The sequence below is a fragment of the Pseudogulbenkiania sp. AW2-16 genome, from assembly GCF_056824575.1.
In genome coordinates this window covers 2,805,084-2,862,177 of record NZ_CP157668.1, presented here as the reverse complement: position 1 = coordinate 2,862,177, position 57,094 = coordinate 2,805,084, and the positions used below count along the sequence as shown (strand labels likewise).

Below are 57,094 nucleotides of genomic sequence, written 5' to 3'. Positions count from 1 at the left end.
TGGGCGCTGCTGGGCTTCAGCCTGGCGCTGACGCGCACCGGCAGCCTGATCGAGCCGCATTGGCTGCATTACCGCATCAACCTGCTGCATGGCACCGACCCCACGCAGGACCAGGCCGAACCGAGCCATGGCTGCCATACCTGCGGCTTTCTGTCGCCGGCCAGCGAAGCGCGTTGCCGCTACTGCCACGCCACCCTGCATGCCCGTCATCCCCGCAGCCTGCAGAAGACCGCTGCACTGCTGCTGGCCGCGGTGGTGCTCTACGTCCCGGCCAACCTGTACCCGATCATGCTGACCGAGTCGCTCGGCCGCATCACCCCGTCGACCATCGTCCAGGGTATTTTCGTGATGTGGCAGAACCGCTCCTACCCGATTGCCTTGATCATCTTCGTCGCCAGCGTGTTCATTCCCATCGCCAAGATGATTGCGCTCGCCCTGCTCTGCCTAGCCGCCGCCATCCCGCACCAGGTCCACCCGCTGCACCTGACACGGTTGTACCGCGTCATCGATTTTATCGGCCGCTGGTCGATGGTCGACGTCTTCGTGGTCATCATCCTGGTCACGCTGGTGCACATGGGCTCGCTGATGTCGGTCCACCCCGGCGTCGCCGCACTCTCCTTTTGCGGCATGGTCCTGGCAACCATGCTGTCGGCCATGAGTTTTGACGTACGCTTGTTATGGGATGTAAAACAACCGGGTTCAACCGGATAAGAACATGACGAATTCCACTGACGAAAACCAACATCCGGCACGAACCCGGCCACAGCGGCGGCTCTCCATGGTCTGGATCGTACCGATCATCGCCATGCTGGCGGGCTTGTGGATGATCTACGACACCTGGAGCAAGCTGGGGCCGGAGATCACCCTGAACATGGCTAGTGCCGAGGGCATCACCCCGGAAAAAACCACCATCCGGGTGCTCGACGTCAATATCGGCAAAGTCACCGCCGTTCGGCTGAGCCCCGACAACAAGAGCGTGCGGGTCACGGCCCGGCTCGATGCCGACACCGACTCGCTGCTGAGCGTCGACAGCCGCTTCTGGGTGGTCAAGCCGCGCATCGACAAGACCGGGGTATCCGGGCTGGGCACGCTGCTCTCCGGCGCCTATATCCAACTGCAGCCGGGCAAGTCGCCGGAACGGAAGACGGAGTTCCAGGCCTTGGCGTCGGCACCGGTCACCGGCCCCGATGTCCCGGGGCTGCGGATTCGCCTCAACGGCCAGAATGTGAGGGTGCTGTCGGTGGCCGACCCGGTGCTGTACCAGGGGTTTCAGGTCGGACGGGTTGAAACGGCCCACTTCGACCCGGCCACCCGGCAAATGAACTACCAGTTGTTCATCGAACAACCCTACGACCGGCTGGTGACTGACACCTCCCGCTTCTGGGTCGCCAGCGGCCTGCAGATCAGCGCCACCGCCGAAGGGCTCAAGATACGCACCGGCTCGCTGGAAACCCTGGTCAGCGGGGGCGTCGCCTTCGACGTTCCGCGCGGCCGACCGTTAGGAGGGCGGGTTGCCAACATGACTCCGTTCAACCTCTACCCGGACCAGGACAGCATCAACGAGCAATACAGCGGGCGGCATATCGATTACCTGGCCTTCTTCGACGAATCGGTGCGTGGCCTGACGGTCGGCGCGCCGGTGGAGTACCGGGGCCTGCGCATCGGCACGGTGCAAGCGCTCCCCTACCCGCTGAAGAGCCAGAAGCGCTGGGTGCTCGGCGAGCGGCGCATTCCGGTGCTGCTGCGCATCGAACCCGACCGCATCGAATCCTTTACCCAATCCCGCCCGAACGACTGGCAGCAAGAAATCGAACGCGCCATTGGCGAAGGGCTCAACGCCCGCCTGAAAACCGGCAGCCTGCTGACCGGCGCCGTGTTCGTCGACCTCGATTTCGACGGCAAGCTGCGCGAACGGCACACCGCCAGCGTCGACGGCCTGCCGGTGCTGCCGACCACCAGCGGAGGGCTGGCCCAGATCGAGACCAAGGTGATCGCCCTGCTCAACAAACTCAACGGCCTGAAGCTCGACACGACGCTGAACACCGCCGACCAGACCTTGGCCGAAGGACAGCGCACCTTGAGCGAGGTACGCCGCCTGACCCAGCGCCTGGACGGATTGCTGGCCCAGCCGGATACGCAGCAGCTGCCGCAAGACTTGCGCGGCACCCTGCAGGAATTGCAGCAAACGCTGAATGGCGTCTCGCCGCAGTCCCCCGCTTACCAGCAGCTGCAACAATCGCTGTCGACGCTGAACCAGTTGCTGCGGGAGATGCGCCCGGTCGTCCGCACCCTGGACGAAACCCCCAACGCCCTGCTGTTCAACCGTTCCGCCCGCGACCCCGAGCCGAAAGGAGCCACACCATGATGCGCTGTTCCGGGCTTGCACTACTGGCCGCGCTGGCCGGCTGCGCCAGCGCACCCGAGGTCCACTACTATCGGCTGTCGGACGAGACCATGGCGGCGCCCCAGGCCGTCGCTGTCGAGGGCAACATCCAGCTCAGCGTCCGGTTACCCGACTACCTGAACGACCGCAACATCGTCTACCAGAGCGACGACGTCACCATCGCCGCCGCCCGCCAAAACCTCTGGGCGGAACCGCCGGAGCAAGCCATCGGCCGCCGCTTGAGCGCCGAGCTGGGCCGGTTGCTGCCACACTACGGCTGGTCCACCCCGCTGAGCGGCGGCGGCCCGCGTGATCCGGTACTGGAAGTCGTGTTCGACCAGTTCAACGGCCGTTTCAATGGACGTGCCGTGCTGAGCGGGCACTGGCTGCTACGCGATGGACGGTCGGCAACGCCGAGCCGCCACCCCTTCCGCATCGAGGCCCGCCAGCAAGGGGACGGCTACCCGGCCCTGGTCAGGGCGCTTAACCAGGGGCTGGTCGAGCTGGCTGGGCAGATTGCCCGCCAGTTACCACCCCCAGCATTCAAGCCGGCGTAAGTGCTGCCGGCAGATCGCGGCCGCTCAACGCCGCAGCATCAGCTTCAGCAGCCAGCGTGCGCGGGTGCCGTAGGGCGGCCGCATCCAGGCGATGGCGTTCGGCCGCCCCTGCCGGAAGACCGGACGCAGCTTGGAGAACGCCTGAAAGCCCTCTCGGCCATGATAATGGCCCATACCGGAGTGGCCGACGCCACCGAAGGGCAGATCGCCCTGCGCCACGTGCAGCATGGTCTCGTTGACCGTCACCCCACCCGAGCGAGTCTGGCGCAGCACTGAGCGAACCCGTTGGGCGTTGTCGTCGAACAGGTAGAGCGCGAGAGGGTGAGGCCGCTGGTTGACGTAGGCGATGGCGGCCTCGATGGAGTCGTATTCGATCAGCGGCAGGATGGGGCCGAAAATCTCCTGCTGTAGCAGCGCGGCCTCGGGTGAGCAGTTCCACACCAGCGTCAGCGGGAAGGTGCGGCGAGCTCGCCAATCCGCGGGCGGCGGATTCACCTGGCGTATCTGCGCGCCTTTTGCTTTGGCATCGTCGAGCAGCCCTTCCAGGCGCTGCAGTCGGTCCGGGTTGATGATGGTGGTGTAGTCGGGGTTGTCGACCCAGTGCGGGTAGCGTCGAGCCGCCTCATTCTCGATGGCGTCGAGCAAGGCCTGGCGCTCGCCGGCCGGAACCAGCACGTAATCCGGCGCCACACAGGTCTGGCCGGCGTTGAGCAGCTTGCCGGCCACGATGGCGGCCGCGGCACGCGCTGGCGAGAACCCCGGGGCGACGATGACCGGGGATTTACCGCCCAGCTCCAGCGTCACCGGCACCAAGTGGTCGGCGGCGCCCTTCATGACCTGCCGCCCCACCTCGGTGGAGCCGGTGAACAGCAGATGATCGAAGGGCAGCGCACTGAAGGCCCGGGCCACATCGACACCGCCGTTGACCGTCTGCACCCATTCGGACCCCAGGTAGCGTTCCAGCAGGCTGGCCAACAGCTGGCCGGTGCGCGGGGTGAATTCGGACATCTTGATCATCACCCGGTTGCCGGCGGCCAACGCGCTCACCAGCGGGCCAAGCGCCAGGTACAGCGGGTAATTCCATGGCACCACGATGCCCACCACGCCGAGCGGCTGCGGCTCGACCCAGGCCTGCCCAGGCCAGAACCAGAATGCCACGCCGCGGCGCTGACGCTTCATCCAGCGCGGCAGGTGATGCCGGGCGTGGCGTATCGCCTCCAGCGTCGGGAACAGCTCCAACACTCGCGTTTCCACCTCGCTGCGGCGGCCAAAATCGGCCGATACCGCTTCCGCCAACGCAGCCTGGTGGTCGACCAGCAGGTGCGCCAGGGACTGCAACAGCGTGCGCCGCTGCGGTAGCGTCGAATCGTCCCGCTCGCGGCATAGCTGGCGCAGTGCTGCGAGCCGCTCCGACAAGGTCGGCGCGTCGCCCGCCACATCACGGTTATTGACGTCCATGTCTCGCCTCCGATCAACCAAACGATTGTTTGGCTTATTGGCACGCTGCGAGCATATCACCTCGAAGGGGCAGGACGACATCCGACGCCGTGAAACAGCATCGGCATCATCCTAAGGCGGGATTTGCAGCAGGCCCCCTTTCGGGGCGGACCATGGCGCGATCAGCCGGTCTCGCCCAGGCTTTTCTGCAGGCGGCGGGCAAACACGGTCATTTCCTTGACCGCCTGGATGTCGCCCTTGGCCTGGGCCACGGCGATGCCTTCCTGATAGACGGCCAGCGCCTCTCGCTCCTGACCGGCCGAGGCCAGCACCTTGCCCAGGAGCTTCCAGGCCGCCGAGTAGTCGTGCTGCATCGTCAGCGCCGCCCTCAGGTGCTTTTCGGCTTCGGCCCAGTCTTGCGCATGCACGTACTCGTTGGCGATGCCGAAGCGCAACAGCGCTCCGTCGCGCGGGGTATCGAGCAGTTTCAGCAGGTTTTGCAGTATTGGTGACATGGCCATCCCTCCGCTAGTTGAATGCTTCCCATGATCTCATATCCGGCACACTGCGGAGCGTGAGGGCGAATGCCGGGAACCGCTGGCTCCTCCACTGCTTACCTCCTGGCCATGCTGCCCGGTCAGCATTTGCCACTTTGGACATGAAACGACAAAAGCGCCGCCGAAGCCGCGCTTTTGTCATGGGAAAAAGCCTGGGCTAGAAAGAGCGGTCGGGCACCAGCACGGTACGGTTGCCGTTGCTCTCCATCGCGCTGACGATGCCGGCTGCTTCCATTTCTTCGATCAGGCGTGCGGCACGGTTGTAGCCGATGCGCAGGTGGCGCTGAACCGACGAGATCGACGGCTTGCGCGTGCGCAGCACGATCTCGACCGCCTCATCGTACAGCGGATCGGTTTCCGCCGTGGTCTTGCCACCGGCTTCGCTCGCGGCCGCCTCCTCCGCCTCCGTTTCGCCGGTGAGCAGCCCCTCCACGTAATCTGGCTCGCCGAATTGTTTGAGATGTTCGACCACGGCATGCACTTCCTCGTCGGTGACGAAGGCGCCGTGCACCCGCTGCGGGTAGCCGGTGCCCGGCGGCAGGAACAGCATGTCGCCCTGACCCAGCAGACTTTCCGCCCCCATCTGGTCGAGAATGGTTCGGCTGTCGACCTTGCTCGACACCTGGAAGGCGATGCGGGTCGGGATGTTGGCCTTGATCAAACCGGTGATGACGTCCACCGACGGACGTTGCGTGGCGAGGATCAGGTGGATGCCAGCCGCGCGCGCCTTCTGCGCCAGGCGGGCGATCAGTTCTTCGATCTTCTTGCCAGCGACCATCATCAGGTCGGCGAATTCGTCCACCACCACCACGATGAACGGCAGCGGCGCCAGCGGTTCCGGCGTTTCCGGGGTCAGGCTGAACGGGTTGGTGAGCTTGTGACCGGATTCTTCGGCCTCGCGCACCTTCTGGTTGAAGCCGGCCAGGTTGCGCACGCCCAGCGCGCTCATCAGCCGGTAGCGCTTCTCCATCTCGCCGACGCACCAGTTGAGCGCGTTGGCGGCGAGCTTCATGTCGGTCACCACCGGCGCCAAGAGATGCGGAATGTCGTTGTACACCGACAGCTCCAGCATCTTGGGGTCGATCATGATGAAGCGCACTTCGTCCGGCGTGGCCTTGTACAGCATCGACAGGATCATGGCGTTGACGCCGACCGACTTGCCGGAGCCGGTGGTGCCGGCGACCAGCAGGTGCGGCGCCTTGGCCAGATCCATCACCACCGGCTGGCCGGTGATGTCCTTGCCCAGCGCCAGCGTCAGGCGCGAGGCGGAGCCCTGGAACACGTTGGCCGAAAAGATTTCCGAGAGGCGGATCATCTGCCGGCGCGGGTTGGGCAGCTCCAGCCCCATGCAGGTCTTGCCGGGAATGGTTTCGACCACGCGGATCGACGCCAGGCCCAACGCGCGCGCCAGGTCCTTGACCAGGTTGACCACTTGGTTGCCGCGCACGCCGACCGCCGGCTCCACCTCGTAGCGGGTGATAACCGGGCCGGCGTAGGCATCGACCACGCTAACCTTGACCTTGAACTCGGCGCATTTTTCCTCGATGACGATACCGCGTTCGAGCAGCAGCTCCTCGTTCTGAGGTTCTTCGAAACCGTCGGCCGGGTTGAGCAACTCCAGCGGCGGCAGGCAGACCTCGCCGTAGATCACCGGCAAGGGGTGCTTGTGCAGCACGGGGGCCGCGGGCGCGCGGGCGGGTTCCACGTCAGGCCAGATCGCATCCTCGGCATCGATCTCGACCGGCTCGGACACGGGATAGACTGGCGCGGCCGGGGCGTCGGCAACAGGCTCGGCTTTCGGCCAACCTGCTCCGGGTGCGGGTGCGGGACGCTCGCTGATCATTTCCCAGACCAGACCGGACGCCGGCCGCTGCGGCGTTTCAGGTGGCGTGATGGCAACAGGTTCCGGCTCGACCTCCTCAACCACGGCAGCCGCCGGCTTTGACACTGCGCTCCAGGCTGGCGCGGCAACCGCCGCTTGCCCCGACGCCACGGGATCGGGCCGGGGGCGGGCTCGTCGGGAGCCGCCTTCATCTTCATGATGGGCACCGCGACGACGACCGGCGCGGCGTCCACCGCCGGCACGGGAGCCGGCGCGGACTCGCGAACAGCCGGTTCGCACTGTCTCGGGGGCTCCGTCACAACCGCTGTCGCCGGGGCCGGCGGCGGCGTTACGGCGACAAACTCGGGCATGGCCGGAGCGCTCGGCATGCTGACAGGCGCGGCATCGACAACGGTCCGAATCGCCGAAGGCGGCTCCATCGCGGCCGGCGGCATGATGGGGGCGCGTGGCGCGGCAACCGTGGCCGGCCGTGCCAGGGGCGGCGTGGCGATCACCGGTTTTGGCGGCACCACGACGGGACGCGGGCTGGCTGGCGCCGGAACACCCTTGAGCGGTTTGGCCACCGGGGTGAAGTGCTGCGGCGGCTTGTCGCCATGAATCTGGCGCAATTGCGCCCTCACCTCGTCGGCACCGATCAGCGGCAACTCCGGGGCCGCGGACTCGAACCCGGAGCGGGAGCGCCCCGCCCCTTTCAGATCGTTCTCGCGCTGGCGCCGTCGCACGCCGGCGTGCAGGTTATGCTGCACATCGGCCAGCCCGATCACCGGCAGCGCCGGGTTGGCCGGTTCGGCCTGGCGGCGGCGGGCGGGCGTCTGGAAACGGGGCAGCTCGACATGGGGCAGGTTCCTGTCGGGTGCGGGTGCGGCCGAGCCGCGGCGAGTCGTCGCCGCTGGCGCGGAACGAGATTCCGCAGCCTCGGCTGCCCCGGGCTGCACCCGTAGAGGCTCGGCCGGACGGCGCTGGGGGGCCTGGAAGCGCGGCAGCTCGACTTGCGGCAGACCGGGGTCCGGCATCGACGGAGTGCGCCGAGCCGGAGGCGCGGATGCGGGGTGGGACGCGGCATCATCCGGCGCCGACACCGGTCGGGCCACTTCCATGGACGACGAGGCGGGCTGATTCGGGCGCGGCACCGGCTCGAACAAGGTCGTGTCATCCCATTCCTCGGCACGCCGGTCATCGCCAATGTCGAACAGACGATCAAACCAGTGCGTGAGCTTTTCCAGCGGCAACCTGCCACTACGCACCAGCCAGGCACCCGCCACCACCACACACAGCAACAATAGGACCCACACCATCAAATCCAGCTTTCCATCTTGTCTTGAAGCGTAAAAACGCAAATTGTACCTGCTTTTATCACGACATCGTGCTCGCAAAGGCTGAGCCCCCCTTGCTGACACAGGCTGCCGCATGCGCTCCCGGCCTTTCCTGCCCAGGCGGTGGAAATACAAAAGGGCCCCGGCAACGCTGGCGGGGCCCAAAGAGGAGAAATCTGATTTCAGCATAGCCCCTGGCGCGAGCTATGCCACCCTTCTAATTCGATTTTTGATCTACTCCGACTCAGGCAGGACTACAGGCCGGTGACGATAGCCATGCCAGCGCTCATTTCGACCCGCGCCCAGCCCGGAAACCGGCATTGTCGCGGCCCCAGACCGCACCTGCCGTGGCCTCTAACCACTCTCCGTGGATTCGCGCACCATCTGGTAGAGCGCGCCGGCGGCCGGCGAGAATTCGGCCGTTTTACGCGCGATCAGCACCAAGCCCCTGGCGATCACCGGATCGACCAGGGACAGCACGCGAATGCGCGGGTAGGCGTCGCTCTGCAAGGCCAGGCGCGGCAACACGGCGGCGCCGACCCCTTCCGCCACCAGCCCCAGCGCGGTGGAAACACGCTGCACCTCGTACACCGACTGCAGGGCCAGGTTCTGCCCCTCCAGGGCGCGGTCGAGCAAGGGCCGGTTGCCGCTGAACTGGCCGATCGAAATCAGCGAATAGGGCTCCAACTCTTTCCAGGAGAGCTGCGTGCGCTCGCTCAACGGGTGGTCGTCGCGACAGATCAGAACGAAGTCGTCCTCCAGCAGCGGGACGCTGCTCAGTTCGGCGTGGTGCGAGCCGGCGATGGTGATGCCGAACTCGGCCTCGCGCTGCAGCACGGCGCTGGACACCCCGGCGGAGGTGTGATCGAGGATCTTGATGCGGTTGTCAGGGTATTTGGCCGAATAGGCCTGGATGATCCGGGGCAGGAAGCGCACCCCAACCGTCGGCACGCAGGCGATGGTGACGCTGCCGCGCTTGAGCTTGCCGGTATCGCGGATTTCGCCCAGCGAGCTGGCAAGCTCCCCCAGCAAACGCTTCGCATGCGGTAGAAAATCCTCGCCGACGCGAGTCAGCGCCACCGAGCGCGTGGTGCGCTCGATCAGCTTGACGCCCAGGTACTCCTCGAGATTCTGCAGCCGTCGGGTGATGCCGGCCTGGGACAGGAACAGGCTTTCGGCGGCGGTCTGGAAGCTGCCGCTCTCCGCAATGGCAATGAAGGCCTGAACGCCGATCGTGTCGATTTTCATGAGCAATACTCAACAATCACTTATATCAATTCATTTTACTCATACCAATCGGATGCGCACAATTCGGACATGGCCTCTGCCAGTACAGGCAGAGAAAACCCCGATTCTGCCCGCACCGCGAGCCAGCATGATCGGCACCGTTTCCACAGTGTGACTCCATTAAGCCGCCCCGCAATCAGGGCGGCTCTTTTTTTGGTCAAGGCGCCGGGAACGCGCCTCCGCCGCCATCTCGGGTTGCGCCGGGCCAGCCGCTGCCGGTACGGAATTTCCTCTACTCACCAAACACAGAAAAACTCATCAATGCAAAACAATAATGCATTTAACAAAAGAGAAGTCTCTGGCGACAATGCCCTCACCGAAGCGCGGAAGCGGAGCCTCCACCAAACCAAGGGTTGGCCGAACACCCACCACCGCGCGACGCCATGAAAAGAGCCTGAACGGCAGACACGATCACGATCGCTGTTGGCCCGACGGCCAGGAAGCCTACAACGTCAAGGAGAGACAGATTCATGAAGCGCCTGATCACCTCGCTGGCCATCGTCGCCGCCTTTAGCGCAACCGCCCCGGCCTTTGCCAGCGCCCCCATCGTCATCAAGTTCAGCCACGTCGTCGCACCCGACACGCCCAAGGGCCAGGCTGCCGAGTACTTCAAGAAGTTGGCCGAAGAACGCACCAAGGGCCGGGTCAAGGTCGTCATCTATCCCAACAGCCAGCTGTACAAGGACAAGGAAGAGCTGGAAGCGCTGCAACTGGGCGCCGTTCAGATGCTGGCGCCGACCACCAGCAAATTCGGTCCGATGGGACTGAAGGAATTCGAGGTCTTCGACCTGCCCTATCTCTTCATGAACGAAGACCAGGTGCACAAAGTGACGCGCGGCCCGGTAGGACAGGCCCTGCTGAAAAAACTCGAACCCAGGGGGCTCAAAGGACTGGCGTTCTGGGACAACGGTTTTCGCGTGTTCAGCGCCAACAGACCGGTGCACACACCGCAGGACATCAAGGGCCTGAAAATCCGCATCAACTCGTCCAAGGTGAACACCGCCATCGTGCAGTCGGTCGGCGCCCTGCCCCAGACCATGGCGTTGTCCGAGGTCTACCAGGCCTTGCAGACCGGCGTGGTGGACGGCGCCGACGGCAACATTTCCAATCTGTACACCCAGAAGCAGTTCGAGGTGCAGAAATACATGACCAATACCCGCCACTCCTATAGCGGCTACGCCGTGGTGGTGAACAAGAAGTTCTGGGACGGCCTGCCCGGGGACATCCGCACCACGCTGGAAGGGGCGATGAAGGACGCCTCCGAGTACAACGACCAGATGGCCGAGAAAGACACCACCGCCGCCCTGAACGCCATCAAGGCTTCGGGCAAGACGCAAATCTACGAGCCCACCGCGGCCGAGAAAGCCGCCTGGGTGAAGGCGATGCAGCCGGTTCAGAACGAGATGGCCGCGCGCATCGGCACCGATACCGTCAAAGCCATCCACACCGCCCTTGCCAAGTAAACCGATACCACCGCGACGGACATCGGGCTCCCGCCGACGAGGGGAGCCCGGTGTCTTCTCCCCCCGTTGGCCGAAGTGTCTTACCCTAGCAGCCATCTCCGAGTCCGTCGCCATTTGTCAGCGCGATCACCATAGCCAAACGATCGCGTACCGCCGTTGCAGCCACCCGGGCAGAAGCTGGCCGTCGTTTACGGGGACAAAGGCGTGGCCGCCAGCGTCTTGACGATCAGGGCATCGTTGATAAAGTCCCCCTGCGAGAGCTTCTCGATCCACCACTGCACGCCAAGCCCGGCATCGCCGGTATTCCAGGCAGCAAAGAACTGCTTGAGCGGGCGCGGCTCTTTCACTTCCTTGACCTTGAGCTTGCCCAGATTGGCGCAGTGCTGAACCAGGCAGCCCGGTAAAAAGCCGCAGCCGAGCCCGGCCAGTACGGCCTCCAGCTTCGCCTCGAGATTGGGCACCAGCAGGAAATCCTGGCCGATTTGCAGATCGAGCGGGCGCAATAATCGTTGCCGCGACGTATCCTGGATTTCGACCTGACGATACTGCCCGATCACCGAACGGTCGAGCGGCTCCACGGCATCGGCGAGCGGGTGTCCCGGGGCAACGGCGAAGGCGGACTGCACCTGGCCGATGGCACAGCTCGAGAAACCGGGCAGATTGGGCGCGTGATCCAGCGCGCCGATGGCGAAATCCGCCCTGCCGTCCAGCAGCGCTTCCCAAGGCCCGCCCGACACCTCGTGGCTGAACAGCAGGCGGGTTTGTGAGTTTTCCCCGTAAAAGGTCGTGATATACGGCAGCAAGATGCGAAACGGCAGGATGACGTCCACGGCGATGCGCAGTTCGCTCTCCCAGCCGGCTTCGATTTTCTTGGCGCGCCTCTCCAGCGCGATCGCCCCGCGCAGCAGACGCCGCCCGTCTTCCAGCACGGCCTGCCCGGTGGGCGTCAGTTTGGCCTTGAGGCCGGTACGGTCGAACAAGGTGACGCCCAGGTCTTCTTCCAGCTTGCCGATCATGTAGCTGATCGAGGACGGCACCTTGAACAAGGCTTCCCCCGCCGCGGCAAAGGAGCCGTGCCGGTCGATCGCATCCAGCACTTCCAGCGCTTCCAGACTCAGTTTCATCGCTCGTTTTTCCCCACAGGCCAGGTGACAGCGTAGCGCGCCGCCGGCCGGCTTGCCATGGGGTTCGAAAAATGTGATCAGGCCGATCGGAAATCTTCGCTTGTGCCATTGGGGCGGCAAAACTACCTTTCCAACACAAGACGCCGCCGCCGGACCTGCCTCCGGCGCAGCGGTCTTGCGCGACAGTCACCCACCCATCGAGAAGCCTCTATACAGGAGACGATCATGCCCATCGCCAAAGCCCAGCCTGGCCAGACCCTGCTTGACCCGAGCAACCACACCCTCATCATGATCGACCACCAATCGCAAATGGCCTTTGCGACCAAGTCGATCGACGCGGTCACCCTGCGCAACAACGCTGCCCTGGTAGCAAAGGCTGCCAAGGAATTCCGCGTGCCGACCATTCTGACCACCGTGGCGGAGAAGAGCTTCTCCGGCCCGCTGTTCGATGAAATCAAATCGGTATTTCCCGACGAGTCGGCGATCGACCGCACCACCATGAACACCTGGGAAGACGGCCGCATCGCCGAGCGGGTGAATGCGATCGGCAAGGACAAGATCGTGCTGGCCGGCCTGTGGACCTCGGTATGCATCGTCGGCCCGGCCTTGTCGGCGCTGGATCAGGGCTTCCAGGTCTACGTGATCGCCGATGCCTGCGGCGATGTGTCGAACGAAGCGCACGAGCGTGCGATGGAGCGCATGGTGCAACAAGGCGCCCGCCCGATGACCTCGTTGCAGTACCTGCTCGAACTGCAACGCGACTGGGCGCGCGGGGAAACCTACAACGAAACCGTCGCCACCTCGATTGCGCATGGCGGCGGCTACGGCCTGGGCCTGATCTACGCCAAGACCATGTTCGGCGGCGGCGAAGGCCACTGAGCGGCGGCAGGCAAGCCAACCTGGGCCGGCCCCGACGCCCAGCCCCTTCAGGAGAAGCTCCCATGAGCGCAGATCTGATTCTGTTCAACGGCCGGATTCACACGGTGGATCGGGAACACCCCGAGGCCACGGCGGTGGCCATAAAAGGCGACACGTTCCTTGCAGTCGGCGAAGCCGACGAGGTGATGCGGCACCGTTCGGGCACCACCCGCATGGTGGACCTGGGTGGCCGGACAGTGATCCCGGGCCTGAACGACTCCCACCTGCACCTGATCCGTGGTGGGCTCAACTACAACCTGGAGCTGCGCTGGGAGGGCGTACCGTCGCTGGCCGACGCCTTGCGCATGCTGAAGGAACAGGCCGACCGCACCCCCAACCCGCAGTGGGTGCGCGTGGTAGGGGGCTGGACCGAATTCCAGTTCGCCGAACGGCGTATGCCCACGCTGGATGAGATCAACGCGGCGGCACCCGACACGCCGGTCTTCGTCCTGCACCTGTACGATCGCGCCCTGCTCAACCGCGCCGCCCTGCGCGCCGTGGGTTACACCAAGGACACCCCCAACCCGCCCGGTGGCGAGATCCAGCGCGACGCGGCCGGCAACCCCACCGGCATGCTGATCGCCCGCCCCAACGCGATGATCCTGTACGCCACCCTGGCCAAGGGGCCGAAGCTGCCGCTGGAATATCAGGTGAACTCGACACGCCAGTTCATGCGCGAGCTGAACCGCCTCGGGCTCACCAGCGCCATCGATGCCGGCGGCGGCTTCCAGAACTACCCGGAAGACTACGATGTCATCGCCGAGCTGGCGAAGAACAAGCAGTTAACCCTCCGCATCGCCTACAACCTGTTTACCCAGCGCAAGGGGCAGGAACTGGAGGACTTCCAGCAATGGACCGCCATGGTCAGCCCCGGCCAGGGTGACGACTTCTTCCGCCACAACGGCGCCGGTGAGATGTTGGTGTTTTCCGCCGCCGATTTCGAGGACTTCCTCGAACCGCGCCCGGACCTTGCGCCGCAGATGGAAGACGAGCTGGAAAAGGTCGTGCGCCACCTGGTGGCCAAGCGCTGGCCGTTCCGCCTGCACGCCACCTACGACGAATCCATCGGACGCATGCTGGACGTGTTCGAGAAGGTGAATCGTGACATTCCCTTTGCCGGGCTGCACTGGTTGTTCGACCACGCCGAGACCATCTCGCCGCGCAATATCGAACGCGTGCGCGCCCTGGGCGGCGGCATCGCCATCCAGCACCGCATGGCGTTCCAGGGCGAATATTTCGTCGAGCGCTATGGCGCGGAAGCGGCCGTGCACACCCCGCCGGTCGCCCGCATGCTCGACATGGGCGTGCCAGTCGGCGCCGGTACCGATGCCACGCGCGTGGCCAGCCACAACCCGTGGACGGCGCTCTACTGGCTGGTTTCCGGCTGCACGGTGGGCGGGCTGCCGCTGTATGACGAGCAGAACCGGCTGTCGCGCGAAACGGCGTTGGAACTGTGGACGGCGGGCAGCGCCTGGTTCTCCAGCGAGCAAGGCAAGAAAGGGCGGATCAAGGCCGGGCAGCTGGCCGACCTGGCCGTGCTGTCGGCCGATTACTTCAGCGTAACGCCGGAAGCCATCAAGGCGATCGAATCGGTCTTGACCATCGTGGGCGGCAACATCGTCTACGGCGCCGATGAATTCACCCCGCTGGCCCCGTCCGCGTTGCCGGTCCTGCCGGACTGGTCTCCGGTCAGGACCGTGCCGGGCCATTACCGTGCCGCGCCGACACAGCAGCGCAATCCGCTGCCGCACCAGTGCCGCGGCGCTTGCGGCGTGCATGGCCATGCGCACGACAGGGCTCGCAAGTCAAACGTGCCGGTGTCCGACTTCGCCGGATTCTGGGGAGCGTTCGGTTGCAGTTGCTTTGCCTTCTGAGGCAGGAAGGAGCATCACCATGAACTATTGGAAAATCCTGCTCGGCCTGGCGTTGTCGTTCCTGATCGGATTCGGCTGCCGGCTGACCGGCATCCCGGCGGCGTCGCCGCCGGTCCTGTCCGGTGCCCTGCTGGTTTTCATGATGAGCACCGGGTACTGGTTGGTCGACCGCTACCTTGCCTCACGCCCCGCGCAAGAAAAGAAACACTGCGGCGGGCATGACTTGGGTAAAAGGAACGAAGCATGACAGCGCTGTTGATCGGTTCCGCCCTCGGCATCACGGTCGGCGGCCTGTGCCGCTGGCTGGATATTCCCTCCCCCGCACCGCCGTCCCCCATCGGCGCCCTGCTGGTGGTCGCCATGACGGCCGGCTACGTGATAGCGGGAAGCTTCGCATGAGCAGCCGCCAGAACAGCGGCGGGCCCCATCCCGCCAAACCGGTTGACTTGACGCGCCGGCCGCGGCCGGACGCCGGCCTGCTGTTCCTGCGCCTGACGGGCAGCGGCTTGCTGCTCTACGTGCACGGCGTGCCCAAGCTGATCCACTTCAGCGCCGAACTGCAGCACATCGACGACCCCCTGCAGCTGGGGCGCGGCGTGACGCTGGTGCTGGCACTGTTTGCCGAAATCGTGTGCCCGCTGCTGATCGCCGCCGGTTGGCTGACGCGTCTGGCCACCCTGCCCATCCTGTTCCTGCTGTTCGTTTCCATGGCCTTGGTGCATCCGGATTGGGATGTGGCCACCGGCCAGTTTGCCTGGCTGCTGGTCATCGTGTTCGGCACGATCGCGCTGGCCGGCCCGGGGGAGTATTCGATCGATGGCCATCCGCACCGCTAGCAACGGCGCCGCGCCGCGCATCTCCTGGACCAGCGTGGCGCTCGGCTTTACCGCCGGTTATGTGGACACGCTCGGCTTCGTCGCGCTGTTCGGCCTGTTCACCGCACACGTCACCGGCAACTTCGTGCTGATCGGCAGCGAGCTGGCCGGGCCGAGCCACGGCGTGTTGATCAAGTTTCTCGCCTTCCCCGCCTTCGTAACCGGGATCGCGTTGACGCGAGCGATCGTGCGCCAGCAAGAGCCACGGGGCACATCCCCGTTGCCGTGGCTCTATGGCATGCAGTTGATGCTGTTGGCCGGCTTCATGCTGGCAGGCCTCTACGCCTTGCCGCTTAGCGACAGCCGCTCCACGGCGGCGCTCGTCGCCGGCATGTTCGGCGCCGCCGGCATGGGGGTGCAAAATGCCGCCAGCCGGCTGGCGCTGAGCAAGCTCACCCCCACCACGGTGATGACCGGCAATGTCACCCAGCTGGTGATCGACCTGCTGGATCTGACCTGCCCCACTCCCGACCCGGCCGTCAGGGAGCGCATCGTCAGGTTCCTGTGGCCCATTCTTGCCTTCGCCGTCGGTGCCATCGGCGGTGCCTTCGGCTACGTCAATCTGTCGTTTTGGGCCTTGCTGCTGCCCATCGGCATTCTTGCGGCGTTACTGCTCGACGCCAGGGGGAACGATCCCAGGGGTGAAACATGACGGACAGCCTGCCGTCGCGGGAGGCGTCGACTCGGCCGCGTCCAGTATCTAGCCGGGCATCGAGAACTGCTGAAACAGGTCTTTCAAGTGCGGGGTTTCAAACCGACGCCTCACCGTGATGGCATAGAACGTTTCCTCCACGCCATGTACTGAACCATATTTCTCCAGCAGGCCCTTATTCAACTCGTCCTTGACCACGATGGCGGGAATCAGTGCCACCGCACCCGAGTCCCGCGCCAGCAAGCGCAAGGCCGCCATGTCATCGACTTCGGCGCGAATCCGCGGCTCGATGCCCAATTGTTCGCACAGCAGGTCGAAACGAACCCGAATTTCGCTTTTCGCACTCGGCACGACCAATTGGTGGCGGGTCAGGACCTTGCCCAGGTCGAACCCTTCGCCGATGAGTCCCGGCGGCCCGATCAGGCAGACCTCCTGCCGCGCCAGGGTGCGGCAGCGCCAGGGGTGCTTGTCGTCGGCGATGACCGGACGGTTGCTCAGCACCACGTCCAGCTCGTAGGCGCTCAGCCGGTTGAGCAGCTCTTCCAGCCCGCCCGCCTCCAGGTTCAGCTTGACGGCCTGTTTGCTCAACACCGGGTTCAGAAAGTTTTCCAGGAAATTACGCGACAGGGTGGAAACGCTGCCGATGCGCAGCTGCCCACCCTGTCCCGCATCCTGGCTGGTCGTCGCGGACAGCAACTCGTTGCCCAGCGCAAAAATCGCTTCCGCGTAGCGCAACACGGAAGAACCCATTTCCGTCAGCAGCAGCTTCTTGCCTTCACGCAAGAACAGCGGCGTGCCGAGCTGCTCTTCCAGCTGGCGTATTTGCGCCGACAGCGCGGACTGCGAAATGTGCAGGCGTTCGGCTGTTCTGGTGAGGTGGCCCTCGGCCGCCACGCGCCAGAAGTAATAGAGGTGGTGATAGTTGAGTCGGCTTATCATTCGATAAAATAGATCGATTTGTACTTATTAATGTATTTTACCGAACATGATTTGCCGGGCATAGTGCCGCTGTCTCAATTCCGGCATGGTGTCCTTATGTTGTTGCTGTCCGAACATGCGCTGATTGCCCTGCTGTGGCTGCTGCCGGCCATCGGTACGCCAGCGCTGCCTCGTCATTGGTGGCTCGCCCAGGCCAGCGCGGCGGCCGGCGCCCTGGCCGCCGCGCTGCTGATGGCGGCCAAGGGGATCCAGCCCGCCTTGCTGTTCCAGCTTCTGATCCAGTTGCTGGCCTGGGTGATCCTGCGGTTCTCCGTCCGCTATCTGAGCGGCGAACAGGGCCAGGCCCGCTACCTGAAAGCGATTGGCTGGCTGCTTGTCGGTTCCACGCTGGTGGTGGCCAGCCGCGACTGGCCAACCCTGCTGGGTGGCTGGCTGCTGACCAGCCGGGCGCTGCACAGCCTGCTCACTTTCTATCCGTCCCGCCCCCAGGCCGGCATTGCCGCCCGGCGCGAGGCGGTGGCCAGCCGGCTGGCTGAACTGTGCTTGGTGCTGGGCGCGCTGTTGATCGCCTGGGCGGTCGGCTCGCTGCATTTCGCGGATGCGGCGCAGCCGCTGGCCGAGCCGCTACGGCAAGCTGCGCGGGTACTGGGCGCCGTACTGGTGGTGTGCTGCGTGTTGCTGAAAACCGCTCAACTGCCTTTCCATGGCTGGCTGACCCAGGTCATGGAGGCCCCCACGCCGGTGTCGGCGCTGTTGCATGCCGGCGTGGTCAATCTGGGCGGCATGGTGCTGATCAAGCTGGCGCCGCTGTGGAGCGTGGCGCCCGCCACGGCCTGGCTACTGACGCTGTGGGGCGGGGTCACCGCCGGCCTGGCCTGCTGGGTGATGCAAACCCGCATCAGCATCAAGCTGCGCCTGGCCTGGTCTACCTGCGCGCAGATGGGCTTCATGTTGATGGAATGCGGCCTCGGGCAGTATTCGCTGGCCCTACTCCACCTGGTGGCGCACTCCATTTACAAGGCGCACGCCTTCCTCAGCTCCGGCAGCCAGGTGCGCACCACCATCCGTCAATCTGCCTCGGCGCAGGCCAGCGGCGCATGGCGACACCTTGCCAGCGGCATCGCCGGCATCGCGCTACTGCTAGCGAGCCTGCAGGCCTGGTCATATGCCCTTGCCCACCCCGTGCAACCGCCACTGCTGCTGGTCGTGGTGATCGGCCTGGGGCTGGCCCCGCTGTGCCAGCGGCTGCGCGGCTACGTGCTGGCCTTGGCGCTGTGCCAGGCCTACCTGCTGCTGCACAGCCTGTTTGCCCGCCTGCAGACCGACCATGCCGGGGCGCCGCTGTCCTGCCAGGTGCTGGTTGCGCTGTTCTTTGCCGCGCTCTACCTGCTGCAAGGCTGGCTGGTGCGTCATCCCGGCCACCGCCTCAGCCAACGGCTCTACGCGCTGGCATTCGGCGGTTTGTATCTGGACGAATGGTGGGTGCGCGCCACGGTGCACTCCAGCCTGGCGATGCCGGGCAACCCAACCCTTTCCGGCGCTCAGGGAGGCCCCCGCTCATGACAAAGCCCGACCTTGACTGGCAGACGGCGGCAAACGCGGCGGCCAATCGCATCGCGCCAAGCTGGCCGCTGGACAGCCTGCTGGCCAGCTCTCCCTACTGGGGCTTGCGCGACAAGCCGTTTGCCCAGGCGCACGGCTATCTGCATCGGCTGGCGGGCAGCGGCCTGCATCTCGACGAGGCGCATTACCGCCGGCAATACGACAGCGGCCTGATCAGCCCCCGCCACCTGGCCGCCGCCATGCGGGAGTACGGCGAAACCCTGTCGCCGGAACAGTGGCTGCTCGCCTCGGCAAACAAGCCGAGCCAGGAAAGCGCGGCGCTGCTGCTGAGCGATTTGCGGCCCGACCCGGCCGGCCACGCTGGGGTGCAGGCGTGGCGTCAGGTCGTCACGCAACAGATCAGCCAGTGTTGCGCGGCCTGGTTCGACCACGACCAGGCCGACTGGCAGCCAGACCGCCAGCGCAACCTGTACCAGTCGTGGCTGGAGGAAATGGCGATCCAGCCGGTCCCCACTCCCGACGCCAGGCTTAAGCAACGGCTGCAAGGGGCGATCGCAGGCTTGCCGGAGGACCATGACCAGCTCTTTCAACACGCGCTGGCACAACTGCAGCCCGCCAACCGTTGGCTCGACGACTGGTTTTATGCCCTGTTGCTGCGCAACAGCGGCTGGGCGGCATGGTGCCGCTACCAGCTGTGGCAGGCCGAACTGGCGGGCAAGCGCTGTTCGCTGCTGCAAGAGCTGCTGGCCATGCAACTGGCCTGGGAGTGCTTGCTCGATGACGGCGAGCGCGAGAGCGGCAGCCGCTGGCACCGCTGGCAAGCCGCCTGGTCCGAGACAGCGCCGACAACGCCGGCCGGCAACCGCGAACTGATCTGGCAACGCGCCGCCGAGCTGGCCACTCATGCGCCACTGCTGGCCGCCCTGCCGCGTCAGGACGCTCAGCCTGTGCGCATCGGTCGCGAACTGCATGCGGTGTTCTGTATCGATGTGCGTTCCGAACCGATGCGCCGGGCGCTGGAACAGGTGATACCCGAGGCCAGCAGCGCCGGTTTCGCCGGCTTTTTCGGGCTGCCGCTGGCGATCCGCTTCGCCGGAGAAACCCGGACCCAGCCGCGCCTGCCCGGCCTGCTGGCGCCAAGCTGGGAAGCGCTGGCGCCGCCGGTGGAGAAGGGACTCGAAGAGTGGGGTCATTTCCAGCGCGCCCCGCTGTCTTCCTTCACGCTGGTGGAAAGCGCCGGCCTGACCAAGGCCGGCAAGCTGCTGCGCAAGGCGTTTCCGCGCAAGACGCGCGCCACGTTGGCCGAAGTCGATCCCTGGCTGAACGGCGAGGACGAGGCCATGGTGTCGGCTGGCCGCCAGCTCGACACCGGGACCATCGTCTCGGTGCTGACCACGCTGCTGCCGGCCATGGGGCTCGGCGCCGAGTTTCCCCGCACCGTGCTGTTGATCGGGCATGCCAGCCACAGCAGCAACAACCCGCAAGCCTCGGCGCTGCAGTGCGGCGCCTGCGGCGGACATGGCGGACACCTGCACGTGCTGTTGCTGAGCGACTGGCTGCACCGTCCGGCGGTACGTGAGGGCCTCGCCGCCGCCGGGCTGGCGATTCCGTCCGACACCGTGTTCCTGCCGGTGCTGCACCTGACCCATAGCGATGAGCTGCACCTCCTGCCGGCCAGTTCGCCAGACCCGGCCTTGCGCCAGCGCGCCGAAGCGCTGCGGCCCGTGCTCGACCAAGTGGAACGCCGCGCCCGCGCCCGCCGGGCCGGCATCGATGGCGTGCCGGACAACCTCGACGACGCCGAGCTGCTGGCGCTGCTGCGGCAAAAGGGGCACCACTGGGCGGAAACCCGGCCCGAATGGGGCCTGACCAACAATGCGTTCTTTATCGCCGCTCCGCGCGCACGCACCGCGCAACTGGACCTGGGCGGGCGCGCCTTCCTGCAGGAATACGACTGGCGGCAGGATGCGGACGCCAGCCGGCTCACCGGCATCCTGGCGGGGCCGCTGGTGGTGGCGCACTGGATCAACATGCAGTACTTCGCTTCCGTAGTCGATCCCACGCGCTTCGGCAGCGGCAACAAGCTGTTGCACAACGTGGTGGGCGGCCGTATCGGCGTGTTTGAAGGCAATAGCGGCGACTTGCGCATCGGTCTTTCCTGGCAGTCCGTGCATGACGGCAGCCGCTGGCGGCATGAACCCTTGCGCCTGGCGGCCTGCATCGACGCGCCCGCCGTTTTGATCGAACAGGCCCTGGCGCGCCAGCCGGACGTGGCAAGACTCGTCGCCAACCGCTGGTTGCACCTGTACCGCATCGCCGAAGACCAACTGGAACAATGGCGCGAGGGCGACTGGCATGCCGCCGAGCTGTGAAGCCGCCGGCCTGCTGCGCTGTCCGCAACCCTTGAGAACCCAAGCATGGACTACCTGAACGCCCACCCCGAAAATATCGACCGCGCCGCCCGCCTGCTCCGAGAGGGCGGCCTGGTCGCCCTGCCGACCGAGACCGTGTACGGTCTGGCCGCCTGCGCGGAAGACCCGCAGGCCATCGCCAAGGTCTTCCGCGCGAAAGGCCGGCCGGCCGATCATCCGCTCATCGTTCACCTGCCCGACCTCTCCCATCTGACGCGCTGGGCATGCCGGATACCGCCGGTGGCTTTCCGTCTGGCCGAAGCCTTCTGGCCCGGTCCGCTCACCCTGGTGCTGCCCGCGGCGCCAGCCGTCTCCCCGCTGATTACCGGCGGTCAGGACACCGTCGCGGTGCGCTGGTCGGCGCACCCGCTGTTCCAGGCGGTGCTCGACCAGCTGGGGAGCGCGGTCGTCGCGCCTTCGGCCAACCCCTTCGGCCACATCAGCCCCACCAGCGCCGCGCACGTGCTCAAGCACATGGAGGGCCGTATCGACGCCGTGCTGGATGGCGGCGATTGCCGCGTCGGCGTGGAATCGACCATCCTGGACCTGTCCGGGCCGGAGGCGAGAATCCTACGACCCGGCTGCATCGGCGCCAGCCAACTGGCTGCCTACCTGCCGCTGGTGGAACGGCCTGCTGCGCCGGCCCCCAGAGTGCCGGGCGCGCTGGACTCCCACTACGCGCCGCGGCTGCCGTGCCACCGCTTCGAGCATGACGAGCGCGCCCATCTGTCGCAGGGCGTGCCGAGCGGGAAATGCGCCTTCATCGGGTTCCGCGAGTTGCCGATGAGCACGCACCGCAGCTATCTGCTGCCAGCCGATCCGGCCGCCTACGCCAGCCAGATCTACGCCGTGCTGCATCAGGCGGAATCGAGCGGCAGCGAGAGCATCCTGATCGAGATGCCCCCCGACACGCCGCAATGGCTGCATGTTCGTGATCGGCTGCTGCGCGCCAGTACCAGCCTGGGCTGAACAGTGCGCCCCCCTGCCTGCCCTGCTTCCGGCGCAACGTATGATGCACGGGTAATGAAGACACACAAAACCATTTTCTCGGGGTGACATCACACATGAATCCGATCCGCAAGGGGCAACATGCACGGCATTTGAGTGATGCTCCCACATGTGCCATCTGCCGCGATGGCGATGCGTTGGATTTTGATTTCCGCGCTGATGCAGGGCTATCTGTTGTGCAAGCCTCTGCTGGAGAACAGCCTGTACGACGCGGAGGCGGTTTTGCCGCGATGAGTCGACGGCGCGGCCATCAGGCGGCCTCAAGGCCGCCCTTCTCCCGGCTTGCCAGGCCTAGTCTTTGGCAATCCCGGTAAAAATCATGGAACGCATGTGCGCCACGATGTCGTCGTCGCTGTAATGCCCGTAGTCCTTCATGTAGTCGACGGCGGGGTCGCAAGTGCGCGAGTAGTAGGCGTAGAGGATGGCGTCGGTCGGTAGATCGTCGCGAATCTCACCCGCCGCTTTTGCCTTGTCCACCATGCCCTGCAATTGCTTGTGCAATTGGTAGACGCGCGTCACGTAGCGGATGTTGCGGGTCAGCATCGCCCTCACCTGCGGGCTGCTGGACGGCAGAAACGGCAGCCCGCCTTGCAGCCTGACGCGTAGCGCCCACTCCAGCAGGCTGCCCAGCCTTTCCTTGCCGCTCATGCCGGCGTCCAGACCGTCCAGATACTCCAGCGCGCCATCAAGCAGGCGAATCATCACCTCGGTGGCGAGGTCTTCTTTCGATTTGAAATGCTTGTACAGGCTGGGCTTGGAGATGCCGGCCTCGCCAGCCACGTCGTCCATGGTCATCAGGTCGAAACCCTTGCTGGCCAACAGCTTGGTGGTGGCGTCGAGCACGGCCTGTTCGCGCAGTTTGAACGCCTGATCCTTGAAGCTGAGCTTGCTTAAAATACTCATGAGTACGACCTTTTACTAATTAGTAGCTTTTTTTCCAAAGCGGTTATATCCTGACTATAAGCACCACGCCACACCGTGCCAAGCAGTTTCCGCAGCACACGAATCCACTACGGGAGTGAAGGTGAAAGCAGATCCTGTCGAACGTCAGCGCGTCGCAGTCATCGGCGCCGGCATTGCCGGCCTGGCCAGCGCCTGGCTGCTGGCGGCCAAGCATGATGTCACGCTGTTCGAGGCGGCGGACTACCCCGGCGGCCATACCAATACGGTCGACCTCAAGCTCGACGGGCATGAGTTCGCTGTGGATACCGGCTTTCTGGTTTTCAACGAGCGCACCTACCCCAATCTGATCGCCCTGCTCGCCGAGCTTGGCGTGCCCTCTTGCAGCACCGAGATGTCTTTCAGCGTCTCGCTGGACCATGGCCGCGACGAATGGGCCGGCAGCAATCTGGATACGGTTTTCGCCCAGCGCGGCAAACTGCTGTCCCCGGCTTTTCATGGCATGTTGTACGACATCCTGCGGTTCAACGGCGCGGCGCCGCGCCTCTTGGAAACGGCCGAGCGTCAGCGGCTCACGCTGGGCGAATTGTTACGGCTGGAAGGCTTCGGCGCTCGCTTCCGCGACCACTACCTGGTGCCGATGGCCGCCGCCATCTGGTCCAGCCCCAGCAACGAGATACTTGATTTCCCCGCCGCCACCTTCCTGCGCTTCTGCATGAACCACGGACTGCTGCAAATCCGCCAGCGTCCGCGCTGGTTCACCGTGCCCGGTGGCGCGCGCCAGTACGTGCACAAGCTGCTGGAGCGGATCACCGATCTGCGTCTGTGCACGCCAGTTGAAGCGGTGCGGCGCGACAACCACGGCGTCACCCTCAGCAGCCGTTTCGGCGACGAACGCTTCGACAGCGTGATTTTCGCCACCCACGCGCCACAGACGCTGGCGATGCTGGCGGACGCCAGCGCGGAGGAGCGCCGCGTGCTGGGGGCGGTCCGCTACCAGACCAATACCGCTGTCTTGCACGGCGATGCCGCCCTGCTGCCGAGACGGCGCAAGGTGTGGTCGGCCTGGAATTTTCTGGCCGACAGCGGGCAATCCGGGCCGCGCGCCGTCTGCGTCAGCTATCTGCTCAACACCTTGCAGCCATTGCCGGTCGCATCGCCGGTCATCGTCACGCTCAATCCGGTACGCGACCCGGAACGCGCGCTGGAATACGCCCGCTTCGTCTACGAACACCCCCTGTTCGACAAGGCCGCCATCGAGGCGCAGACCCGCCTCCCGGCGCTGCAGGGAAGCCGGCGCAGCTGGTTCGCCGGCGCCTGGACGGGCTACGGTTTCCACGAAGACGGCTTGAAATCGGCATTGCGCGTCGCGCGCGATTTCGTCGCGCTGCCGGCCTGGGCGAGGTTGGCCGAATGAGCGACGCCTACCTGATCAAGGGCGTGGTGATGCACCAGCGCTTGCGCCCCGCCCGCCATCGCTTCCTCTACCCGGTGTTCGCCGTGCGCCTGCGCCTGTCGGCTCTCGATCGTCTTGGCAACGCCTGGTTCGGGGTGGACCGGCGGCGGCCGATGTCGGTGCGCACCAAGGATTACGGCCCGCGCGACGGCTCGCCCCTTCTGCCCTGGATCCGCCAACAGTTGGCCGAAGCGGGCTTGCCGCACGACGGCGAGGTCTGGCTGCAGACCTTTCCCCGGCTGTTCGGCTACGCCTTCAACCCGGTGAGTTTCTGGTACTGCCACGATGCGGCCGGCCAGCTGGTGGCCGTGCTCGCAGACGTCAACAACACCTTCGGCGAGCATCACGCCTACCTGCTGGCCAACAAGGCGGGTGAGCCGATCACGGCGGGCTCGACGCTCACCTGCCGCAAGCAGCTGCATGTATCGCCCTTCTGCCAGGTGGAAGGCCACTACCGTTTCCGGCTTGCCGAAAAGGCCGACCGCATGCTGATGCGCATCGACTACCACGACACGCAAGGCCTTCTGCTGAACACCAGCATTTCCGGCCGCATGACGCCGCTGACGCCAACGACCGCCCTGGCCGCCCTGCTGCGGCAACCGCTACTGACCTTCGCCATCATCAGCCGCATTCACTGGCAGGCATGGCACCTGTGGCGGAAGAAAGTGCCTTTCTTCGGCAAACCCCGGCCCCCCGCCACCCGCCTGACTCACGGAGAGGAGTGTCAACCATGAGCCTATCCCGCGCCCTTGGCGCCCCCTGCTCCCCGCTGCCCGTTATCGCCAGAATCTTTCTTTCCCGCTTGAAACGGCTGGAACACGGCTGCCTGCGCCTCATCACGCCGGACGGATCGGCGCTGTGGTTCGGCAACCCCGGCGAAATGCCGGAAGCGGAGCTGACCGTGCGGGACTGGTCGGCCTGCCGCACGCTGCTGCTGGCGGGCGACATCGGCTTTGCCGAAGCCTACCGCGACGGCCTGCTCGACTCGCCCAACCTCACCGCCCTGTTGCGCCTCGCCCTGCGCAACGAGGCGGCGCTGGGGCCCGCCACGTCCGGCAGCCTGCCGGCGCGGGCCTGGTACTGGCTCAAGCACCGCCTGCGCCGCAACAGCCGCGCGGGCAGCCGGCGTAACGTCCACGCCCACTACGATCTGGGCAACCCTTTCTACCAGCTCTGGCTCGACCCGAGCTGGACCTACTCCAGCGCCTGGTTCGACGGCCACTACGAGCAGCCGCTCTCGCTGGCGCAGGCCGCCAAGTACCAGCGCATCTGCGACGTGCTGGGCCTGCGCCCCGGCATGCGGGTGCTGGAAATCGGCTGCGGCTGGGGCGGCTTCGCCGAACACGCCGCGCGCCAGGGCATCGCGGTGCATGGCGTGACCATTTCCAACGCGCAACTGGATTTCGCCCAACGGCGGCTGGCGGGCAATGCCTTGACCGACCTCGAGTGGCGCGACTATCGCGACCTGGACGGCCGCTACGACGCCATCGTATCGATCGAAATGTTCGAGGCGGTGGGCGAAGCCTACTGGCTGGACTACTTCCGCAAAGTGCGCAGCCTCCTGAAGCCCGGCGCCAAGGCGCTGATCCAGAGCATCACCATTGCCGAAAACCGTTTCCAGCGTTACCGCAGCGGCAGCGATTTCATCCAGGAATTCATCTTCCCCGGCGGCATGTTGCCCAGTTGCACCGTCTTTGAGGCACAGGCGCGCAAAGCGGGCCTGGCCACCCATGACCGGCTGGATTTCGGCCCCGACTACGCGGAAACCCTGCGCCGCTGGCGGCAAGCGTTCGAAGGCGCGCTCGAGCCGGTGCGCCGCTTGGGGTTCGATGAAGCCTTCATCCGACTGTGGCGGCTCTACCTGTGCTACTGCGAAGCCGGCTTCGACGAAGGCCGCATCGGCGTCTCGCAGTTCGTGCTGAAGGAGGCCCAGCCATGAGCCGTCGATTACCGCGTCTGATGCTGGCGGCGCTGGCCTTGCTGACCGGCTGCGGCACCCCCAGCGTGCAGGCGTACCGCGACAACACGCCACGCCTCGACCTGTACCAGTTCTTTGGCGGCCACACCCGGGCCTGGGGCATGTTCCGCGACCGCAAGGGCCAGCTGATCAAGCGCTTCACGGTGGATATCGCCGGCCGTCGCGAAGGCGACGTCCTGATCCTTGAAGAGCGTTTCCTGTACGCCGACGGCACAAGACAACAACGCAACTGGCGGCTGGAGCCGAAAGGCGACGGCAAATGGCGTGGCACCGCGGCGGATGTGGTCGGCGAGGCCGAGGGCGAAGTCGCCGGCAACGCCCTGCACTGGCGCTACAACTTGCGGCTGCCGGTGGATGGCCGCGAGTGGACCGTGCATTTCGACGACTGGATGTTCCTGCTGGACGATCACGCCATGCTCAACAGCGCCCGCATGAGCAAGTTCGGCTTTGGGCTTGGCGAGGTCAGCCTGTTCTTCCGCAAGGAGTGAGCCATGCCGCTCGCGCCCATCAATCCCCCGATCCGTGACTGGCGCCATCAACGGGTGTGGATCGTCGGCGCCTCCAGCGGCATCGGCGCGGCGCTGTCCCGCCTGCTGCTGGACAAGGGCGCGGAAGTGGTCTTGTCCGCCCGCCGCCAGGCCCAGCTGATGCAGGTGGCCCATGCCCACCCGCGCGCCACGGTGCTGCCGCTGGATGTCACGGACCCGCAATCCTGGCGCGAGGGCTGGTCGCGATGGCAGGACCAGCAGCACTTGCCGGACCTGGTGGTGTTCTGCGCCGCCGACTACCGGCCGGAACGCTGCTGGGAGCTGCTGCACGAGCGCGTTCGGCAGACCCTCGACACCAACCTGGCGGGCGTGTACTTCGGGCTGGAAACCATCCTGCCCGCGCTGATGGCGCGCCAGTCCGGCGGCATCGCGCTGGTGGCCAGCGTGGCGGGCTATGTCGGTCTGCCCGGCGCCAGCGTCTACGGCCCGAGCAAGGCCGCGCTGATCAACCTGGCGGAATTGCTACACGCCGAACTGCGCTGCCACGGCATCCCTGTCTACCTGATCAACCCCGGCTTCGTGACCACCCGGCTCACCGCCATGAACGACTTCCCGATGCCTGCCATCATGAGTGCCGACGACGCCGCGCGATGCATAGTGCGCGGACTGGAGCGCGGCCATTTCGAAATCCACTTTCCTCGCAGGTTTACGCTATGGATCAAGCTGATCGCCATGCTGCCCTATCGCCTGAGATTGCCGCTGCTGCGCCACCTGGCCCGAACCTGAGAGCGCGGCTGGCCGAATTGGCCGACTGGTATGCCCATCTGAGCCCGGTCACGCTGGATGACATCGACCGTTTTTACGCCGCGTCGGCCTGCTTCAAGGACCCGTTCAACACGGTGCAGAGCCGCGACGGCATACACGATGTCTTCCGGCATATGTTCAACGTGCTGGAACAGCCGGTGTTCATCCTCCGCGAGCAATTGCTGGACGGCAGCCAGGCTTTCCTGACCTGGGACTTCCGCTTCCGCCGCCGCGGCAAGGCCTATCTCTTGCATGGCGGCAGCCATCTACGCTTCGACTCTCGCGGCAAAGTGGTAGCGCACCGGGACTACTGGGATTCCGCCGAAGAGTTGCTGCACAAGCTGCCGCTGATCGGCCCGCCCTTGCGCCTGTTGCGGCGCCTGCTGTCGGTGCATGACGAAGGCTGGCGCGCATGAAGCCATCCTTCAAAGGCAACAAGTCCGCCCTTCCCGCCAAGCCGTGCGCCGGCTGCGGCCACCCCATGAGCTGGCGGCGCAAATGGGCGCGTTGCTGGGATGAGGTGAAGTTTTGTTCCGAACGCTGCCGCCAGCGGCGCTAAGCCCATGACCGCATTGATCTACCGCCGCCGTGACGACACGCGCGCCGTCTTCGGCCAACCTTGCGCGACGCCTGCGCCATCACATCCAGCAGCGGAGGGGGATCGGCAGCGTCTCACTGTGGGCCGGCCCGTCGCCGCATACTGCAACGCATCGAAACCTTGTGAGTCATCAATAGAGGAAGACACCATGCGACGCTCCCGACTGCAACGCCTCATGCTCCTTGGCGGCAGCCTGCTGCTGGCGGCCTGCTCCACCTTGCCGCCGCCCGGCATCCAGCCGGTCAGCGGCTTCGAGCTGCAACGCTACAGCGGCAAGTGGTATGAAATAGCCCGGCTGGAGCACCGCTTCGAACGCGGGCTCAGCGACGTCAGCGCCAGCTACGCGCCGCAGGCGGACGGCAGCGTCAGCGTGATCAATCGCGGCTTCGATCCCGCCGCCGGGCGCTGGAAACAGGCGGAAGGCCGCGCGCTGTTCAACGGCGACCCGCACCGCGCCTCGCTGAAGGTGTCGTTCTTCGGCCCCTTCTACGGCGGCTATCACGTGGTGGCGCTGGACCCGGACTACCGCTGGGCCATGGTGGCCGGCAACGACCGCTCCTACTTGTGGATTCTGGCGCGCGACAAGCAACTGCCCGATGACGTCACCGCCCGCCTGCTTGAAAAGGCGCGGCAACTGGGTTTCGACACCGGCAAACTGATCCGGGTCGGCCAGACCCGCAGCGACGGCTGAGGCGCGCCATGACGATACGCCTCAACCCGCGCAAGCTGCTGCTGAGCAAGTGGACGGCCCTGGCGCCGCAGGACCAGGAAAAGCACTTCATCGTGGTGCGCGTGCTGGAGCCGGAACACCCCGACGCACCGATTACCGAAGTGGAACTGGAAGCGGTCTACAGCCGGCGCAGCCGCATCATTCCCTGGAAAACGCTGACCGACGCCACCCAGTGGCGGCAAGGCTGGCACTAACATCCGGGGCAATCCGTTTCCTGAACTGCGCCATCGCCAACAGCGGTGGCGCTGGTGAGCATAGATCACACTTTGCTATCCGCTTCCTGGAACTGATGGCAAACCGTTCCGGAGCTTCGACCACGCCCGGCCTGCACTACAATGAGCCTTGGTTCATCGAACGGAAAGTGCCATGTCTTACGACTCCAACAACATCTTTGCCCAAATCCTGCGTGGTCAAGCCCCATGCATCAAAGTTTTCGAAGATCAGATGACGCTCGTGTTCATGGACATCATGCCCCAGGCAGACGGCCATCTCCTCGTTATCCCCAAAGAACCCGCATCGCAGATTTTCGAGCTGTCCGACGATGCGGCGGCGGCCTGCATGCTGACCGCACGCAAGGCGGCCATCGCGGTCAGGGCGGCCCTGAACCCTCCCGGCATGATCCTGGCCCAGGCGAACGGCAGCGCGGCCGGCCAGACCGTGCCGCACTTTCACATCCACGTGATTCCGAGGCACAGCGGGGAATTCCTCGCCCCGCATGCAGCACGACGGGAAGACACGGAAAAGCTGAAAGAGCTTGCCAAGCGCATCATTGCCGCCTGGCCCGAACTCGACGAGAGCAATTGACCGGAGCCACGGCTCCCTCCCCCTCGTCAGGGGATACCGTGGCGGATTGGCTCCTGCACGATTGTTGATGACATCGGAAGCGAGCTGAACATGCGCAAAAAAATGCCCCGCACCAGGCGGGGCATTTTTTCAAACCGGAAGCATCCGTGGCATGTCATTGACGGCTAGTTCGGCATGACGAGGGAACCTCGAGGAGACGGTACGGCGGAATTCCGCCTGCTTGCAATCCCAGTGAACCACTCCTGCCAGACAAACCGTCACTTCCTTGCTCATCCGCACCATTACCCAATCCAGTGTTAAGTGCCAATATTCAACAGCAGCCAACACTGCAACGGAAGCATATGCGGCGCATATCGGACGTGAGTGAGGTGACTCGCCCGCCAGTTGACACTCCCCCGCTGAACTGCGAACCTTCCCGCTCCAATTTATTTGCCATTGCCCGCCATGAAAATCACCCAAAACACCGCCGTCACCCTGCGAATGAAAGTCACAGACAGCCAGGGTCTGGTTTACGACGATGGCAAGAACCCAGTCTCCTACCTGCACGGCGATTACGACAACCTCTTCCCCAAACTGGAAGCCGCACTTGAAGGTCAGGAATCAGGCTTTCAAACCACGCTGGAACTCGCTACCGAAGACACCTTCGGCGAACGCGACGAAGCCCTGGTCACCACCATGCCCAAGGCCGAATTCCCGCCCGGCATCAAGGTAGGCGGCCAGATCCAACGCCCCGGCCCGGATGGCACCCCGCGCTATTATTTCGTCACCAAGATCAAAGGCCCAACCGTATTGCTGGACGGCAACCACCCACTATGCGGCAAAACCCTGCGCTTCGCCCTCAAAGTTGTGGACGTGCGTGAGGCAACCGCCGAGGAAATTGCCCACCAGCATGTACATGGCGAGCACGGGCATCAGCACTGACACCACCTTGCCCCACACAACAAAGCCCTCCCAGCCGGAGGGCTTTGTTTTGCCTGGACCCCGCCTGCTATTTGGAGTTGGAGTGGGTGATCTGCTCCTGATCCGCTCGCCACCAACAAGCCCAACTTCGAGGTCTCGACCCGCTCCCTCCCAAATGGCCACATTTAGTCCCTAGTGCTGATGGCGGCCATCCTTGCTTGCTGAGGATTCGTCTGAAGTTCGGCCAGGGAAGTCTTTCGCATCCGAGGTCAACGGCGGCTACTTTGGAAGGGGAAGCAGCCATAAAAGTACCTAGCAAGTAAGGTACGTTTCACAGTCCATTGTGACTTTCAATTTCTTGAAAAGAGGAGCATTTCAGCCCCCTGCACTTTCTAGAATTTAGCTTCTGTATTGTTCGTCACTAACTTTTTCCAGCCAGTTCGCGGCAATTCCTTGCAACTGCTCCTGAATGGCAATGTGGCTCATAGCGGTAGTAGGTGCTGCCCCGTGCCAGTGTTTAGTTCCAGCGGGAATACTCACCACGTCGCCGGGGCGGATTTCCTGTACCCGGCCACCCCACTGCTGCACGCAGCCGCAGCCGGCGGTCACGATCAGTGTCTGCCCCAGCGGGTGGGTGTGCCAGTCGGTGCGTGCGCCCGGCTCGAAGGTTACCAGTGCGCCGGAGCCGGCGGCGGGTTGGCGAGCGGCGAACAGCGGGTCGACGCGCACGCTGCCGGTGAACCACTCCGCCGGGCCGCGGTAGGAGTCTTGCGAGCCAGCGCGGGCCACGGTTACGGCGTCGGCACTGGAGAGAGTTTGCTCAGTCATGATGCTTTCCTTGCTTGATGTCTGGATATAGGAATGCCTGGGTCAGGTGGGGCGATGCGCTTCATACAGCCACTTCACCATTGCCGGGTCGCGGTGGTCGAAGAACGCGCTGCTGCCGGTATCCAGCGTGGCAATGCTAGCCATGTCCTCGGCGCTCAGCTCGAAATCGGCGATGGCGAAGTTCTCGGCCATGCGTTCCGGGCGTACCGATTTGGGAATGGTCACCACGCCGCGTTGCAGCAGCCAGCGCAGCACTACCTGGGCCACCGTGCGGCCATGCCGCGTGGCGATGTCCTGCAGCAGTGCATTGCTAAACAGGTTGTTGCGCCCCTCGGCAAATGGCCCCCAGGATTCGATCTGTATGCCCAGCTGCTGCAGGAACTGCGCGCTAGCGGTCTGCTGGCAGAACGGGTGTGTCTCGATCTGGTTCACCGCCGGCACTACCCGGTTGCGCAGCATCAGGTCCATCACCCGGTCCGGCTGGAAGTTGCTTACGCCAATGGCGCGAATGCGGCCAGCCTGGTACAGCGCTTCCATTGCCCGCCACGAGCCATGCACGTCGCCATAGGGCTGGTGGATCAGGTAGAGGTCCAGGTAGTCCAGCTGCAGCCGCTCCATGGAGCGTTCAAAGGCCTGCAGAGTCTGCTCATAGCCGCTGTCGTGCAGCCACAGCTTGGTGGTGATGAACAGTTGCTCACGCGGGATGCCGCTGGCGGCGATGGCACGGCCAACCGCTACCTCGTTGCCGTAGGAGGCTGCGGTGTCGATGAGGCGGTAACCGATGCGCAGCGCGGCGGCTACGCTGGCCTCGCACTCGGCAAGGTCGTGCATCTGGTACACCCCGAAGCCCTGCAGCGGCATCTGGATGCCGTTATTCAATGTGGTTGTCTGCATGTCGGTATTCCTTTTCCGAGGTTATTTGCCGCCCGCTACCTGGCCAATGGCAACCGGCATGCCCGCCGGCACCGGCTTGCGGGCATGCGCCGGCAGGATCAGCACCAAGGAGGCCAGCAGAGCCAGCGATAACATCACGGCGCTGCCATCCATCACCATGGCAATGCGATGTGCCAGCAGTGGCACACCGGCCAGCTGTACCGGCACTGCGGCGGCAAACACCACCACCAGCACGCCCAGGCCGATGGCGCCACCAAGCTGGTGAGCCACGTTCACTAGCCCCGACGCCGCACCGGCGTCCTGCCGGGCAACACCCGCAACGGCAAACACGGTAAGCGGCGGCAGCACCACGCCCTGGCCAAAGCCGATCAGCATCATGGGCAGGGCAACGCCACTGACGTAGTGCGTACGGGCCGACACCTGCCCCAGCCAGGCCAATCCTCCAAGGCAGGCCAGCAGCCCAAACGCCAGCAGCCTGGCGCTGCCTACCCGCGGAGTGAGCCGCGGCACCAGCATGGCGGAAAGGAAGTTGGGCAAGGTGGCAGGCAGAAACGCCAGCCCGGCCTGCAAGGGGGTAAAGCCCAACACGCCCTGTAGGAACTGGGTGGTAAAGAACCAGAATCCCACCATGCCGCCCAGGAACAACATCCGCGCGGCGTAGGCGCCGCTGCGCTCCCGGCTGGCAAACAGGCGCAGCGGCAGAATGGGCTGCCGGGCCCGCGCCTGTATCAGCAGGAAGATACCGAGCAGGCCTAGCCCGCCGGTCAGCGCCGTGATGGTGAGCCAATCGCCCCAGCCCTGCTCTGCCGCCCGCACCAGACCGTAGACCAGCGCGGACATGCCCAGGGTGGAACTGGCGGCGCCGCCGATATCGAGCTGGCCGCTGTGGGTGGGGGTTTCGTGGATGTAGCGGCAGGCAGCGAGCATCAGCAACGCGCCTATCGGCAGATTGATGAAGAAGCCGGCACGCCAGGACAGCAGCTCGGCAAACAACCCTCCCAGCACCAGGCCCAGCGTGGCGCCTATGCCGGCGGTGGCAGCATACAGCGACAGCGCGCGGGTGCGCTCCGGCCCTTCGGCAAAGTGGGTGGACAGCAGCGCCAGCGTAGCTGGCGCCAGAATGGCGGAGCCCGCGCCCTGCACCGCCCGTGCGGCCAACAGCCAGGCCGGCGTTTGCGCCAGGCCGATGGCCAGCGAGGAAAGAGTGAAGATGGCCAGCCCCAGCAGCAGCATGCGGCGGCGACCGAGGATATCGCCTGCGCGCGCGCCCAGCAGCAACAGCCCGCCCAGTGCCAGCGTGTAGGCGTTCTGCACCCACGACAGCCCCACTGTGCTAAAGCCCAGCCCAGCCTGTATCTTCGGCAGCCCGGTAATGACGATAGACACGTCGATCAGGATCATCAGGTAACTGGCCATGATGATGGCCATGATGGCGCGGCGATTGTCTGGCAAGGTCTGCGTTGTCATGCGGTGTTCACCTCCAGCCTATTGCCTGCGTGGTGCATTTTCATGGTGTTGCTTCCGGATTAAGTGGCCACCGCGGGCGGCACCTGCTACCAGCGGTGGCAGGTGCATCACAGCGCGTTGCGCAGAATGGTAGCCACCACATCGCGGCTATAGATGTCGGCGATGCCAAACCACTTCGCATTGCCCAGTACGTTGTCGGTAATGGCCGGCAGGTCTGCCTCGCCAATGCCCAGCTGCGACAGGCGCGTGGGGGTACCCATCTTGTCGAACCAGGCTTCCAGCGCAGCAATGCCCTGCTGCGGGGTATCCACGCCGAACACGTATTGCGCCAGGCGCTGGAACTGCGCCGGGTTGCGGCCGTGGTACCACTTCATCCAGGCCGGCATGATCACCGACAGCCCGGCGCCGTGCGGCACGTTGAACAGCGCCGACAGCGCGTGCTCGATCATGTGGTTTGGGTAGCTGAAGCCAGCCGTGCCGGCGTAGATCAGGCCGTTCAGTGCCTGGGTGGAGGCCCAGGCAAACTCGGCACGTGCCGCGTAGTCGGCCGGGTTGTCCAGCAGCGTTTCCGTGGTGTCGATCACGGTATTGATGAGGGCTTCCACCATGCGCGAGTGCAGCGTGGGCTGCACCGTGGCGGTGAAATAGCCTTCAATGCAGTGCGCGATGATGTCGGCGGCCGAGTACACCAGGTAGTCACGCGACACGGTCTGCATCAGCGCCGGGTTGACGATGGAGACGCGCGGGTAGGTATGCACCGACTGGATGGCGAACTTCTCTTTGGTAGCCTCGTTGGTCACCACCGCACCACTGTTCATCTCGCTGCCGGTGGCAGCCAGGGTAAGGATGGAGAACACGGGTAGCGCCGAGACAATATCTGCCTTGCCGATGAATAGGTCCCAGACATCGCCCTGGTACGGCACGCCGGCGGCGATGGCCTTGGAGCTGTCCAGCACCGAGCCGCCGCCTACGCTGAGCACGGCACCCACCTGGTGGCCGCGCGCCAGGGCGATGCCATCGCGCACTTTCGACAGCAGCGGGTTGCTGACAATGCTGCCAAACTCGATGAACTCGATATCGTGTGCGGCCAGGCTCTTGCTCACCGCCTCGAACAGGCCGTCGCGCTTGATGCGGTAGCTACCGAAGCAGAGCAGCACTTTCCGGATGCCGTGCTCGGCCAGGTGCTGGCCGATCAGCTGCTCCTTGCCGGTGCCGAAATCGATCTTGGTAGGGTTGTAGAAAGTAAAGTTGTCCATGCGTGTCCTCTACTGCCGTAATGGCCGGTGGTCTTGATGGACAGAACTTTAGTTTCCAGGAAAACATTAAACTAGAGCGTTATCATTTGAATAATCTACAACTTTTTGATGTTAATTTGCCGGCGGGATTGAAACATGTCCATGAACGAGCTCCGCTCCATTACCACCTTCGTGCGCACAGCCGAGTTCGGCAGTCTCAGCAAGGCCGCTGAAGCGCAGCAGATATCGCCTCAAGCCGCCAGCAAGGCGCTGGGGCAGTTGGAACAGTACCTGGGCGTGCGCCTATTCCACCGCACCACCCGCAGCATGTCGCTGACAGAGGAAGGCCAGCGCTTTCTAGAGGCAGTACATCCTTCGCTGGTCGGCTTCCAGCAGGCGCTGTCGGTGGTCCGGCAGACCAAGGACGACTTGGCCGGGCCATTGCGGATAGTCGGCCCGCGCACGGTGCTACAGTCGGTCATCGGCCCGGTAATGGACGAATACTGCCGGCTCTATCCCGAGGTGCAGCCAGATGTGCAGCTTGACGACCGTATCGGCAACTGGGTGGAAGACCGCATCGATGTCGGCTTCCGGCTGGGTAACTCGCCGCAGGAAGGCCTGGTGGCCCGGCGGCTGTTCCCGATGCAGCTGATCATCTGCGCCGCGCCCAGCTACCTGCGCAAGTACGGCATTCCGCAGAGCCTGTACGACCTGAGCTCCCACCGCTGCAGCGCCTTCCGCCGGGCAAGCGACGGCCGCGTGGTGCCATGGCGTGTCCGTGTCGGCGATAGCATGCAGGATCAGCCGGTCAACCCTTCTTTCTGTACCAATGACGAGGCGATGGAGTTGCGGGCTGTACTGGCGGGCGAAGTTATCGGTCAGTTGGCCGCTCCTACTGCTGCGCCGCTGATTCGCAGTGGCCGGCTGGTGCCCATCCTGCTGGAGCACATGGCCGATCACTACAGCCTGTTTGTGTATTACGGTAGCCGCGCAGCGCAGCCGGCCAGAGTGCGCAGATTCATCGACCTAGCCGTGGAGCGCCTGACAGAATGTGCTGATTTTGTACTGAGTAGCAAAGAGTTGGTGCAGGCCAATTCCAGAGGCGCAGAAACAAACTGAGTCGTCCCTCAATTACCAGATAGATTTATGGCTGGTTCCTTGAGTAAAGCAGTCATTTTTCATCTGACATTCGAAGGGCCGTATATGGACTCCTCCCGGTTTGCACACATTTCACAGCTCTGGAGTTCGGATCGACTGCTTACGTATATCCGGCCTCTGAGTTGGGCTTAATTGCCCGGGCCATAATGGGCTATCCGCGCGCCAGATCCCTATTGCTTTGTCGTGCTGTTCGCACTTGGCCAGTTTTCGGGTTCTTCCGACGCCGGTTCGACCTGTTCGCCATCACTGCTTCATGCTGCGCAATCGTGAAGATGGGTTAAGCGTTGATCATCTCGTTGCCGAGGCCCTGTCCAACCCGAATGCTCAGGACACTGTGTCTCCTGCCTGCCCATAATCTGGGTCGTAATCCGCTTCCCGCGTCATCAGCGCCCAGGCTAGGCGTACCGTCTTGTTGGCCAAGGCGACCGCGGCAATATTATTGTTGCGACGGGCGCACAGGCTTTGAATCCAGCAACTGAGGCGATCTGTTTGTGTCGCAGCGGCGCGAACGACCGCTCGCGCCCCGTGAATGACCAAAGTGCGCAGATAGGTATTACCTCGCTTGCTGATCCCCAGTAACCGGTCTTTGCCGCCACTGCTGTGCTGAGCAGGGACCAGTCCCAGCCACGCAGCAAGATCCCGCCCCCGCTTGAAGTCCTTGGCGTTGCCAATGGCGGCCACCAGTGCAGTGGCGGTAATGGGGCCAATACCGCGTAGTTGCTGCAGCTTTCTGGCCATCGCATTTTCATTGGCTTGGCGTACCATGTCCTGATCTACGATGGCAATTTGTTCGTCCAGATACACCAGATCTTCGCGCAGACCATCCAGCAGATGACGGAAGCACGCCGAGAGGCCGTTTTCTGCATCCTCCAGGATGAGTGGTAACGCCTGACGCAATTGCTTCACGGTCACCGCGATCACGATTCCATACTCAGTCAGCAAGCCGCGAATCTGATTGACCTTGGCGGTCCGCTGGTGAATCAGTTCGGTCCGAATGCGGTGCAATGCCTGCAGATCCTGCTGCTCAATCGTTTTGATCGGTACAAAACGCATTCCCGGTCTGCTGACCGCTTCGCAAATCGCTTCTGCATCGTTGGCATCATTCTTGTTGCCCTTCAGATAAGCCTTCACAAATTGCGGGGCAATCAACTTGACCGTGTGTCCCATTGCCTGGAGCTGACGTGCCCAATGATGCGCACCGGCACAGGCTTCCATGCCGATCAGGCAGGGTTCGAGTTTCTGGAAGAACTCCAGGAGTTGATGACGACGCAGTTGCCGGCGACACACAGGGTGCTCATGAGCATCCACCCCATGAATCTGGAAAACGTTTTTGGCCAAATCGATGCCGATGCGCATAATCTTCATGGTGGACTCCTCGTTCCGTTTTGACTGGTTTGTTGACGCCTCCAGTCTGGCACGTTGATGCCGTATCAGGAGGGAGGAGTCCATCCCATTGCTTTAGCCACGGAAGCAGCTACTTCAGGCCAAAAGGCCGGGCGACTCCTTTGGCCGAAGAGTTCTCATTGGCTGTTCGGCAGGTTTCAGAGTGAGCCGCCGCTTGAATGGCGGCTATGCCAAATGAGCGACTGGCAGCAGTTGGCCGAGAGCGGGACTTCATGTTGGTTTCCGATAGCCGACAGGTGGAAACTCAAGGGCCGCTTTCTGGATGCTGTCCGCTACGGCCGCCTTCGCGATCAGGACCGCCCAAAGGCCACCTGGCATTATCCTGGTGCAGGCTAACGGCAGCGCGGCCGGCCAGACCGCACGTACTTTCACATCCACCTGATTCCGAGATACAGCGGAGAATTCCTTGCTCCACATGCAGCACGGCGGGAAGGCACGGAAAAGCTGAAGGGGCGCGCCAAACGCATCATTGCCGCCTGGCCCGAGCTCAAGGAGAGCAATTGACCGGGGCCACGGTTCCCTCCCACCTCGTCAGGGGATACCGCTGCGGATTGGCTCCTTCACGATTGTTGATGGCCCCGGCGCTAGGCTGAGAATGTCCCAAAAAAATGCCCCGCACTTGGCGGGGCAGCTTTTTACATTGGGGGTATCTTTGGGGGTATCCATCCACTGATAAAAGACAGCGCCAGAATACCCAACCAACCGAAACCCTTGCTGTAGTTAGACGTTGACCGTGTCGGCCACTTCCTTGAACTCGTCTATCTGGTCGAAGTTCATGTAGCGGTAAACGTCGGCAGCCTGCTTGTTGATGACGCCGATGTCGGCCATGTACTCTTCCTTGCTCGGGATGCGGCCCAGCTTGGAGCAGATCGCAGCCAGTTCCGCCGAGCCGAGATACACGTTGGTATTCTTGCCCAGACGGTTCGGGAAGTTACGGGTCGAGGTCGACATCACGGTGGCGCCTTCGCGGACCTGTGCCTGGTTACCCATGCACAGCGAGCAACCCGGCATTTCGGTACGGGCGCCGGCAGAGCCAAACACGCCGTAGTGGCCTTCGTTGGTCAGCTGCTGGGCATCCATCTTGGTCGGCGGAGCCACCCACAGCTTGACCGGGATGTCGCGCTTGCCTTCCAGCAGCTTGGAAGCGGCACGGAAGTGGCCGATGTTGGTCATGCACGAACCGATGAACACTTCGTCGATCTTGGCGCCGGCGACTTCGGACAGGGTCTTCACGTCGTCCGGGTCGTTCGGGCAGGCCACGATCGGCTCGTGGATGTCAGCCAGATCGATCTCGATCACGGCGGCGTACTCGGCGTCGGCGTCCGGCTGCAGCAGTTCACCGTTGGCGATCCACTGTTCCATGGCCTTGATGCGGCGCTCCAGGGTACGTGCGTCCTGGTAGCCGTCGGCGATCATCACCTTCATCAGGGTGATGTTCGACTTCATGTACTCGACGATCGGGTCCTTGTTCAGGCGCACGGAACAACCGGCGGCGGAACGTTCGGCCGAGGCGTCGGACAGTTCGAACGCTTGCTCGACCTTCAGGTTCGGCAGGCCTTCGATTTCCAGGATGCGACCGGAGAAGATGTTCTTCTTGCCGGCCTTGGCCACGGTCAGCAGGCCCTGCTTGATGGCGTAGAGCGGAATGGCATTGACCAGATCACGCAGGGTGACGCCCGGTTGCATTTCGCCCTTGAAGCGCACCAGCACCGATTCCGGCATGTCGAGCGGCATCACGCCGGTAGCAGCGGCAAAGGCCACCAGACCGGAGCCGGCCGGGAAGGAAATGCCGATCGGGAAGCGGGTGTGCGAGTCACCACCGGTGCCGACGGTATCCGGCAGCAGCAGACGGTTGAGCCAGGAGTGGATCACGCCGTCGCCCGGGCGCAGCGACACGCCGCCACGGGTGGAGATGAACGCCGGCAGTTCCTTGTGCGTCTTCACGTCGACCGGCTTCGGATAGGCGGCAGTGTGGCAGAACGACTGCATTACCAGATCGGCGGAGAAGCCCAGGCAAGCCAGGTCTTTCAGCTCGTCGCGGGTCATCGGGCCGGTGGTGTCCTGCGAGCCGACGGTGGTCATCTTCGGTTCGCAGTAGGTGCCCGGACGTACGCCCTGACCTTCCGGCAGACCACAGGCGCGGCCGACCATCTTCTGGGCCAGCGAGAAGCCCTTGCCGGAGTCGACCGGCGCTTGCGGCAGGCGGAATTCGGTGGAGGCCGGCAGACCCAGCGCTTCGCGGGCCTTGCTGGTCAGGCCACGACCGATGATCAGGTTGATACGACCGCCCGCGCGCACTTCGTCCAGGATCACGTCGGACTTGAGCGCGAACTCGGCGATCTTTTCGCCGTTCTTCTCAATCTTGCCTTGATACGGGTAGATGTCGACCACGTCGCCCATGTCCATCTTCGACACGTCGACTTCGATCGGCAGCGCGCCGGAGTCTTCCTGGGTGTTGAAGAAGATCGGAGCGATCTTGCCACCGAGGCACACGCCGCCGAAGCGCTTGTTCGGCACAAACGGGATGTCTTCGCCGGTCGCCCAGATCACGCTGTTGGTGGCGGATTTACGGGAAGAGCCGGTGCCAACCACGTCGCCGACATAGGCCACCAGGTTGCCCTTGGCTTTCAGGTCTTCGATGAACTGGATCGGGCCGCGCTTGCCGTCTTCTTCCGGGGTGATGCCGGGACGGGCGTTCTTCAGCATGGCCAGGTAGTGCAGCGGGATGTCCGGGCGCGACCAGGCGTCCGGAGCCGGCGACAGGTCGTCGGTGTTGGTTTCGCCGGTGACCTTGAACACGGTCACGGTGATTTTTTCCTGCACGGCCGGACGGCTGGTGAACCACTCGGCGTTGGCCCAGGATTCGACCACTTCGCGGGCGAACGTGTTGCCGGCGTCCATTTTTTCCTTCACGTCGTGGAAGGAGTCGAACATCAGCAGGGTTTTCTTCAGGCCGTTGGCGGCGATCTGGGCCACGGAGGCGTCGTCCAGCAGGTCGATCAGCGGCTTGATGTTGTAGCCACCCAGCATGGTGCCGAGCAGTTCGGTGGCTTTTTCGCGGGAGATCAGCGCACAGGCCACGTCGCCGTCGGCCACGGCGGCCAGGAAGGACGCCTTGACCTTGGCAGCGTCATCCACGCCCGGCGGCACGCGGTGGGTGATCAGCTCGACCAGGAAATCCTCTTCGCCCTTGGGCGGGTTTTTCAGGAGCTCGACCAGCTCTTCGGTCTGTTTGGCGGAAAGCGGCAGCGGCGGAATGCCGAGAGCGGCACGCTCGGCAACATGTTGGCGGTAAGCTTCAAGCATCTTTCTTAACCTTTACGCTGGAGATGTTGGTGATTGAGTCGGCCGGCAATGGGTATGACTCCTGCCAGCTAGCGCCCTGGGGAGATCGCATTCTCTCCCCTATTTTTTGATGCTGGAAGATTACGCGGTCTGGCCCACGCTTACAAACGAGTAATCGCCACAGCGCCTGTGAGTTAAAATCACAGTATGAATACCTATCCTCCTCTCAATGCCTTGCGCATTTTCGAAGCGGCAGCAAGGCTGGAAAGCTTCTCGGCCGCGGCCAACGAGCTCTTCATCACCCATGGTGCTGTGAGCAAGCAGATCAAGCAGCTGGAAGAATGGCTGGGCGTGAAGCTGTTCGACCGCACCGGCGGGCGGGTCAAGCTGAGCGATACCGGCTGGCGCTATCTGATCCAGGTGCAGGACGGGCTCGACCTGATCGCCAACGCCACCTCGCAGCTGTTGCAGCCGGACCGGCTGCGGCGGCTCACGGTCAACTCCACCCCGACCTTTGCGCGGCATTGGCTGCTTCCCCGGCTGACCCAGTTTCGCGACGCCTACCCGGACGTGGAGCTGCACCTGGTCACCTCCGACCGCGACATCGGCCGCCTCGATACCCCCTTCGACATCGCCATCCGGCGCGGCCCCGGCGACTGGCCGGGCCACATCGCCAAGCCCTTCCTGGAAGAGTGGGAGCTGCCGCTGTGCAGCCCCGCGCTGCTGGAGCGGGCTCCCGTCGCCAGCCCCGCCGACCTGGCCCGCCATACCCTGCTCTACGCCGACACCCGCCCCACCGCCTGGCAACGCTGGCTCACGCTCGCCGGGGTGCCGGACCTGAAGCCGGCCAGCACGCTGCACTTCGATCGCTTCTCGCTGGCGCTGGAGGCGGCCATGGACGGACTGGGCGTGGTGCTCGGGCCGATGCCGATGGCGCAAGACGAAATTGCCCGCGGCCGCCTGACCACGCCGCTGTCGAGCCCCATCGTACCGGTACGGGCCTACTGCTGGGTCGCACCGCGTACCGCCGTGGACGACCCGACCGTCAGCGCCTTTTGCCACTGGCTGGAGACCTGCGCCGCCGGGCTCAGCGTGCCGCCGGCCGCCTGAAGGCAGCGAAATCACGTCGATTGGCCATAATGAAAGGTACGTTTTAGCGGCGCAACCGGCAGGGAGAGACCATGGACAACAACCCGTTCAACACCCTCAAGACCATCGAGACGCATCCCGGCAACCCCCTGCTCTACCATTCGTTGCCGGCCCTAGAGGCGGCCGGCCTGGGCGCGGTGTCGCGCCTACCGGTGTCGATCCGCATCGTGCTGGAGTCGGTGCTGCGGCATTGCGACGGCAAGAAAGTCACCGAGGCGCACGTGCGTCAGCTGGCCGCCTGGCAGCCGAACGCCCCGCGTACCGACGAAATTCCCTTCGTCGTCGCGCGCGTGGTGCTGCAGGACTTTACCGGCGTGCCGCTGCTGGCCGATCTGGCGGCAATGCGCAACGTGGCCGACGAGATGGGCAAGAACCCGAAGCTGATCGAGCCCCTGGTGCCGGTCGACCTGGTGGTAGACCACTCGGTGATGATCGACCATTACGGCGGACCGGATGCGCTGCGCCTCAACATGGAGCTGGAATTCGAGCGCAACCGCGAACGCTACCAGTTCATGAAGTGGGGCATGCAGGCGTTCGATACTTTCAAGGTAGTCCCCCCGGGCATCGGCATCGTGCACCAGGTGAACCTGGAATACCTGTTCCGCGGCGTGCAGATCCGTGACGGTGTGGTGTTCCCCGACACGCTGGTCGGCACCGACAGCCATACCACCATGATCAACGGCGTCGGCGTGGTCGGCTGGGGGGTGGGCGGGATCGAGGCGGAGGCCGCCATGCTGGGTCAGCCGGTGTACTTCCTGACGCCGGACGTGGTGGGCGTGGAACTGACCGGCAGGTTGGCCGAAGGCATCACCGCCACCGATCTGGTGTTGACCGTGACCGAACTGCTGCGCCGCCAGAAGGTGGTCGGCAAGTTCGTCGAGTTTTACGGTGAGGGCACCGCCAGCCTGACCGTGACCGACCGCGCCACCATCGCCAACATGGCCCCGGAGTACGGCGCCACCATGGGCTTCTTCCCGGTGGACGAGAAGACAGTCGATTACCTGAAGAAGACCGGTCGCAGCGATAGCGAAGTGGAACACTTCGAGGACTATTTCCGCGCCCAGGGGCTGTTTGGCGTGCCCCGTGCGGGCGAGATCGATTACAGCATGACGCTGCGGCTCGATCTGTCCAGCATCGTGCCGTCGCTGGCCGGGCCGAAACGCCCGCAGGACCGCATCGAACTGGCGGCGATGAAAGAGAATTTCACCCACCTGTTTTCCTTGCCGGCGGCACAGAACGGCTTCAACAAGCACGCCGACGAGCTGACGCTGCGTTATCCCACCCAGGCCGCTGCCGGCGACGACGCCCCGGTGCCGGCTGTACGTCATCAGATCGAGATGGTCGACGACCACCCCATGCTCGACCGCAGGGAGCCGGGCACGGACATCGAACCCGAAATGCCGGCCATGGATATCGGCAGCGGTGACGTACTGATCGCCGCCATCACTAGCTGCACCAACACCTCGAACCCCAGCGTGCTGCTGGCGGCCGGTCTGTTGGCGCAAAAGGCCGTCGCCAGGGGGCTGACGGTCCATCCGCGCGTCAAGACCAGCCTGGCGCCCGGCTCGCGCGTGGTCACCGACTATCTGGAAACGACCGGCCTGCTGGAGCCGCTGGCGCGCCTCGGCTTCAACGTCGCCGCCTACGGCTGCACCACCTGCATCGGCAACGCTGGCGACCTGCGCCCCGAGTTCAACGAGGCCATCACCCGCCACGACCTGGTCTGCGCCGCGGTGCTGTCCGGCAACCGCAACTTCGAGGCACGCATTCACCCCAACCTGCGCGCCAATTTCCTCGCCTCGCCGCCGCTGGTGGTGGCGTTCGCGCTGGCCGGACGCGTCACCATCGACATGACGCGCGAGCCGCTGGGCATCGGCCGGGATGGCCAGCCGGTCTACCTCAAGGACATCTGGCCCAGCTCGGAGGAAGTGGCCGCGCTGCTGCCGCGTGCCATGGACCCGGACACCTTCCGCCGCCTGTACGGCGACTTCACCCACGACCACGATCTGTGGAACGCCATCGCCGCGCCGCTCGGCAACGTCTACAGTTGGCCGAAGTCGACCTATATCGCCCGTCCGCCGTTCTTCGACGGCTTCTCGATGCAGCCCGGCAAGGTCGGCGACATCCGGGCAGCGCGCGCCTTGCTGATGCTCGGCGATTCGGTGACCACCGATCACATCTCCCCGGCCGGCTCATTCCGTGACAGCACCCCGGCCGGACAGTATCTATTGGCCGAAGGAGTCACGAAAAAGGACTTCAACAGCTACGGCAGCCGGCGCGGCAATCACGAGGTCATGATCCGTGGCACCTTTGCCAACGTCCGCGTCAAGAACCTGATGCTGCCGGCCAAGGACGACGGCAGCCGGGTCGAAGGCGGCTACACCCTGTTCGACGGCCATCAGACCACGGTCTACGACGCGGCGATGAAGTATTGTCATCGCGGCACCCCGACCATGGTGTTTGCCGGCGAGGAATACGGCACCGGCTCCAGCCGCGACTGGGCCGCCAAGGGCACCCTGCTGTTGGGCGTCAAGGCTGTGGTGGCAAAGAGCTTCGAACGCATTCACCGCTCCAACCTGGTCGGCATGGGGGTCTTGCCGCTGCAGTTCCAGAATGGGGACAGCTGGGAAAGCCTGGGCCTCGGCAGTGACGACAGCTTCGACATCGTCGGTATCGAACAGGGCCTCAAGCCTCAACAGGAACTGACGCTACGCATCACCCGTCCGGACGGGAGGCAGCGCGACGTCATCTTGCGCTCTCGCATCGATACCCCGATCGAGGTCGAATACTACCTCCACGGCGGCATCCTGCCCTACGTATTACGGGAACTGATGCAGTAACCTCCTCCCGATTCTTCCCCCTGCTGCAACATAAAGCGGGGCGTCCCGAGGCCGAGCGCGGGCCCGGGACGCACCGCTCTTTCCATCGCCTTCCTTCGCCCGTGGCAAGACAACCTGGCACGTCCAAGGGTAAACCCGCATACCTAAACGCCTTCTCAAAGACTATTCCATATGCTTAGATAGTTCGAGCCGGCGCAGACCGGCCTATCGCTCGAACGATAAGGTTCCGCCCAGCGGCGGCATCAGGAAGAACTACAAAGGAGACTTACGTGCACTCGTTGCTCGCCTTGTCGCGTCTCATCGACGGGATCACCGCACGCATCGGCCGTTCCGCCTCATGGATCGTGCTGATCGTCGTGCTCATCAGCGCCGGTAACGCCGTTATCCGGAAACTGTTCAACGTCAGCTCCAACGCCTTTCTCGAAATCCAGTGGTATTTGTTCTCGGCCATGTTCCTTTTGGCTGCCGCCTACACCCTGCAACGCAACGAGCACATCCGCATCGACCTCCTGGCGGGCCGGCTCTCGAAGCGCGGCCAAGCCGTGCTCGACATCGTCTGCACGGTGCTCTTCCTGCTCCCGATGACCTCCATCATCGCCTGGTACGGCTGGCCGATCTTCATCGACGCCTTGCGCAGCGGAGAGATGTCGTCTGACCCCGGCGGGCTGATCCGCTGGCCGGTCCTGATGTTGATCCCGATCGGCTTCACACTGCTGTTGCTGCAGGGGGTATCCGAGATCATCAAGCGCGTCGCGTTCCTACAGGGCCTGGCACCTGACCCGACCGAGAAGACGCTGGATCCGCACAAGGAGGAGCACGTATGAACCTGGAAATGATGGCTCCCGTCATGTTCGGATCGCTGATCGTGTTTCTCCTGATCGGCTATCCGGTGGCCTTCGCGCTGGGCGCGGTCGGCCTGCTGTTCAGCTGGATCGGCATTCACTTCGATCTGCTGCGCCCCGAGCTGCTGCAAGCCCTGCCGCGCCAGGTGTTCGACATCATGAAGAACGACACCTTGCTGGCCATCCCCTTCTTTACCTTCATGGGGCTGATCCTCGAGCGCAGCGGCATGGCGGAGGACATGCTCGACACCATCGGCCAGCTGTTCGGCCGTATCCGTGGCGGACTGGCCTTCGCCGTGATCTTCGTGGGCGCTTTGCTCGCCGCCACTACCGGCGTGGTGGCCGCGTCGGTGATCTCGATGGGCCTGATTTCGCTGCCGATCATGCTGCGTTACGGCTACGACAAACGCATTGCCACCGGCGTCATCGCCGCCTCCGGCACGCTGGCGCAGATCATCCCCCCGAGCTTGGTGCTGATCGTGCTGGCCGATCAGTTGGGCACCTCGGTGGGCGACATGTACGCCGGTGCAATGGCGCCGGGTCTTCTGCTGTGCCTGCTCTATGCCGTGTTCATCTTCGCCGTGACCATGGCGAGACCGCACTGGGCGCCGGCCTTGCCCGCCGAGGCGCGCACCCTGCACGGACTGGCGCTGGCCAGCCGCGCCCTGTTCGTGATGGTGCCGCCGCTGCTGCTGATCTTCCTGGTGCTGGGCACCATCTTCCTCGGCATCGCCACCCCGACCGAAGGCGGGGCGATGGGCGCCGTCGGCGCGCTGATCCTGGCCATCCTGAACCGGCGCCTGAGCCTATCGCTGCTGCAGCAGGCGATGGATTCCACCCTCAAACTGTCTACCTTCGTGGTGTTCATCCTGATCGGTGCACGGGTGTTCCGCATCGCCTTCCTTGGTGTGGACGGCGACCGCTGGGTGGAGCACCTGCTGACCTCGCTGCCGGGTGGCACGACCGGCTTCCTGATCGTGGTCAACCTGTTGGTGTTCTTCCTGGCCTTCTTCCTCGATTTCTTCGAAATCGCCTTCATTCTGGTACCGCTCCTGGCTCCCGTGGCCCAGAAACTCGGTATCGATCTGGTATGGTTTGGCGTGATCCTCGGGGTCAACATGCAGACGTCGTTCATGCACCCGCCGTTCGGCTTCGCCTTGTTCTACCTGAAGAGCGTGGCCCCCAAATCGATCAAGACCACCGACATCTACTGGGGCGCCATCCCCTACGTCGTGATCCAGCTTTTCATGGTGGGCCTGATCATCACCCTGCCGGGGCTGGTAACGTCGTTTGTCGGCCATGAAGCCCTGACCAGTGCCAGCGAGGCCGAAGCCACGCTGCAGCAGATGGGGGACACCTCCCCCACAGCCTCGTCGGGAACCATCGAGATTCCATCGCCCCCCCAGGAAAGTTCTGCCCCAGCGGGTGAGACCGCCAGCGACTCGAGCGCCGAACTGCTCAAACAACTCACCGGCGATGGCAAGTGAATCCGCCGAATCCCTTCAGCCGGGGCGGCACCGACCGCCCCACTGACGACAGCAGCACACAACAAAGGAGACAAAACGTGGAACGACGCTCATTTCTGAAGAAGGCCGGTGCCACCGGCCGGCCGCGGCAGCTGTTTCGGCCCCCGCCCTCGCCGCCGACACGCCGACCGTCCGCTGGCGCCTGGCCTCCAGCTTCCCGAAAAGTCTGGACACCATCTACGGCGGCGCCGTCACCCTGGCCAACCGCATCAGCCAGCTCACCGGGGGCAAATTCCAGATCCGGGTGTTCGCCGGCGGGGAAATCGTGCCGGGCACCCAGGTGCTGGACGCGGTCCAGAACGGCACCGTCGAATGCGGCCACAGCTGCGGCTATTACTACGTCGGCAAGAACAAGGCCTTCGGCTTCGATACCTCGGTGCCGTTCGGCCTGACCTCGCGCCAGCAAGCCGCCTGGATGTACTACGGCAACGGACTCAAGCTGCTGCGCGAGCTCTACGCCCAATACAACATCGTCAACTTCCCGGGTGGCAACACCGGCACGCAGATGGGCGGCTGGTTCCGCAATGAAGTGAAGTCGCTGGCCGACCTCAAGGGCCTGAAGATGCGCATCCCGGGCCTGGGCGGTGAGGTCATGGCCCGCATGGGGGCCGTACCGCAGACCATCGCCGGCGGGGATATCTACCCGGCACTGGAAAAAGGCACCATCGACGCCACCGAGTGGGTCGGCCCGTACGACGACGAGAAGCTCGGCTTCTACAAAGTGGCCAAGCACTACTACTACCCGGGTTTCTGGGAGCCGGGCCCGCAGATCACCTTCTTCGTCAACACCAAGGAATGGGCCAAGCTGCCGAAGGAATACCAGGCAGCCTTCGAAGCGGCGGCAGCCGAAGCCAACATCCTGATGCAGGCGGAATACGATGCCAAGAACCCGCAAGCGCTGGTGAGCCTGTTGCAGAAAGGCGTCAAGCTGCACAAGTATCCATTGGACATTCTCAAGGCGGGGCAGAAGGCGGCCTTCGAGATGTACGAGGAAGAAGCCGCCAAGAACCCCATCTTCAAGAAAATCTATACCGACTGGAAGAAATTCCGCACGCTCGAACATGGCTGGTTCAACCTGGCGGAAGCGTCGATGGAAAGCTTCATGTACAGCAACCGCAAGTAAACCAGCCCACCCAGCCCCGGGTGCGCCAAGCCCTCGCCGAGATACGGTGAGGGCTTTTTTGCGGTTGTTTCACACATGCCGCAGACGTAAAGGCAAGCCCGCACGCCAGGTCTCACGTCTTGCCCGTGACCGTCGCCCGCTTACCCGCCACGATTTCGCTAACGAGTCCGCAAGTATCCCGGATAGATGCAGTAGAATATGGCCGGTCTGGCGCGGCAATTGCCACTGCCGACGCGTCGCTCAGCCCCTATCCAACCCATGGTTTATCCCGACCGGGACAGATCCGCCCCTTGTGATTACCGCCAGATGGAAGCCTCCCGCCTCGATTCACTGACCGAAGACCTGCTGCGAGAGGCGGACAGCCTGTTCCTCGAGCTTCTGCACAACGATCTGGTCGGGGTGTATATCATCCAGGACAACCGCTTTCTCTACGCCAACACCCATCTGGCCGAACTTTTCGGCTACACGCAGGCGGAATTGTGCGGAACACTCGGACCGATGGACCTGACGGCGCCAGAGTTTCGGCACATCGCCAAACGCGCCATCGACCGCCGGATCAACAACGAAGCAACGACCAGCCGCTATTCATTCGACGGTCTGTGCAAAGATGGCCGCCGTATACAGGTCGAGGTTTTCGGCATCCGTACCGAGTTTGCCGGCCGGCCGGCGATCATCGGCATGATGATCGACAATACCGACCGCCGCCAAGCCGAGCACGCGGTGGAAGAACAGCTGAACTTCACCTCCCAGCTCATTGATACCATCCCCAGTCCTGTTTTCTACAAGGACGAGGCGGGGCGCTATCTGGGCTGCAACAAGGCGTTCGAGCACTATATTGGGCTTCCGCGCGAAGAGCTGATCGGCAAATCGGTTTTCGACATTTCCCCCCGCCACTTGGCCGAACGCTACCACGCCGCCGACCAGGCCCTGTTCGACGCCCCCGGCACCCAGACCTACGAGGCCGAAGTGCAGTCCACCGACGGGACGCTCAAGAACGTCGTGTTCTACAAGGCGACCTTCAACAAGTCAGGTGGCCAGCTTGGCGGCCTGGTGGGCGTCATCCTCGACATCACCGACCGCAAGCGAAGCGAGAAAACCATCTGGCACCAGGCCAATTACGATCTCTTGACCGAGCTGCCAAACCGCCGCCTTTTCCTCGAGCGGCTACAGCAGGGTATTGAGCACGCCAAAGGCTCGGGCAGCGCGCTGGCACTAATGTTCATCGATCTCGACCGCTTCAAGGAGGTCAATGACATGCTGGGGCATAAGGTGGGGGACCAGCTACTGTTGCAAGCCGGCCAGCGCATTGCCGACTGCGTGCGCGAGACGGGCCTGGTGGCCCGCCTGGGAGGTGACGAATTCACGGTCATCCTCGAGAACCTGTCGCAACCGACGCCTATCGAGCAGGTGGCGCAATCGATCATCGAAACACTGAGCAAGCCATTCCAGCTGGGGCCGGACGTGGCTTATGTCTCGGCCAGTATCGGTGTCACCCTGTATCCCAAAGACGCGCAGGACATGGATACGCTGCTGATCAACGCCGACCAGGCGATGTACCACGCCAAGGCCTTGGGCAAAAACCGTTTCTGCTACTTCGTACCGTCGATTCAGGCAATATTTGCGGAACGACTCCAACTCGGCCACGACCTGCGCAGTGCCATGGCCCAGGGCCAGCTGGACGTGTACTACCAGCCTATCGTCGATCTCGCCACCGGGCACATCGTCAAGGCGGAAGCCTTGGTGCGCTGGCACCACCCGCGTCGGGGCTGGATCAGCCCGGCGCAGTTCATCCCGATTGCTGAGGACATCGGCCTCATCAACGGGATCGGCGACTGGGTGTTCCGGCAGGCTGCGGGCATGGCCAAGCGCTTGTGGGAGTCTGGCCGCAGCGGAACCCTCGCAGGCGCACCGCTGCAGATCAGCATCAACAAATCGCCACGCCAGTTTTTCACCGGCCACGCCCATGAAACCTGGATCGACCATCTGCAGGAAATCGGCCTGCCAGCCGAGTGCATTGCCATCGAAATCACGGAGGGGCTGTTGCTGGACGAGCGCCCGGACGTCACCAACAAGTTGCAGCAATTCCGCAGGGCGGGCATCCAGGTCTCGCTGGACGATTTCGGGACCGGCTATTCGGCCATGGCGTACCTGAAGCGGCTCGATATCGACTACCTGAAGATCGACCAGTCCTTCGTGCGCGACATGACGTCCACCCCCAGTGACCGGGCCATCACCGAAGCTATCATCGCCATGTCCCACAAGCTCGGCCTCCGGGTGGTGGCGGAGGGGGTCGAGACGAGGGAGCAACGGGATTTATTGAGTGCGGCAGGCTGTGATTTTGGCCAAGGCTACTGGTTTTCCAGAGCGCTTCCCGAGGACGAGTTTTTCAAGCTCCTGCAGCGCTGGCCAGACTGACGCCCATCCGCCGCTGAGGCCAGGCAGCACGAGAACGGCGACGGTGCCCGGCCCAGGCAGCGCCCGGAGGTTCGGGCGCCTTTTGCTTTTGGCCCACTCCCTGACTAGGCTGGAACAGGAAGGCCGGCTTCGGCCAACCATGATCTAAAGGGGTGTTGTCGTCATGAAAAAAGCCATCCTGCTGTTCTGGCCGTCGTTCCTGATCGCCGGTTTCGCCACCATGATGTTCTTCTCGATCTTCGATCCCTACGAACTGAGCCTGCACGGTGCCCGGCTATTCGCCGACAAGCTGACGGCCTATTCGGTATTCTTCCTCATCGCCTGGTCGTTCGGTGCACTCAACACCGCGATCGTGCTGCTGCTGGAAAAGCCGGTGCAGGACGTCAACCGCTTCTGTCCCGTGCCGCCGCCCTCTGCCAGCATGGGCGATCCGGATCAGGCGTGAGAGGCGTTGCGCTCCACCACGACAAAATACTTGCGCACCGGCTCCACCACCTCGAACACCCCGGTAAAGCCGGCGGGAATGACCGCGGCCTCGCCGGCACGGACGTCCACCGCCTGGCCGTCGGCTTCGTGCAGCCGGACGTGACCTTCGATCACGGCAAAGAACTCGTCCTTGTGCTCGGCAAAGGCGATGCGCCAGGCCCCCTTCTCGCATGACCAGATGCCGGCGCTCACCTCACCGGTCGGGTTCTCGAAATGGCTCCAGGTCAGGCGACGCGGATTGCCGGCGACCAGGCGGTCCGGCCGGGGGTAATCGACGGAGGGCTCAACGGCGGTATCGGCAAACAGGGTAATGCGCTTGGGTGCCACGGCGTGATCGGTCATGCTGGTCTTCCTGCTGCCGGGGTGCAGAGCAGCTCGCCCAGCCCGGCAAGCCACTCGCTGCAGGCGTAGAGCTGTTCCACTTCGACGTATTCGTCGGGGCGGTGGGCTTGTCGGATCGAGCCCGGGCCGCACACCACGCTCGGCATTCCCGCTTGATGGAACAGGCCGGCTTCGGTGGCGTAGGCCACACCCTCGCCCTGGCAACAACCGGTCAGCGTTTCGACATACTGCATCACCGCACTCTCCGGCACCGCCTCGAACGCCGGGCAGTACACCGTGGGGTCGATGGTGATGTCGCTCTCCTCTGCCACCGCACGCATCTCTTCCAGCAGGTTGGAAGCGTAGTCGCGCACCGAGTCGACGTAGCGCTCCGGCTGGTCGCCGGGCAGCCAGCGACACTCGAACACGAACTCGCAGTCCTTGGGGACGATATTGGGCGCGGTGCCGCCCTGGATGGTGCCGGTCTGCAAGGTGGTGAACGGGACATCGTACAGAGTATGGCGATGCCCGAACGACGCCTCGGTGTCGGCCAGCTTGCGGATGTGCGTGATCAGCCGGGCCGCGTACTCGATGGCGTTGACCCCGTACGGCGTCAGCGAGGAATGCGCTGCGCGGCCGCTGACGTGGCAGCGGTAATGGGCAATGCCCTTGTGCGCGACCACCGGCTTCATGTCGGTCGGCTCGCCGATGATGCAGCCCGCCACCTTGATGCCGGATTGCTGCAAATCGTCGATCAGTCCGCGGACGCCGAGGCAGCCGACTTCCTCATCGTAGGACAAGGCGATGCCGATCGACTGGGTCAGGCGGCCGGAGTCGGCCAGTTCGAGGAAGAACGGCACCTTGGCGAGCACGCAGGCGATGAAGCCTTTCATGTCGGCCGAGCCGCGGCCGTACAGCTTGCCTTCGCGCTCGACCAACTCGAACGGCGGCGTCTGCCACGCCCGGCCATCGACCGGCACCACGTCGGTGTGCCCGGACAGCACCACGGCCGGCAGCGCGGGGTTCCCGATCTGGGCGAACAGATTGGCCTTGCTGCCGTCGGCATTGAAGGTCAGCCGCGACGCCACGCCAAACGAGTCCAGATAGCGTTGCACCCAGCGGATCAGTTCGAGGTTGGAATGGCGGCTGGTGGTGTCAAACGCCACCAGCGTGGCGAGCAGGTCATGAACGGAAGCGGTCATGCGATTTCCAAGGGCAAGATGTGCCCTAAGGATAATCCAAGCGCGCCCCCTTGCACCATGCCCAACCGGCCGGTTTGACGGGGGGCGCGAAGTTGGCCGAAGACCGGCCTGCCGCCGCCATCGGCGCTGCGTCCGGCGCCGGCAAACTGTTATGATCATGACAAACCACTGCGCGCACACTGCCATGACCAAGCCACACCGCATGAAATGGGAACACCTGCTATCGGCCCGGCGCTTCAAGCAGATCGACGGCGAGGTACTGCCCACCCGCACCCCTGCGACCAGCGAGGGCGCCTCCGGACTGCGCAGCGATTTCCACATCGACCACGACCGGGTGGTGTTCTCCGGCGCCTTCCGCCGCCTGGGGCGCAAGACCCAGGTCCACCCCCTGGCGCAGAACGACCACACCCACAACCGCCTGACGCATAGTGTCGAGGTGGCCAGCGTCGGACGCAGCCTGGGCAACCGTGCCGGGGTGATGATGCAGCACGCCGGCCAACTGCCCGCCGGCTACACGCCGCACGACATCGGCGCCGTGGTGCAAGTGGCCTGCCCGGCCCACGACATCGGCAACCCGCCGTTCGGCCATACCGGCGAGGACGCCCTGCGCGACTGGTTCCGCGACGAGCGCCACGCCCCGCTGATGGCAGGCCTGAGTCCGGCCGAGCGGCGCGACGTCGAAACCTACGAGGGCAACGCGCACAGCCTGCGCATGCTCGCCACGCTCGAAATGTACGCCGGCGAAGGCGGCATGCGGCTGACTGCGGCGGCGATCGGCGCGCTGATCAAATACCCGTGGACCTCCAGTGCCGAACCGGCCTACCTGCGCGACAAGTTCAACATCTACCAGACCGAACTGCCCTACTTCCGCCAGATTGCCAGCGAGCTCGGCCTGATCGAGCGCGGTGCCGACCAGTGGGCGCGCCACCCGCTGTCCTATCTCATGGAAGCGGCGGACGACATCTGCTATGCCATCCTCGACCTCGAAGACGCGGTCGAGATCGGCATCCTCGACTATTCCGAGTTCGAAAACCTGTTCACCAAGTTCGCCGAGGTCGACAAGCTCTGGGCCACGCCGTCGGTGCGCCAGAAATGCGCGATGCTGCGCGGCATGGCCATCGGCCGCTGCGTGGCCGAGGTGGCGGAAAAATTCATGCTGCACCAGGACACGCTGCTGGCAGGCGCCTTCCAGGGCAAGGACCTGATCGACGTGTGCGCGCCCGAAATCCGCGAGACCCTGCTGGAGGCCAAACGGCTGGCCAGCCAGAAAGTGTACCGGCACCGCACCAAGCTGGTGACCGAAATCGCCTCCTTCCCCTGCCTCTCCACCCTGCTAGACGTGCTGGTCCCGGCCGTAGCGGCCAGAGTGCGAGGCGAACGATTGTCGGCGCGCCACACGCTGGCGCTGGGCCTGATGGCGGAAACCCCCTTCACCGACAAGGACACCCCCTACCTGGCCTACATGAAGGTGCTGGACTTCGTCGGCGGCATGACCGACAACTACGCCGCCAACCTGGCGCGTGAAATCTCCGGCGTCGGCATTCTCTGACCGGCTCTTTCGGCCAACCTTGACGACAAGGTTGGCCGAAGCATGGCAAGCCATGGCTTACCCTTGCTTGTCCGGTCAAGACATTTGACCAATAATGGCACCATCCCACCCCGCCTGAGTCCCATGTTCGAACGCATCGTCACCATCATTCTTCCCGTCCTGATCATCGTGCTGATCGGCTGGCTCTACGGCCGCAAGATGCGTCCCGACATGAGCGCCGCGAACACGATCAACATGGACGTCTGTGTGCCGCTGCTGGTGTTCTCGGCGCTGGCGGCCAAGGATTTCGATCTCGTCAGCCAGTGGAAGCTGCTGCCGGCCTCCGCTGCGGTGATCCTGCTGTCGGGCCTGCTCGCCTGGCCGGTGGCGCGCGCCACCGGCAACCAGGTGCGCACCCTGCTACCCCCGTCGATGTTCAACAACTGCGGCAACATGGGCCTGCCGCTCGCCCTGCTCGCCTTCGGCCGCAGCGGCTTCAACGCCTTCGTGGTGCTGTTCGTGGTGTCCAACCTGCTGCACTTCACCCTGGGGGCCTTCATCTTCAACCGCCACACCCGCTTCAGCGGCCTGTTGAAGAACCCCATCGTGCTCGCCACGGCGCTGGGGCTGCTATTTGCACTGGCGGGCTGGCATCTGCCCGACGGGCTGATGATCGGTCTCAAGATGCTGGGCGACGCCTCCATTCCGCTGATGCTGTTCGCACTGGGGGTGCGCATGGTGGACGCCAACCTGCGCGATTGGAAGATAGGCCTGCTCGGCGCCGCGCTCTGCCCGCTGAGCGGCCTCGCGGCGGCGGCCGTGACCGTGCCACTGCTGCGACTGTCGCCGGCGCAGGCCGGCCTGGTCTATCTGTTCGGCGTGCTGCCGCCGGCGGTGCTCAATTTCATGATGGCGGAAATCTACCGGCAGGAACCTGGCAAGATGGCGTCGATCGTACTGATTGGCAACCTGGCCAGCCTCGCCTTCGTACCGTTCGGGCTGTGGCTGGCGCTGGGCTGATCGCAACCCGAACCTGACTGCTAGAATGAATCGATGGACCACACTCAGCTGACCCGCTTCTGCTTCGTGCGCCACGGCGAAACCGACTGGAACCGCGAGCGCCGCCTGCAAGGCCAGATCGATACCCCGCTCAACACCACCGGCCAGGAACAGGCGCAAACATTGAGCCTGGCCCTGACGGCCCGGGCACTGCGTTTCGACGCGCTCTACTGCAGTGATCTGGTGCGCACCCGCCAGACCGCCGTTCCCATCGGACAGGCTACCGGGCTCGACGTCAACCTCGACCCCCTGCTGCGCGAGCGTCACTACGGCCGCCTGCAGGGCCTCACCTATCACGAGGCCGGCGAGGTCATGCCCGACGCCTACCGCCGCCATCGCAACCGCGACCCGCACGACGTCCCGGAAGGGGGCGAGAGCCTGTACGCCTTCCACGTCCGGATTCAGGCCTTCCTGGAGCGGGCGGTGCTCGAACACCCCGGTCAACGGCTGCTCGTCGTCACTCATGGCGGCGTGCTCGACATGGTCTACCGCATCGTCACCGGCAAGCCGCTGACCGAACCGCGCGATTTTCCCATCCCCAACGCCGCCTTCAACTGGATCATCCACCATCAGGGGGCCTGGCAGCTGGAGAAATGGGCGGACAGCGAGCACCTTGGTGGCTCGCTGGACGAATTGCTGTAAGAACCGCCCATCGGCCACGACCAACCGACGCAACCGGCGCGAACCGCGGCCCGGATAGCCGTGCCGACGCCAACAGCCTTCGGCCAAGACGCCCCCACAGGAGCCCACCATGACAGACAAGATAGACAAGAGCGACGCCGAGTGGCGCGCCCAACTGACCCCCGAGCAATACCGCGTCACCCGCCAGGCCGGCACCGAACGCCCCTACAGCGGCGAGCACTACTATCGCCACGCCAGCGGCGATTACCATTGCATCTGCTGCGACGCGCTGCTGTTCCACTCCGACACTAAGTTCGATGCCGGCTGCGGCTGGCCCAGTTTCTGGGAAGAAGCCGTCCCCGGCAGCATCACCCGCATCGAAGACCGCTCGCACGGCATGATCCGCACCGAGGTGCGCTGCGCCCGCTGCGACGCCCATCTCGGCCACGTGTTCCCGGATGGCCCGGAACCCACGGGCGAGCGTTATTGCATCAACTCGGTGGCGATCAGCTTCAAGGAGGGCTGAGAGGGCTGCTGCCGTGTTGGTTGCAGGCTGACCATCGCAGCAAGGCCTGGGCCGAACCGCTCAGGCCTTGCTGCGACAGAGCCTCAGACTTCCCAATATTCCTTTTCCCGGCCCTGCAAGCCGGGATTGAGCTGCTCGTGCAGACTACGCAGTTTTTCTGGCTCGCCACGCACGCGGAACCAGCTGCCCTCTTCCCCGGCACGCTCTTCCAGCACTTGGCAGTGGCTGTAGATTTCACCGCGCAGCTGTTGTGCCGACCACGGCAGCAGCAGCTCGTCTTCCACCAGATCCTGCTGGAAAAAGGAAACGATGGTCGCATGCAG

General features: G+C 64.2%; 52 protein-coding genes and 1 pseudogene (2 of these 53 only partly in view). 36 read left to right on the top strand and 17 right to left on the bottom strand.

Annotation, left to right across the window (positions count from 1 at the left end; all coding sequences use genetic code 11):
• The 3 genes in view from ABKF58_RS13990 to ABKF58_RS13980 are tightly spaced (at most 4 nt apart) and all read left to right on the top strand, a layout consistent with a single transcriptional unit that may run on beyond the window.
• On the top strand, positions 1-711 hold the 3' portion of the coding sequence (locus ABKF58_RS13990) for a PqiA/YebS family transporter subunit (protein ID WP_482581363.1). It extends 561 nt beyond the left edge of the window; the window shows 711 of its 1,272 coding nt (coding positions 562-1,272); the start codon falls outside the window, past its left edge; the stop codon is at positions 709-711.
• 4 nt (positions 712-715) lie between these two features.
• Positions 716-2,365, top strand: a complete 1,650-nt coding sequence (gene pqiB / locus ABKF58_RS13985; protein WP_482581361.1) for an intermembrane transport protein PqiB — start codon at positions 716-718, stop codon at positions 2,363-2,365.
• The gene (locus tag ABKF58_RS13980; protein WP_482581359.1) at positions 2,362-2,940 is read left to right on the top strand and encodes a PqiC family protein; all 579 of its coding nucleotides are present in this window, start codon (positions 2,362-2,364) and stop codon (positions 2,938-2,940) included. Before pqiB ends, ABKF58_RS13980 begins: the two co-directional genes overlap by 4 nt.
• Positions 2,941-2,964: 24 nt before the next feature.
• Here the strand turns inward: ABKF58_RS13980 and ABKF58_RS13975 are convergent, their stop codons facing one another.
• The 5 genes and pseudogenes from ABKF58_RS13975 to ABKF58_RS13955 all read right to left on the bottom strand — a co-directional run bounded on the left by ABKF58_RS13975 (position 2,965) and on the right by ABKF58_RS13955 (position 9,338).
• Positions 2,965-4,398 carry a coniferyl aldehyde dehydrogenase gene (locus ABKF58_RS13975; RefSeq protein WP_482581358.1) on the bottom strand — a complete coding sequence of 478 codons (1,434 nt, stop codon included), beginning with the start codon at positions 4,396-4,398 and terminating at the stop codon, positions 2,965-2,967.
• 161 nt (positions 4,399-4,559) lie between these two features.
• Positions 4,560-4,892, bottom strand: a complete 333-nt coding sequence (locus tag ABKF58_RS13970) for a tetratricopeptide repeat protein (protein ID WP_008952867.1) — start codon at positions 4,890-4,892, stop codon at positions 4,560-4,562.
• A gap of 199 nt (positions 4,893-5,091) precedes the next feature.
• Positions 5,092-6,573: pseudogene (locus ABKF58_RS13965) on the bottom strand (DNA translocase FtsK); the annotation flags it as partial.
• A 200-nt stretch (positions 6,574-6,773) separates the two neighbouring features.
• The gene (locus ABKF58_RS13960) at positions 6,774-8,114 is read right to left on the bottom strand and encodes a hypothetical protein (protein WP_482581356.1); all 1,341 of its coding nucleotides are present in this window, start codon (positions 8,112-8,114) and stop codon (positions 6,774-6,776) included.
• A gap of 330 nt (positions 8,115-8,444) precedes the next feature.
• Positions 8,445-9,338 carry a LysR family transcriptional regulator gene (locus tag ABKF58_RS13955; protein WP_482581354.1) on the bottom strand — a complete coding sequence of 298 codons (894 nt, stop codon included), beginning with the start codon at positions 9,336-9,338 and terminating at the stop codon, positions 8,445-8,447.
• Between the two features lie 509 nt (positions 9,339-9,847).
• Between ABKF58_RS13955 and ABKF58_RS13950 the strand changes: the two genes are divergently transcribed.
• Positions 9,848-10,840: a TRAP transporter substrate-binding protein gene (locus tag ABKF58_RS13950; protein WP_482581353.1), complete on the top strand. Its 993-nt coding sequence runs from the start codon at positions 9,848-9,850 to the stop codon at positions 10,838-10,840.
• Between the two features lie 188 nt (positions 10,841-11,028).
• Here the strand turns inward: ABKF58_RS13950 and ABKF58_RS13945 are convergent, their stop codons facing one another.
• Positions 11,029-11,964 (bottom strand): LysR family transcriptional regulator, encoded by a 936-nt coding sequence (locus ABKF58_RS13945; RefSeq protein ID WP_294863501.1) that lies wholly within the window; start codon positions 11,962-11,964, stop codon positions 11,029-11,031.
• Positions 11,965-12,189: 225 nt separating this feature from the next.
• On the opposite strand from ABKF58_RS13945, the gene ABKF58_RS13940 reads away from it, so the two are divergent.
• The 6 genes from ABKF58_RS13940 (at position 12,190) to ABKF58_RS13915 (ending at position 16,283) form a co-directional block, all read left to right on the top strand.
• Positions 12,190-12,843, top strand: coding sequence for a hydrolase (locus tag ABKF58_RS13940; RefSeq protein WP_482581351.1), 654 nt, complete (start codon positions 12,190-12,192; stop codon positions 12,841-12,843).
• A gap of 62 nt (positions 12,844-12,905) precedes the next feature.
• Positions 12,906-14,756 (top strand): amidohydrolase, encoded by a 1,851-nt coding sequence (locus ABKF58_RS13935; protein WP_482581349.1) that lies wholly within the window; start codon positions 12,906-12,908, stop codon positions 14,754-14,756.
• Positions 14,757-14,775: 19 nt separating this feature from the next.
• Entirely contained in the window at positions 14,776-15,003 is a 228-nt protein-coding gene (locus ABKF58_RS13930; protein WP_008952874.1) for a XapX domain-containing protein, read from the top strand.
• Positions 15,000-15,155 carry a XapX domain-containing protein gene (locus tag ABKF58_RS13925; protein WP_482581347.1) on the top strand — a complete coding sequence of 52 codons (156 nt, stop codon included), beginning with the start codon at positions 15,000-15,002 and terminating at the stop codon, positions 15,153-15,155. Before ABKF58_RS13930 ends, ABKF58_RS13925 begins: the two co-directional genes overlap by 4 nt.
• Entirely contained in the window at positions 15,152-15,592 is a 441-nt protein-coding gene (locus ABKF58_RS13920; RefSeq protein ID WP_482581345.1) for a DoxX family protein, read from the top strand. The genes ABKF58_RS13925 and ABKF58_RS13920 overlap by 4 nt, the downstream gene beginning before the upstream one ends.
• Positions 15,573-16,283: a YoaK family protein gene (locus tag ABKF58_RS13915; RefSeq protein WP_482581344.1), complete on the top strand. Its 711-nt coding sequence runs from the start codon at positions 15,573-15,575 to the stop codon at positions 16,281-16,283. Before ABKF58_RS13920 ends, ABKF58_RS13915 begins: the two co-directional genes overlap by 20 nt.
• A 48-nt stretch (positions 16,284-16,331) precedes the next feature.
• On the opposite strand, the gene ABKF58_RS13910 is transcribed toward ABKF58_RS13915, so the two are convergent.
• Positions 16,332-17,177: a LysR family transcriptional regulator gene (locus tag ABKF58_RS13910; RefSeq protein ID WP_482581342.1), complete on the bottom strand. Its 846-nt coding sequence runs from the start codon at positions 17,175-17,177 to the stop codon at positions 16,332-16,334.
• A 141-nt stretch (positions 17,178-17,318) separates the two neighbouring features.
• On the opposite strand from ABKF58_RS13910, the gene ABKF58_RS13905 reads away from it, so the two are divergent.
• Genes ABKF58_RS13905 through ABKF58_RS13895 form a run of 3 tightly spaced genes read left to right on the top strand, consistent with a single transcriptional unit; the run spans position 17,319 to position 22,165 of the window.
• A complete protein-coding gene (locus tag ABKF58_RS13905) occupies positions 17,319-18,785 on the top strand; it encodes an NADH-quinone oxidoreductase subunit L (protein ID WP_482581341.1) in 1,467 nt (488 codons plus the stop codon).
• On the top strand, positions 18,782-21,157 hold the full coding sequence (locus ABKF58_RS13900; protein WP_482581339.1) for a YbcC family protein: 2,376 nt from the start codon (positions 18,782-18,784) through the stop codon (positions 21,155-21,157). Before ABKF58_RS13905 ends, ABKF58_RS13900 begins: the two co-directional genes overlap by 4 nt.
• A gap of 45 nt (positions 21,158-21,202) precedes the next feature.
• A complete protein-coding gene (locus ABKF58_RS13895; protein WP_482581337.1) occupies positions 21,203-22,165 on the top strand; it encodes an L-threonylcarbamoyladenylate synthase in 963 nt (320 codons plus the stop codon).
• 330 nt (positions 22,166-22,495) lie between these two features.
• Here ABKF58_RS13895 and ABKF58_RS13890 read toward each other — a convergent pair whose 3' ends face one another.
• Positions 22,496-23,107: a TetR/AcrR family transcriptional regulator gene (locus tag ABKF58_RS13890; protein ID WP_482581335.1), complete on the bottom strand. Its 612-nt coding sequence runs from the start codon at positions 23,105-23,107 to the stop codon at positions 22,496-22,498.
• Positions 23,108-23,228: 121 nt separating this feature from the next.
• On the opposite strand from ABKF58_RS13890, the gene ABKF58_RS13885 reads away from it, so the two are divergent.
• From ABKF58_RS13885 to ABKF58_RS13835, 11 genes are all read left to right on the top strand, one after another.
• Positions 23,229-24,521: an NAD(P)/FAD-dependent oxidoreductase gene (locus tag ABKF58_RS13885; RefSeq protein WP_482581333.1), complete on the top strand. Its 1,293-nt coding sequence runs from the start codon at positions 23,229-23,231 to the stop codon at positions 24,519-24,521.
• Positions 24,518-25,294 (top strand): DUF1365 domain-containing protein, encoded by a 777-nt coding sequence (locus ABKF58_RS13880; RefSeq protein WP_482581331.1) that lies wholly within the window; start codon positions 24,518-24,520, stop codon positions 25,292-25,294. Before ABKF58_RS13885 ends, ABKF58_RS13880 begins: the two co-directional genes overlap by 4 nt.
• Positions 25,291-26,499: a class I SAM-dependent methyltransferase gene (locus tag ABKF58_RS13875; RefSeq protein WP_482581329.1), complete on the top strand. Its 1,209-nt coding sequence runs from the start codon at positions 25,291-25,293 to the stop codon at positions 26,497-26,499. The genes ABKF58_RS13880 and ABKF58_RS13875 overlap by 4 nt, the downstream gene beginning before the upstream one ends.
• On the top strand, positions 26,496-27,026 hold the full coding sequence (locus ABKF58_RS13870) for a DUF3833 domain-containing protein (RefSeq protein ID WP_482581327.1): 531 nt from the start codon (positions 26,496-26,498) through the stop codon (positions 27,024-27,026). The genes ABKF58_RS13875 and ABKF58_RS13870 overlap by 4 nt, the downstream gene beginning before the upstream one ends.
• 3 nt (positions 27,027-27,029) lie before the next feature.
• Entirely contained in the window at positions 27,030-27,812 is a 783-nt protein-coding gene (locus ABKF58_RS13865) for an SDR family NAD(P)-dependent oxidoreductase (RefSeq protein WP_482581325.1), read from the top strand.
• Positions 27,740-28,246, top strand: coding sequence for a nuclear transport factor 2 family protein (locus ABKF58_RS13860; protein WP_482581324.1), 507 nt, complete (start codon positions 27,740-27,742; stop codon positions 28,244-28,246). Before ABKF58_RS13865 ends, ABKF58_RS13860 begins: the two co-directional genes overlap by 73 nt.
• Positions 28,243-28,389 carry a DUF2256 domain-containing protein gene (locus ABKF58_RS13855; RefSeq protein WP_482581323.1) on the top strand — a complete coding sequence of 49 codons (147 nt, stop codon included), beginning with the start codon at positions 28,243-28,245 and terminating at the stop codon, positions 28,387-28,389. Before ABKF58_RS13860 ends, ABKF58_RS13855 begins: the two co-directional genes overlap by 4 nt.
• A gap of 187 nt (positions 28,390-28,576) precedes the next feature.
• On the top strand, positions 28,577-29,119 hold the full coding sequence (locus ABKF58_RS13850) for a lipocalin family protein (protein ID WP_014087486.1): 543 nt from the start codon (positions 28,577-28,579) through the stop codon (positions 29,117-29,119).
• 8 nt (positions 29,120-29,127) lie between these two features.
• A complete protein-coding gene (locus tag ABKF58_RS13845) occupies positions 29,128-29,352 on the top strand; it encodes a TIGR02450 family Trp-rich protein (protein ID WP_482581321.1) in 225 nt (74 codons plus the stop codon).
• A gap of 172 nt (positions 29,353-29,524) precedes the next feature.
• Positions 29,525-29,962, top strand: a complete 438-nt coding sequence (locus tag ABKF58_RS13840) for an HIT family protein (RefSeq protein ID WP_008952892.1) — start codon at positions 29,525-29,527, stop codon at positions 29,960-29,962.
• A 444-nt stretch (positions 29,963-30,406) separates the two neighbouring features.
• Entirely contained in the window at positions 30,407-30,883 is a 477-nt protein-coding gene (locus ABKF58_RS13835) for an FKBP-type peptidyl-prolyl cis-trans isomerase (protein ID WP_008952893.1), read from the top strand.
• Between the two features lie 378 nt (positions 30,884-31,261).
• On the opposite strand, the gene ABKF58_RS13830 is transcribed toward ABKF58_RS13835, so the two are convergent.
• From ABKF58_RS13830 to ABKF58_RS13815, 4 genes are all read right to left on the bottom strand, one after another.
• On the bottom strand, positions 31,262-31,690 hold the full coding sequence (locus tag ABKF58_RS13830; RefSeq protein WP_482581318.1) for a (R)-mandelonitrile lyase: 429 nt from the start codon (positions 31,688-31,690) through the stop codon (positions 31,262-31,264).
• 42 nt (positions 31,691-31,732) lie between these two features.
• Positions 31,733-32,584, bottom strand: coding sequence for an aldo/keto reductase (locus tag ABKF58_RS13825; RefSeq protein WP_482581316.1), 852 nt, complete (start codon positions 32,582-32,584; stop codon positions 31,733-31,735).
• A 21-nt stretch (positions 32,585-32,605) separates the two neighbouring features.
• The gene (locus tag ABKF58_RS13820) at positions 32,606-34,051 is read right to left on the bottom strand and encodes an MFS transporter (RefSeq protein WP_482581314.1); all 1,446 of its coding nucleotides are present in this window, start codon (positions 34,049-34,051) and stop codon (positions 32,606-32,608) included.
• 107 nt (positions 34,052-34,158) lie between these two features.
• Entirely contained in the window at positions 34,159-35,307 is a 1,149-nt protein-coding gene (locus ABKF58_RS13815) for an iron-containing alcohol dehydrogenase (protein WP_008952897.1), read from the bottom strand.
• A gap of 135 nt (positions 35,308-35,442) precedes the next feature.
• Here ABKF58_RS13815 and ABKF58_RS13810 point away from each other — a divergent pair, with 135 nt between their 5' ends.
• The gene (locus ABKF58_RS13810) at positions 35,443-36,405 is read left to right on the top strand and encodes a LysR family transcriptional regulator (protein WP_482581313.1); all 963 of its coding nucleotides are present in this window, start codon (positions 35,443-35,445) and stop codon (positions 36,403-36,405) included.
• A gap of 363 nt (positions 36,406-36,768) precedes the next feature.
• Here ABKF58_RS13810 and ABKF58_RS13805 read toward each other — a convergent pair whose 3' ends face one another.
• The gene (locus tag ABKF58_RS13805) at positions 36,769-37,809 is read right to left on the bottom strand and encodes an IS110 family RNA-guided transposase (protein ID WP_482581311.1); all 1,041 of its coding nucleotides are present in this window, start codon (positions 37,807-37,809) and stop codon (positions 36,769-36,771) included.
• A 759-nt stretch (positions 37,810-38,568) separates the two neighbouring features.
• Complete coding sequence (gene acnB, locus ABKF58_RS13800) at positions 38,569-41,154, bottom strand: bifunctional aconitate hydratase 2/2-methylisocitrate dehydratase (protein WP_482581309.1); 2,586 nt, start codon at positions 41,152-41,154, stop codon at positions 38,569-38,571.
• 186 nt (positions 41,155-41,340) lie between these two features.
• Here acnB and gcvA point away from each other — a divergent pair, with 186 nt between their 5' ends.
• The 7 genes from gcvA (at position 41,341) to ABKF58_RS13765 (ending at position 51,473) form a co-directional block, all read left to right on the top strand.
• Positions 41,341-42,243, top strand: a complete 903-nt coding sequence (gcvA, locus tag ABKF58_RS13795) for a transcriptional regulator GcvA (protein WP_294863544.1) — start codon at positions 41,341-41,343, stop codon at positions 42,241-42,243.
• Positions 42,244-42,314: 71 nt separating this feature from the next.
• A complete protein-coding gene (locus tag ABKF58_RS13790; protein WP_482581307.1) occupies positions 42,315-45,122 on the top strand; it encodes an aconitate hydratase in 2,808 nt (935 codons plus the stop codon).
• A 269-nt stretch (positions 45,123-45,391) separates the two neighbouring features.
• Positions 45,392-45,946 (top strand): TRAP transporter small permease subunit, encoded by a 555-nt coding sequence (locus tag ABKF58_RS13785; RefSeq protein WP_482581305.1) that lies wholly within the window; start codon positions 45,392-45,394, stop codon positions 45,944-45,946.
• Positions 45,943-47,451, top strand: coding sequence for a TRAP transporter large permease (locus ABKF58_RS13780; RefSeq protein ID WP_482581303.1), 1,509 nt, complete (start codon positions 45,943-45,945; stop codon positions 47,449-47,451). Before ABKF58_RS13785 ends, ABKF58_RS13780 begins: the two co-directional genes overlap by 4 nt.
• 91 nt (positions 47,452-47,542) lie before the next feature.
• Entirely contained in the window at positions 47,543-48,613 is a 1,071-nt protein-coding gene (locus ABKF58_RS13775; protein WP_482584385.1) for a TRAP transporter substrate-binding protein, read from the top strand.
• 306 nt (positions 48,614-48,919) lie between these two features.
• A complete protein-coding gene (locus ABKF58_RS13770) occupies positions 48,920-51,028 on the top strand; it encodes a putative bifunctional diguanylate cyclase/phosphodiesterase (protein WP_482581301.1) in 2,109 nt (702 codons plus the stop codon).
• Positions 51,029-51,191: 163 nt separating this feature from the next.
• Positions 51,192-51,473, top strand: a complete 282-nt coding sequence (locus tag ABKF58_RS13765; protein WP_008952908.1) for a hypothetical protein — start codon at positions 51,192-51,194, stop codon at positions 51,471-51,473.
• On the opposite strand, the gene ABKF58_RS13760 is transcribed toward ABKF58_RS13765, so the two are convergent.
• Together ABKF58_RS13760 and argE are read right to left on the bottom strand one after the other, a co-directional pair.
• Entirely contained in the window at positions 51,464-51,856 is a 393-nt protein-coding gene (locus ABKF58_RS13760) for a cupin domain-containing protein (RefSeq protein WP_482581299.1), read from the bottom strand. The two genes, ABKF58_RS13765 and ABKF58_RS13760, sit on opposite strands and share 10 nt — an antisense overlap.
• On the bottom strand, positions 51,853-53,037 hold the full coding sequence (gene argE / locus ABKF58_RS13755; protein WP_482581298.1) for an acetylornithine deacetylase: 1,185 nt from the start codon (positions 53,035-53,037) through the stop codon (positions 51,853-51,855). Before argE ends, ABKF58_RS13760 begins: the two co-directional genes overlap by 4 nt.
• 202 nt (positions 53,038-53,239) lie before the next feature.
• On the opposite strand from argE, the gene ABKF58_RS13750 reads away from it, so the two are divergent.
• The 4 genes from ABKF58_RS13750 to msrB all read left to right on the top strand — a co-directional run bounded on the left by ABKF58_RS13750 (position 53,240) and on the right by msrB (position 56,771).
• Positions 53,240-54,586 carry a deoxyguanosinetriphosphate triphosphohydrolase gene (locus tag ABKF58_RS13750; RefSeq protein ID WP_482581296.1) on the top strand — a complete coding sequence of 449 codons (1,347 nt, stop codon included), beginning with the start codon at positions 53,240-53,242 and terminating at the stop codon, positions 54,584-54,586.
• Positions 54,587-54,709: 123 nt separating this feature from the next.
• Positions 54,710-55,585 carry an AEC family transporter gene (locus ABKF58_RS13745; protein WP_482581295.1) on the top strand — a complete coding sequence of 292 codons (876 nt, stop codon included), beginning with the start codon at positions 54,710-54,712 and terminating at the stop codon, positions 55,583-55,585.
• A gap of 33 nt (positions 55,586-55,618) precedes the next feature.
• Entirely contained in the window at positions 55,619-56,266 is a 648-nt protein-coding gene (locus ABKF58_RS13740; protein WP_482581293.1) for a histidine phosphatase family protein, read from the top strand.
• A gap of 109 nt (positions 56,267-56,375) precedes the next feature.
• Entirely contained in the window at positions 56,376-56,771 is a 396-nt protein-coding gene (gene msrB / locus ABKF58_RS13735; protein ID WP_014087507.1) for a peptide-methionine (R)-S-oxide reductase MsrB, read from the top strand.
• Between the two features lie 83 nt (positions 56,772-56,854).
• Here msrB and hflX read toward each other — a convergent pair whose 3' ends face one another.
• Positions 56,855-57,094, bottom strand: partial view of a GTPase HflX gene (gene hflX, locus ABKF58_RS13730; protein ID WP_482581290.1) — the 3' portion only. The gene runs 1,149 nt beyond the window's last position; only the last 240 of its 1,389 coding nucleotides appear in the window; its start codon lies beyond the right edge, outside the window — the gene reads right to left on this strand; its stop codon occupies positions 56,855-56,857.

Bases quoted from the DNA above. Each gene is read 5' to 3' on its own strand.
- pqiB (WP_482581361.1), top strand. From the start codon at position 716: ATGACGAATTCCACTGACGAAAACCAACATCCGGCACGAACCCGGCCA.
- ABKF58_RS13980 (WP_482581359.1), top strand. From the start codon at position 2,362: ATGATGCGCTGTTCCGGGCTTGCACTACTGGCCGCGCTGGCCGGCTGC.
- ABKF58_RS13975 (WP_482581358.1), bottom strand. From the start codon at position 4,398: ATGGACGTCAATAACCGTGATGTGGCGGGCGACGCGCCGACCTTGTCG.
- ABKF58_RS13970 (WP_008952867.1), bottom strand. From the start codon at position 4,892: ATGTCACCAATACTGCAAAACCTGCTGAAACTGCTCGATACCCCGCGC.
- ABKF58_RS13955 (WP_482581354.1), bottom strand. From the start codon at position 9,338: ATGAAAATCGACACGATCGGCGTTCAGGCCTTCATTGCCATTGCGGAG.
- ABKF58_RS13950 (WP_482581353.1), top strand. From the start codon at position 9,848: ATGAAGCGCCTGATCACCTCGCTGGCCATCGTCGCCGCCTTTAGCGCA.
- ABKF58_RS13945 (WP_294863501.1), bottom strand. From the start codon at position 11,964: ATGAAACTGAGTCTGGAAGCGCTGGAAGTGCTGGATGCGATCGACCGG.
- ABKF58_RS13940 (WP_482581351.1), top strand. From the start codon at position 12,190: ATGCCCATCGCCAAAGCCCAGCCTGGCCAGACCCTGCTTGACCCGAGC.
- ABKF58_RS13935 (WP_482581349.1), top strand. From the start codon at position 12,906: ATGAGCGCAGATCTGATTCTGTTCAACGGCCGGATTCACACGGTGGAT.
- ABKF58_RS13930 (WP_008952874.1), top strand. From the start codon at position 14,776: ATGAACTATTGGAAAATCCTGCTCGGCCTGGCGTTGTCGTTCCTGATC.
- ABKF58_RS13925 (WP_482581347.1), top strand. From the start codon at position 15,000: ATGACAGCGCTGTTGATCGGTTCCGCCCTCGGCATCACGGTCGGCGGC.
- ABKF58_RS13920 (WP_482581345.1), top strand. From the start codon at position 15,152: ATGAGCAGCCGCCAGAACAGCGGCGGGCCCCATCCCGCCAAACCGGTT.
- ABKF58_RS13915 (WP_482581344.1), top strand. From the start codon at position 15,573: ATGGCCATCCGCACCGCTAGCAACGGCGCCGCGCCGCGCATCTCCTGG.
- ABKF58_RS13905 (WP_482581341.1), top strand. From the start codon at position 17,319: ATGTTGTTGCTGTCCGAACATGCGCTGATTGCCCTGCTGTGGCTGCTG.
- ABKF58_RS13900 (WP_482581339.1), top strand. From the start codon at position 18,782: ATGACAAAGCCCGACCTTGACTGGCAGACGGCGGCAAACGCGGCGGCC.
- ABKF58_RS13895 (WP_482581337.1), top strand. From the start codon at position 21,203: ATGGACTACCTGAACGCCCACCCCGAAAATATCGACCGCGCCGCCCGC.
- ABKF58_RS13890 (WP_482581335.1), bottom strand. From the start codon at position 23,107: ATGAGTATTTTAAGCAAGCTCAGCTTCAAGGATCAGGCGTTCAAACTG.
- ABKF58_RS13880 (WP_482581331.1), top strand. From the start codon at position 24,518: ATGAGCGACGCCTACCTGATCAAGGGCGTGGTGATGCACCAGCGCTTG.
- ABKF58_RS13875 (WP_482581329.1), top strand. From the start codon at position 25,291: ATGAGCCTATCCCGCGCCCTTGGCGCCCCCTGCTCCCCGCTGCCCGTT.
- ABKF58_RS13870 (WP_482581327.1), top strand. From the start codon at position 26,496: ATGAGCCGTCGATTACCGCGTCTGATGCTGGCGGCGCTGGCCTTGCTG.
- ABKF58_RS13865 (WP_482581325.1), top strand. From the start codon at position 27,030: ATGCCGCTCGCGCCCATCAATCCCCCGATCCGTGACTGGCGCCATCAA.
- ABKF58_RS13860 (WP_482581324.1), top strand. From the start codon at position 27,740: ATGGATCAAGCTGATCGCCATGCTGCCCTATCGCCTGAGATTGCCGCT.
- ABKF58_RS13855 (WP_482581323.1), top strand. From the start codon at position 28,243: ATGAAGCCATCCTTCAAAGGCAACAAGTCCGCCCTTCCCGCCAAGCCG.
- ABKF58_RS13850 (WP_014087486.1), top strand. From the start codon at position 28,577: ATGCGACGCTCCCGACTGCAACGCCTCATGCTCCTTGGCGGCAGCCTG.
- ABKF58_RS13845 (WP_482581321.1), top strand. From the start codon at position 29,128: ATGACGATACGCCTCAACCCGCGCAAGCTGCTGCTGAGCAAGTGGACG.
- ABKF58_RS13840 (WP_008952892.1), top strand. From the start codon at position 29,525: ATGTCTTACGACTCCAACAACATCTTTGCCCAAATCCTGCGTGGTCAA.
- ABKF58_RS13835 (WP_008952893.1), top strand. From the start codon at position 30,407: ATGAAAATCACCCAAAACACCGCCGTCACCCTGCGAATGAAAGTCACA.
- ABKF58_RS13830 (WP_482581318.1), bottom strand. From the start codon at position 31,690: ATGACTGAGCAAACTCTCTCCAGTGCCGACGCCGTAACCGTGGCCCGC.
- ABKF58_RS13825 (WP_482581316.1), bottom strand. From the start codon at position 32,584: ATGCAGACAACCACATTGAATAACGGCATCCAGATGCCGCTGCAGGGC.
- ABKF58_RS13820 (WP_482581314.1), bottom strand. From the start codon at position 34,051: ATGACAACGCAGACCTTGCCAGACAATCGCCGCGCCATCATGGCCATC.
- ABKF58_RS13815 (WP_008952897.1), bottom strand. From the start codon at position 35,307: ATGGACAACTTTACTTTCTACAACCCTACCAAGATCGATTTCGGCACC.
- ABKF58_RS13810 (WP_482581313.1), top strand. From the start codon at position 35,443: ATGTCCATGAACGAGCTCCGCTCCATTACCACCTTCGTGCGCACAGCC.
- ABKF58_RS13805 (WP_482581311.1), bottom strand. From the start codon at position 37,809: ATGAAGATTATGCGCATCGGCATCGATTTGGCCAAAAACGTTTTCCAG.
- acnB (WP_482581309.1), bottom strand. From the start codon at position 41,154: ATGCTTGAAGCTTACCGCCAACATGTTGCCGAGCGTGCCGCTCTCGGC.
- gcvA (WP_294863544.1), top strand. From the start codon at position 41,341: ATGAATACCTATCCTCCTCTCAATGCCTTGCGCATTTTCGAAGCGGCA.
- ABKF58_RS13790 (WP_482581307.1), top strand. From the start codon at position 42,315: ATGGACAACAACCCGTTCAACACCCTCAAGACCATCGAGACGCATCCC.
- ABKF58_RS13780 (WP_482581303.1), top strand. From the start codon at position 45,943: ATGAACCTGGAAATGATGGCTCCCGTCATGTTCGGATCGCTGATCGTG.
- ABKF58_RS13770 (WP_482581301.1), top strand. From the start codon at position 48,920: ATGGAAGCCTCCCGCCTCGATTCACTGACCGAAGACCTGCTGCGAGAG.
- ABKF58_RS13765 (WP_008952908.1), top strand. From the start codon at position 51,192: ATGAAAAAAGCCATCCTGCTGTTCTGGCCGTCGTTCCTGATCGCCGGT.
- ABKF58_RS13760 (WP_482581299.1), bottom strand. From the start codon at position 51,856: ATGACCGATCACGCCGTGGCACCCAAGCGCATTACCCTGTTTGCCGAT.
- argE (WP_482581298.1), bottom strand. From the start codon at position 53,037: ATGACCGCTTCCGTTCATGACCTGCTCGCCACGCTGGTGGCGTTTGAC.
- ABKF58_RS13750 (WP_482581296.1), top strand. From the start codon at position 53,240: ATGAAATGGGAACACCTGCTATCGGCCCGGCGCTTCAAGCAGATCGAC.
- ABKF58_RS13745 (WP_482581295.1), top strand. From the start codon at position 54,710: ATGTTCGAACGCATCGTCACCATCATTCTTCCCGTCCTGATCATCGTG.
- ABKF58_RS13740 (WP_482581293.1), top strand. From the start codon at position 55,619: ATGGACCACACTCAGCTGACCCGCTTCTGCTTCGTGCGCCACGGCGAA.
- msrB (WP_014087507.1), top strand. From the start codon at position 56,376: ATGACAGACAAGATAGACAAGAGCGACGCCGAGTGGCGCGCCCAACTG.